The organism is Eikenella longinqua, assembly GCF_001648355.1.
GTDB classification, from domain to species: domain Bacteria; phylum Pseudomonadota; class Gammaproteobacteria; order Burkholderiales; family Neisseriaceae; genus Eikenella; species Eikenella longinqua.
The window spans coordinates 1-55,592 of the sequence record NZ_LXSL01000028.1 but is presented as its reverse complement, the minus strand read 5'-3'; the positions used below and the strand labels follow the sequence as shown (position 1 = coordinate 55,592).

55 protein-coding genes, 6 tRNA genes and 1 pseudogene (1 of these 62 running past the window's edge) are annotated in these 55,592 nt (G+C 58.3%); 36 read left to right on the top strand and 26 right to left on the bottom strand.

Going from position 1 to position 55,592, the window contains the following annotated elements; translation table 11 throughout:
- The 8 genes from A7P95_RS07700 to fur form a co-directional block, all read right to left on the bottom strand.
- Nucleotides 1-1,078: the 5' portion of an IscS subfamily cysteine desulfurase gene (locus tag A7P95_RS07700; RefSeq protein ID WP_067593548.1), read on the bottom strand. The gene continues 137 nt to the left of window position 1, outside the view; the window shows 1,078 of its 1,215 coding nt (coding positions 1-1,078); its start codon is at nt 1,076-1,078; the stop codon falls past the left edge of the window.
- Between the two features lie 28 nt (nt 1,079-1,106).
- Entirely contained in the window at nt 1,107-1,556 is a 450-nt protein-coding gene (locus A7P95_RS07695; RefSeq protein WP_067593545.1) for an Rrf2 family transcriptional regulator, read from the bottom strand.
- Between the two features lie 242 nt (nt 1,557-1,798).
- Nucleotides 1,799-2,131 carry a hypothetical protein gene (locus A7P95_RS07690; RefSeq protein ID WP_067593542.1) on the bottom strand — a complete coding sequence of 111 codons (333 nt, stop codon included), beginning with the start codon at nt 2,129-2,131 and terminating at the stop codon, nt 1,799-1,801.
- Nucleotides 2,132-2,217: 86 nt separating this feature from the next.
- Nucleotides 2,218-3,918, bottom strand: coding sequence for a glutamine--tRNA ligase/YqeY domain fusion protein (locus A7P95_RS07685; protein WP_067593539.1), 1,701 nt, complete (start codon nt 3,916-3,918; stop codon nt 2,218-2,220).
- A gap of 143 nt (nt 3,919-4,061) precedes the next feature.
- On the bottom strand, nt 4,062-4,658 hold the full coding sequence (gene pncA, locus A7P95_RS07680) for a bifunctional nicotinamidase/pyrazinamidase (RefSeq protein WP_067593536.1): 597 nt from the start codon (nt 4,656-4,658) through the stop codon (nt 4,062-4,064).
- Between the two features lie 120 nt (nt 4,659-4,778).
- A complete protein-coding gene (dapD, locus tag A7P95_RS07675) occupies nt 4,779-5,600 on the bottom strand; it encodes a 2,3,4,5-tetrahydropyridine-2,6-dicarboxylate N-succinyltransferase (RefSeq protein ID WP_067593535.1) in 822 nt (273 codons plus the stop codon).
- Between the two features lie 124 nt (nt 5,601-5,724).
- The gene (aat, locus tag A7P95_RS07670) at nt 5,725-6,474 is read right to left on the bottom strand and encodes a leucyl/phenylalanyl-tRNA--protein transferase (RefSeq protein ID WP_067593532.1); all 750 of its coding nucleotides are present in this window, start codon (nt 6,472-6,474) and stop codon (nt 5,725-5,727) included.
- A 99-nt stretch (nt 6,475-6,573) separates the two neighbouring features.
- A complete protein-coding gene (gene fur, locus A7P95_RS07665) occupies nt 6,574-7,002 on the bottom strand; it encodes a ferric iron uptake transcriptional regulator (protein ID WP_067593529.1) in 429 nt (142 codons plus the stop codon).
- A gap of 137 nt (nt 7,003-7,139) precedes the next feature.
- Between fur and A7P95_RS07660 the strand changes: the two genes are divergently transcribed.
- The 7 genes from A7P95_RS07660 (at nt 7,140) to A7P95_RS07630 (ending at nt 13,768) form a co-directional block, all read left to right on the top strand.
- Nucleotides 7,140-7,502: an outer membrane protein assembly factor BamE gene (locus A7P95_RS07660; protein WP_067593526.1), complete on the top strand. Its 363-nt coding sequence runs from the start codon at nt 7,140-7,142 to the stop codon at nt 7,500-7,502.
- A 58-nt stretch (nt 7,503-7,560) separates the two neighbouring features.
- On the top strand, nt 7,561-8,388 hold the full coding sequence (dapB, locus tag A7P95_RS07655) for a 4-hydroxy-tetrahydrodipicolinate reductase (protein WP_067593523.1): 828 nt from the start codon (nt 7,561-7,563) through the stop codon (nt 8,386-8,388).
- A gap of 53 nt (nt 8,389-8,441) precedes the next feature.
- The gene (locus A7P95_RS07650; protein ID WP_067593520.1) at nt 8,442-8,717 is read left to right on the top strand and encodes an oxidative damage protection protein; all 276 of its coding nucleotides are present in this window, start codon (nt 8,442-8,444) and stop codon (nt 8,715-8,717) included.
- A 104-nt stretch (nt 8,718-8,821) separates the two neighbouring features.
- On the top strand, nt 8,822-10,612 hold the full coding sequence (dnaG, locus tag A7P95_RS07645; RefSeq protein ID WP_067593517.1) for a DNA primase: 1,791 nt from the start codon (nt 8,822-8,824) through the stop codon (nt 10,610-10,612).
- Nucleotides 10,613-10,661: 49 nt separating this feature from the next.
- Nucleotides 10,662-12,611, top strand: a complete 1,950-nt coding sequence (rpoD, locus tag A7P95_RS07640; RefSeq protein WP_067593513.1) for an RNA polymerase sigma factor RpoD — start codon at nt 10,662-10,664, stop codon at nt 12,609-12,611.
- Between the two features lie 49 nt (nt 12,612-12,660).
- A tRNA-Ile gene (locus A7P95_RS07635) sits at nt 12,661-12,736 on the top strand.
- A 384-nt stretch (nt 12,737-13,120) separates the two neighbouring features.
- Nucleotides 13,121-13,768 (top strand): cation diffusion facilitator family transporter, encoded by a 648-nt coding sequence (locus A7P95_RS07630; protein WP_067593509.1) that lies wholly within the window; start codon nt 13,121-13,123, stop codon nt 13,766-13,768.
- Nucleotides 13,769-13,862: 94 nt separating this feature from the next.
- On the opposite strand, the gene A7P95_RS12040 is transcribed toward A7P95_RS07630, so the two are convergent.
- On the bottom strand, nt 13,863-13,982 hold the full coding sequence (locus A7P95_RS12040; RefSeq protein ID WP_218916366.1) for a DUF4261 domain-containing protein: 120 nt from the start codon (nt 13,980-13,982) through the stop codon (nt 13,863-13,865).
- A gap of 282 nt (nt 13,983-14,264) precedes the next feature.
- Nucleotides 14,265-15,074 (bottom strand): pyruvate formate lyase 1-activating protein, encoded by an 810-nt coding sequence (gene pflA / locus A7P95_RS07625; protein WP_156503551.1) that lies wholly within the window; start codon nt 15,072-15,074, stop codon nt 14,265-14,267.
- On the opposite strand from pflA, the gene A7P95_RS11705 reads away from it, so the two are divergent.
- Nucleotides 15,064-15,252, top strand: coding sequence for a hypothetical protein (locus A7P95_RS11705; protein WP_156503550.1), 189 nt, complete (start codon nt 15,064-15,066; stop codon nt 15,250-15,252). The genes pflA and A7P95_RS11705 overlap by 11 nt on opposite strands.
- A gap of 59 nt (nt 15,253-15,311) precedes the next feature.
- On the opposite strand, the gene pflB is transcribed toward A7P95_RS11705, so the two are convergent.
- Nucleotides 15,312-17,597, bottom strand: a complete 2,286-nt coding sequence (pflB, locus tag A7P95_RS07620; RefSeq protein WP_067593503.1) for a formate C-acetyltransferase — start codon at nt 17,595-17,597, stop codon at nt 15,312-15,314.
- Nucleotides 17,598-18,147: 550 nt separating this feature from the next.
- On the opposite strand from pflB, the gene recB reads away from it, so the two are divergent.
- The 6 genes from recB (at nt 18,148) to A7P95_RS07590 (ending at nt 22,590) form a co-directional block, all read left to right on the top strand.
- Entirely contained in the window at nt 18,148-21,822 is a 3,675-nt protein-coding gene (gene recB, locus A7P95_RS07615; RefSeq protein WP_067593500.1) for an exodeoxyribonuclease V subunit beta, read from the top strand.
- A 153-nt stretch (nt 21,823-21,975) separates the two neighbouring features.
- Nucleotides 21,976-22,051: transfer RNA gene (locus A7P95_RS07610), tRNA-Gly, on the top strand.
- Between the two features lie 24 nt (nt 22,052-22,075).
- A tRNA-Gly gene (locus tag A7P95_RS07605) sits at nt 22,076-22,151 on the top strand.
- Between the two features lie 26 nt (nt 22,152-22,177).
- A tRNA-Gly gene (locus A7P95_RS07600) sits at nt 22,178-22,253 on the top strand.
- Between the two features lie 43 nt (nt 22,254-22,296).
- Nucleotides 22,297-22,370: transfer RNA gene (locus A7P95_RS07595), tRNA-Cys, on the top strand.
- 130 nt (nt 22,371-22,500) lie between these two features.
- Nucleotides 22,501-22,590 (top strand) — tRNA-Leu (locus tag A7P95_RS07590).
- 178 nt (nt 22,591-22,768) lie between these two features.
- Here A7P95_RS07590 and A7P95_RS07585 read toward each other — a convergent pair.
- The 5 genes from A7P95_RS07585 to pcnB form a co-directional block, all read right to left on the bottom strand.
- Nucleotides 22,769-23,953: a sugar transporter gene (locus tag A7P95_RS07585; RefSeq protein ID WP_067593497.1), complete on the bottom strand. Its 1,185-nt coding sequence runs from the start codon at nt 23,951-23,953 to the stop codon at nt 22,769-22,771.
- Between the two features lie 185 nt (nt 23,954-24,138).
- Nucleotides 24,139-25,494: a prephenate-dependent tRNA uridine(34) hydroxylase TrhP gene (gene trhP / locus A7P95_RS07580; protein WP_067593494.1), complete on the bottom strand. Its 1,356-nt coding sequence runs from the start codon at nt 25,492-25,494 to the stop codon at nt 24,139-24,141.
- 227 nt (nt 25,495-25,721) lie between these two features.
- On the bottom strand, nt 25,722-26,972 hold the full coding sequence (locus A7P95_RS07575; RefSeq protein ID WP_067593491.1) for an NAD(P)/FAD-dependent oxidoreductase: 1,251 nt from the start codon (nt 26,970-26,972) through the stop codon (nt 25,722-25,724).
- Nucleotides 26,973-27,294: 322 nt separating this feature from the next.
- Nucleotides 27,295-27,495: a hypothetical protein gene (locus A7P95_RS07570; protein ID WP_067593488.1), complete on the bottom strand. Its 201-nt coding sequence runs from the start codon at nt 27,493-27,495 to the stop codon at nt 27,295-27,297.
- Nucleotides 27,496-27,582: 87 nt separating this feature from the next.
- The gene (gene pcnB / locus A7P95_RS07565) at nt 27,583-28,980 is read right to left on the bottom strand and encodes a polynucleotide adenylyltransferase PcnB (RefSeq protein WP_067593486.1); all 1,398 of its coding nucleotides are present in this window, start codon (nt 28,978-28,980) and stop codon (nt 27,583-27,585) included.
- Between the two features lie 182 nt (nt 28,981-29,162).
- On the opposite strand from pcnB, the gene A7P95_RS07560 reads away from it, so the two are divergent.
- The 6 genes from A7P95_RS07560 (at nt 29,163) to A7P95_RS07535 (ending at nt 33,624) form a co-directional block, all read left to right on the top strand.
- Nucleotides 29,163-29,348, top strand: a complete 186-nt coding sequence (locus A7P95_RS07560) for a DUF3460 family protein (RefSeq protein WP_067593483.1) — start codon at nt 29,163-29,165, stop codon at nt 29,346-29,348.
- Between the two features lie 21 nt (nt 29,349-29,369).
- Nucleotides 29,370-30,062, top strand: a complete 693-nt coding sequence (locus A7P95_RS07555) for an O-methyltransferase (protein WP_067593480.1) — start codon at nt 29,370-29,372, stop codon at nt 30,060-30,062.
- On the top strand, nt 30,059-30,589 hold the full coding sequence (locus A7P95_RS07550) for an SMI1/KNR4 family protein (protein ID WP_067594302.1): 531 nt from the start codon (nt 30,059-30,061) through the stop codon (nt 30,587-30,589). The genes A7P95_RS07555 and A7P95_RS07550 overlap by 4 nt, the downstream gene beginning before the upstream one ends.
- A 51-nt stretch (nt 30,590-30,640) precedes the next feature.
- Nucleotides 30,641-31,279, top strand: a complete 639-nt coding sequence (locus A7P95_RS07545; protein WP_067593477.1) for a tetratricopeptide repeat protein — start codon at nt 30,641-30,643, stop codon at nt 31,277-31,279.
- Between the two features lie 133 nt (nt 31,280-31,412).
- The gene (gene purH / locus A7P95_RS07540; protein WP_067593473.1) at nt 31,413-32,993 is read left to right on the top strand and encodes a bifunctional phosphoribosylaminoimidazolecarboxamide formyltransferase/IMP cyclohydrolase; all 1,581 of its coding nucleotides are present in this window, start codon (nt 31,413-31,415) and stop codon (nt 32,991-32,993) included.
- A gap of 136 nt (nt 32,994-33,129) precedes the next feature.
- Nucleotides 33,130-33,624: a DUF3828 domain-containing protein gene (locus tag A7P95_RS07535; protein WP_067593470.1), complete on the top strand. Its 495-nt coding sequence runs from the start codon at nt 33,130-33,132 to the stop codon at nt 33,622-33,624.
- Between the two features lie 59 nt (nt 33,625-33,683).
- Here the strand turns inward: A7P95_RS07535 and A7P95_RS07530 are convergent, their stop codons facing one another.
- The gene (locus tag A7P95_RS07530; protein ID WP_067593467.1) at nt 33,684-34,382 is read right to left on the bottom strand and encodes a Bax inhibitor-1 family protein; all 699 of its coding nucleotides are present in this window, start codon (nt 34,380-34,382) and stop codon (nt 33,684-33,686) included.
- 253 nt (nt 34,383-34,635) lie between these two features.
- Here A7P95_RS07530 and aroE point away from each other — a divergent pair, with 253 nt between their 5' ends.
- From aroE to A7P95_RS07500, 6 genes are all read left to right on the top strand, one after another.
- Entirely contained in the window at nt 34,636-35,451 is an 816-nt protein-coding gene (gene aroE / locus A7P95_RS07525) for a shikimate dehydrogenase (protein WP_067593464.1), read from the top strand.
- A 167-nt stretch (nt 35,452-35,618) separates the two neighbouring features.
- Nucleotides 35,619-36,092, top strand: a complete 474-nt coding sequence (gene queF, locus A7P95_RS07520) for a preQ(1) synthase (RefSeq protein ID WP_156503549.1) — start codon at nt 35,619-35,621, stop codon at nt 36,090-36,092.
- A 22-nt stretch (nt 36,093-36,114) separates the two neighbouring features.
- Nucleotides 36,115-36,375 carry a hypothetical protein gene (locus A7P95_RS07515; RefSeq protein WP_067593458.1) on the top strand — a complete coding sequence of 87 codons (261 nt, stop codon included), beginning with the start codon at nt 36,115-36,117 and terminating at the stop codon, nt 36,373-36,375.
- Between the two features lie 173 nt (nt 36,376-36,548).
- Nucleotides 36,549-37,268, top strand: a complete 720-nt coding sequence (locus tag A7P95_RS07510) for a 7-cyano-7-deazaguanine/7-aminomethyl-7-deazaguanine transporter (RefSeq protein WP_067593455.1) — start codon at nt 36,549-36,551, stop codon at nt 37,266-37,268.
- 101 nt (nt 37,269-37,369) lie between these two features.
- Nucleotides 37,370-37,795, top strand: a complete 426-nt coding sequence (locus tag A7P95_RS07505; protein WP_156503548.1) for a hypothetical protein — start codon at nt 37,370-37,372, stop codon at nt 37,793-37,795.
- 38 nt (nt 37,796-37,833) lie between these two features.
- Nucleotides 37,834-38,508, top strand: coding sequence for a M48 family metallopeptidase (locus A7P95_RS07500; protein WP_067593449.1), 675 nt, complete (start codon nt 37,834-37,836; stop codon nt 38,506-38,508).
- A 128-nt stretch (nt 38,509-38,636) separates the two neighbouring features.
- Here the strand turns inward: A7P95_RS07500 and A7P95_RS07495 are convergent, their stop codons facing one another.
- Complete coding sequence (locus tag A7P95_RS07495; protein WP_067593446.1) at nt 38,637-39,551, bottom strand: hypothetical protein; 915 nt, start codon at nt 39,549-39,551, stop codon at nt 38,637-38,639.
- Nucleotides 39,552-39,813: 262 nt separating this feature from the next.
- Here A7P95_RS07495 and mpl point away from each other — a divergent pair, with 262 nt between their 5' ends.
- From mpl to A7P95_RS11700, 5 genes are all read left to right on the top strand, one after another.
- Entirely contained in the window at nt 39,814-41,196 is a 1,383-nt protein-coding gene (gene mpl / locus A7P95_RS07490; RefSeq protein ID WP_067593443.1) for a UDP-N-acetylmuramate:L-alanyl-gamma-D-glutamyl-meso-diaminopimelate ligase, read from the top strand.
- A gap of 150 nt (nt 41,197-41,346) precedes the next feature.
- Complete coding sequence (locus tag A7P95_RS07485; protein ID WP_067593440.1) at nt 41,347-41,898, top strand: hypothetical protein; 552 nt, start codon at nt 41,347-41,349, stop codon at nt 41,896-41,898.
- Nucleotides 41,899-42,049: 151 nt separating this feature from the next.
- Nucleotides 42,050-43,156 (top strand): methyltransferase, encoded by a 1,107-nt coding sequence (locus A7P95_RS07480; protein ID WP_067593437.1) that lies wholly within the window; start codon nt 42,050-42,052, stop codon nt 43,154-43,156.
- A 233-nt stretch (nt 43,157-43,389) separates the two neighbouring features.
- Nucleotides 43,390-43,641, top strand: a complete 252-nt coding sequence (locus tag A7P95_RS07475; RefSeq protein WP_067593434.1) for a BolA family protein — start codon at nt 43,390-43,392, stop codon at nt 43,639-43,641.
- A complete protein-coding gene (locus tag A7P95_RS11700) occupies nt 43,617-43,814 on the top strand; it encodes a hypothetical protein (protein ID WP_156503547.1) in 198 nt (65 codons plus the stop codon). The genes A7P95_RS07475 and A7P95_RS11700 overlap by 25 nt, the downstream gene beginning before the upstream one ends.
- Here the strand turns inward: A7P95_RS11700 and A7P95_RS07470 are convergent.
- From A7P95_RS07470 to A7P95_RS11695, 4 genes are all read right to left on the bottom strand, one after another.
- Nucleotides 43,811-44,566: an endonuclease/exonuclease/phosphatase family protein gene (locus A7P95_RS07470; RefSeq protein WP_067593432.1), complete on the bottom strand. Its 756-nt coding sequence runs from the start codon at nt 44,564-44,566 to the stop codon at nt 43,811-43,813. The genes A7P95_RS11700 and A7P95_RS07470 overlap by 4 nt on opposite strands.
- Before the next feature lie 199 nt (nt 44,567-44,765).
- On the bottom strand, nt 44,766-44,981 hold the full coding sequence (gene rpmE / locus A7P95_RS07465) for a 50S ribosomal protein L31 (protein ID WP_067593429.1): 216 nt from the start codon (nt 44,979-44,981) through the stop codon (nt 44,766-44,768).
- A 154-nt stretch (nt 44,982-45,135) separates the two neighbouring features.
- Nucleotides 45,136-46,386, bottom strand: coding sequence for a UDP-N-acetylglucosamine 1-carboxyvinyltransferase (gene murA / locus A7P95_RS07460; RefSeq protein ID WP_067593426.1), 1,251 nt, complete (start codon nt 46,384-46,386; stop codon nt 45,136-45,138).
- 73 nt (nt 46,387-46,459) lie between these two features.
- Nucleotides 46,460-46,798 carry a hypothetical protein gene (locus A7P95_RS11695; RefSeq protein WP_156503546.1) on the bottom strand — a complete coding sequence of 113 codons (339 nt, stop codon included), beginning with the start codon at nt 46,796-46,798 and terminating at the stop codon, nt 46,460-46,462.
- Nucleotides 46,799-46,833: 35 nt separating this feature from the next.
- On the opposite strand from A7P95_RS11695, the gene pheA reads away from it, so the two are divergent.
- The 5 genes from pheA to A7P95_RS07435 all read left to right on the top strand — a co-directional run bounded on the left by pheA (nt 46,834) and on the right by A7P95_RS07435 (nt 52,803).
- On the top strand, nt 46,834-47,913 hold the full coding sequence (gene pheA / locus A7P95_RS07455; protein ID WP_067593424.1) for a prephenate dehydratase: 1,080 nt from the start codon (nt 46,834-46,836) through the stop codon (nt 47,911-47,913).
- 150 nt (nt 47,914-48,063) lie between these two features.
- Complete coding sequence (locus A7P95_RS07450) at nt 48,064-48,492, top strand: DUF6636 domain-containing protein (RefSeq protein WP_067593421.1); 429 nt, start codon at nt 48,064-48,066, stop codon at nt 48,490-48,492.
- Between the two features lie 170 nt (nt 48,493-48,662).
- The gene (locus tag A7P95_RS07445; RefSeq protein ID WP_067593418.1) at nt 48,663-49,082 is read left to right on the top strand and encodes a DUF6636 domain-containing protein; all 420 of its coding nucleotides are present in this window, start codon (nt 48,663-48,665) and stop codon (nt 49,080-49,082) included.
- Between the two features lie 116 nt (nt 49,083-49,198).
- A complete protein-coding gene (locus tag A7P95_RS07440; protein WP_342667768.1) occupies nt 49,199-49,825 on the top strand; it encodes an LOG family protein in 627 nt (208 codons plus the stop codon).
- An 848-nt stretch (nt 49,826-50,673) separates the two neighbouring features.
- Nucleotides 50,674-52,803, top strand: a complete 2,130-nt coding sequence (locus tag A7P95_RS07435; RefSeq protein WP_067593416.1) for a lysine decarboxylase LdcC — start codon at nt 50,674-50,676, stop codon at nt 52,801-52,803.
- 889 nt (nt 52,804-53,692) lie between these two features.
- On the opposite strand, the gene A7P95_RS07430 is transcribed toward A7P95_RS07435, so the two are convergent.
- The 4 genes and pseudogenes from A7P95_RS07430 to A7P95_RS11960 all read right to left on the bottom strand — a co-directional run.
- A complete protein-coding gene (locus tag A7P95_RS07430) occupies nt 53,693-54,592 on the bottom strand; it encodes a plasmid partitioning protein RepB C-terminal domain-containing protein (RefSeq protein WP_003822225.1) in 900 nt (299 codons plus the stop codon).
- Nucleotides 54,593-54,732: 140 nt separating this feature from the next.
- Nucleotides 54,733-54,903, bottom strand: a complete 171-nt coding sequence (locus A7P95_RS11965) for a hypothetical protein (protein WP_169303231.1) — start codon at nt 54,901-54,903, stop codon at nt 54,733-54,735.
- Nucleotides 54,887-55,228: a hypothetical protein gene (locus A7P95_RS07425; protein ID WP_067593413.1), complete on the bottom strand. Its 342-nt coding sequence runs from the start codon at nt 55,226-55,228 to the stop codon at nt 54,887-54,889. Before A7P95_RS07425 ends, A7P95_RS11965 begins: the two co-directional genes overlap by 17 nt.
- A 164-nt stretch (nt 55,229-55,392) precedes the next feature.
- Nucleotides 55,393-55,592: pseudogene (locus A7P95_RS11960) on the bottom strand (TIGR02594 family protein); the annotation flags it as partial.

The window sequence follows — 55,592 nt, the reverse complement described above, 5'->3', positions numbered from 1 at the left end:
TGCGGCCGAAGGTGATGCGCAGCGATGAATGCGCCAATTCGTCGTTGCGGCCGAGCGCGCGCAAAACGTAGCTGGGTTCGAGACTGGCCGATGTGCAGGCCGAGCCGCTGGATACGGCGAGTTCCTTCACTGCCATAATCAGGCTTTCGCCTTCCACGAAGTTGAAGCTGACATTCAGGTTGTTCGGAGCGCGGTGTTCGAGGTCGCCGTTGATATAGACTTCTTCGATGCCTTCGATGCCTTTGAGGAAGATGTCGCGCAGTTTGCGGTAGTGCGCCATGTCTTGTTCGAGTTCTTCTTTGGCGATGCGGAAGGCTTCGCCCATGCCGACAATTTGGTGGGTCGGCAGGGTGCCGCTGCGGAAGCCGCGTTCGTGGCCGCCGCCGTGCATTTGCGCTTCGAGGCGCACGCGCGGTTTGCGGCGCACATACAGCGCGCCGATGCCTTTGGGTCCATAGACTTTGTGGCCGGACATGGACAATAAATCCACTTTGCCGGCTTCCACATCCACCGGCACTTTGCCGCAGGCTTGGGCGGCATCCACATGGAAGATGATTTTGCGTTCGCGGCAGATTTCGCCGATGGCGGGAATGTCCTGCACCACGCCGATTTCGTTGTTCACCCACATCACGGAAATCAGGATGGTGTCGGGGCGGATGGCGGCTTTGAGCTCGTCCAAATCAATCAGGCCGTTTTCTTTCACGCCGAGATAGGTTACTTCAAAGCCTTGGCGTTCCAGTTCGCGCATGGTGTCGAGCACGGCCTTGTGTTCGGTTTTGACGGTGATGAGGTGCTTGCCTTTGGATTGGTAGAAGTGCGCCGCGCCTTTAATGGCGAGGTTGTCGGACTCGGTCGCGCCGCTGGTAAAGACGATTTCTTTCGGGTCGGCGTTAATCAGGGCGGCGATGTCGGCACGGGCTTTCTCCACGGCCTCTTCCGCCACCCAGCCGAAGGCGTGGCTGTTGGAGGCGGGGTTGCCGAAGGTTTCGGTCAGATAGGGGATCATTTTTGCGGCCACGCGTTGGTCAACGGGGGTGGTGGCGGCGTAGTCGAGGTAGATGGGGGCGTGTTTGGTCATGATTGGCTCTTTGGTTGGTGGTGTGTGGTTATCGGATATGGGTTAAATCTACTGTGGCGGTATGATGGTGGCGGGTTTGCTTTTTATCAAGCACGTCTTGCAGGGAAACGCTGTGCAGGTAGTCGTTGATGGTGCGGTTTAGGTTTTCCCACAAATCGTGGGTGAGGCAGGGCATGCCTTCGCGGCAGTTGCTTTGCCCGCCGCAATGGGTGGCGTCGAGCTTGTCTTCGGCGGCGTGGATGATTTCGCCGATGTTGATGAGCTCGGGCTTTCTGCTGAGCAGGTAGCCGCCGCCGGGCCCGCGCACGCTCTCCACCAGGCCGGCGCGCCGCAGCTTGCCGAAAAGCTGCTCCAAATAGGAGAGGGAAATATGCTGCCGGCCGCTCACGGCGTTGAGGCTGACGGGGTTTTCGCGCCCGTACAGTGCCAAATCGAGCATGGCGGTTACGGCAAAACGGCCTTTGGTGGTCAATCGCATAGGGCTGGTGTGTGTACTGCGTCTTGGGAGGCGGATTGTCTAATACCCAAGTAATTTAGTCAAGTATAGCGGGCTTAGTTTTTCTCAATGCAAAAGGCTACCTGAAAACGGTTTGACGCGTTTTCAGGTAGCCTTCGAGATGCATGGTTGGCTTCTCCTTTTTCAGGTAGCCCAAGCCCTCATTTTTCCAAACCAGATAAACAGACTACCTGAAAATGCCAAATGCCGAAAGCAAATCCCGTTTAATTGGAGAAACCTTCCAATATTTGGAGAAACCACATCGTGTTCACCGCATAAATCGCGCCGACAACAGCAAAGGGAATCATCAAGTTGGGCGACAAGGCCGCGCCGAAGCCGAGCGGGATGGTGGCAAACCACAATGCGCCGGCCGGCATGCGCTGCCAGATTTTGGGCACAAAAGGCATCAGCACGGTTACGCCTGCAAACGTGAATATCGCCCACGGAATGCCCAGCCAGGCAGAAAACGAGAAATCGGTCAGCCACCCAATCAGCATGCAGCCGATACCGATATAGGCGAGATAATCCAATGCTTTGGATGACGGTGCTTTCATCATAGTTATCGCGGAATGATTCAGGCTACCTGAAAACTATTCAAGCCGTTTTCAGGTAGCCTTTGCCCTGCCCTGCTATGCGGCCGGGCTTATTGGGATTTTGCCTGCCAAGTGTCGCGCAGGCCGACAGTTTTGTTGAACACCGGTTTCTCGGCCGTGTGGTCTTTGCGGTCGGTAACGAAGTAGCCGGTGCGCTCGAACTGCCAGCGGCTTTCGGCAGGCAGGCCGTTGGCAAAGGGCGCGGGCTCGGCGTAGGCGGTGATTTCTTTGGCCGATTCGGGGTTGAGGAATTGGGTAAACGGCAGATATTGGCCGTCTTCGCCGCGCACGGCGTCGGGGCGCTCCACGGTGAACAGGCGGTCGTAGAGGCGCACGGTTACGGGCACGGCGGTGTCGGCGGCCACCCAGTGGATCACGCCTTTCACTTTGCGGCCTTCGGGGTTTTTGCCCAGCGTGTCGTAGTCGATGCTGCATTTGAGCTCGACGATATTGCCCGCCGCGTCTTTCACCACTTCGTCGCACTTCATCACATAGCTGTGGCGCAGGCGCACTTCGCCGCCCAAAGTCAGGCGTTTCCAGCCTTTGGGCGGGTTTTCGCTGAAATCGTCGGCTTCGATATACAGCTCGGGGGCGATTTTCAGGCTGCGGCTGCCCATGCTTTCGTTGTTCGGGTGGTAGGGCGCGGTGCGGCTTTCGGTTTGAGCTTCATTATAATTGGTGAGCGTTACCTTAATCGGGTTGAGCACGGCCATCATGCGCGGCGCGGAGTTTTCCAACTCTTCGCGGATTGCGCCTTCCAACACGCTCATATCGACCACGTTTTCAGATTTGGAAATACCCGCACGTTTGGCAAACAGGCGCAGGCCTTCGGGCGTGTAGCCGCGGCGGCGCATACCGGAAATGGTCGGCATGCGCGGGTCGTCCCAGCCGGAAACGTGGCCTTCGGCAACGAGCTGGTTCAGCTTGCGTTTGGAGGTGATGGAATACAAAAGCTCCAAACGGGAAAACTCGTATTGGCGCGGGCGGGTGGCGTGCGGCGCGGGGATGTTGTCCAACACCCAGTCGTAAAGCGGGCGGTGGGCTTCAAATTCGAGCGTACACAGGGAATGCGTGATGCCTTCAATGGCATCGGAAATGCAATGCGTGTAGTCGTACATCGGGTAGATGCACCATTTGTCGCCGGTGTTGTGGTGGTGGGCGCGGCGGATGCGGTAGATGACGGGGTCGCGCATATTGATGTTGCCTGATGCCATGTCGATTTTCAGGCGCAGGGTTTTGCTGCCGTCGGGGAATTCGCCGTTTTTCATGCGCGTAAACAGGTCGAGGTTTTCTTCGACGCTGCGGTCGCGGTAGGGGCTGTTTTTGCCCGCTTCGGTGAGCGTGCCTCGGTATTCGCGCATTTCTTCGGGTGTCAAATCATCGACATAGGCTTTGCCGTCTTTGATTAAACCGACGGCGTAGTCGTAAAGCTGGTCGAAATAGTTGGATGCGAAACGCGGCTCGCCTGCCCAATGGAAACCGAGCCACTCGACATCCTCTTTAATGGCATTGACGTATTCGTCGTTTTCCTTTTCGGGATTGGTGTCGTCGAAACGCAGGTTGCACAGGCCGTCATAAATATAGGCCAAACCGAAGTTCAGGCAGATGGATTTGGCGTGGCCGATGTGCAGGTAGCCGTTGGGTTCGGGCGGGAAGCGGGTTTGGATGGCGGTGTGTTTGCCGCTTTTGAGGTCGTCTTCGATGATGGTGCGGATGAAGTGGTTGTCGGCGAATTGGTCTTTGTTGAGCATGGTTTGGGGCTACCTGAAAAATAATGATATGGGGCGGATTTTACCCGAAAGCGCGGGCGGCTGTCAGATGCGGCATGGGCTAAAATTTTTCAGGTAGCCTCTATGTCATCCAAGGCTACCTGAAAAATATGGCGGGCTGAGGGCTAATCCGCCAGCGAGAAATTGGGGTGCGCGAGCAGCTCGGCCTTTTTCTTGGCGAAGCCTTCGGCATCGATGGCGCGTGTGGCGTGCTCCAGCAGGCGCACGCGGAAGCCTTCGGAGAGCGCGTCGGCAATGCTGAAATACACGCAGAAGTCAGCAGCCAATCCCACCACATCGATATCGGTTACGCCGTGGGCGCGCAGGTAGTCGGCGAGCCGGGTGTTGTGGCGGCGGCCGTTGTCGTAGAAGGCGCTGTAGCTGTCGGTGTGCTTGTCCATGCCTTTGCGGAACACGGCGGCGATGGGCGCGGTGTTGAGCGCGGGGTGAAACTCGGCGCCGCTGCTGCCGGCAATGCAGTGGTCCGGCCACAGCACTTGCTCCAGGCCGTGCAGGTTGATGATGTCGAAAGGCTGTTTGCCGGGGTGGGCAGAGGCGAAGCTTTCGTGGCCGGCGGGGTGCCAGTCTTGCGAGGCGACCACCAGCGGGTAATCGCCGATGATGCGGTTTACCGGCTCAACGATGGCGTCGCCCCCGGCCACGGGCAGGCGGCCGCTTGGCATGAAGTCGTTTTGGATATCGATTAGGAGCAGTGCGCGCATGGGGGTTCCTTTTGTGTGGAGTGAGGCGGATATTTTTAGCTTCGCTGAAACTAATGTTTTCAGGTAGCCTGTTCGCGAAGAAAGGCTACCTGAAAAACATTACAGCAGCAAATCAGTGCATCACACGCCGCGCAGCAAATCGTTCACGCTGGTTTTGGCGCGGGTTTGCGCATCCACCTTTTTCACAATCACGGCGCAGTAGAGGCTGTGCGAGCCGTCTTTGCTCGGCAGGCTGCCGGACACCACCACCGAGCCGGCAGGCACGCGGCCGTAGTGAATTTCGCCCGTTTCGCGGTCGAAAATCTTGGTGGATTGGCCGATATACACGCCCATGGAAATCACGCTGCCCTCTTCCACAATCACGCCTTCCACGATTTCGCTGCGTGCGCCGATGAAGCAGTTGTCTTCAATGATGGTGGGCGAAGCCTGCAAAGGCTCCAGCACGCCGCCGATGCCCACGCCGCCGCTCAGGTGCACGTTTTTGCCGATTTGCGCGCAGGAGCCCACGGTGGCCCAAGTGTCCACCATCGTGCCTTCGTCCACATAGGCGCCGATGTTCACATAAGAAGGCATCAACACCACATTCTTGCCGATAAAGCTGCCGCGCCGGGCCACCGCACCGGGCACCGCACGGAAGCCGGCCACCTGAAACTGCTGCGGAATCCAATCGGCAAACTTGGTGGGCACTTTGTCGAAATACTTGCTCACGCCGTCGCTGGATACTTCATTGTCTGCAATGCGGAAAGAGAGCAGCACGGCCTTCTTCGCCCACTCGTTTACCTTCCATTCCCCCACGCCCAGCCGCTCGGCCACGCGCAGGCTGCCGGAATCCAAACGGTACAGGGTTTCCAGCACAGCTTCCTTCACTTCGGCGGAAACGCTGGCCGGGGTGATTTCGGCGCGCTGTTCAAATGCGGTTTCGATGGTGTTTTGTAATGACATGGTTTTTCCTTATGATTGGGTTGGATGGGGAAAGGGAAGGCTACCTGAAAACGATCAATCGGATTTTTCAGGTAGCCTGAAAGGGGCGTATTGTGCCATGCAAAACGCTTCTTGCGAACTGCCTTCACCAGTTTATGCCCTGCCGCTTGAGCAGGTGCGAAGTAATCGGCTTGTCCAGCGGCTGCGCCGTCAGCTCGGAGAGGGCCGCCTGGAAGTCGTCGAACGGCACGGTTTGCGAGCCGAAACGCGCCAGGTGCGGCGTATCCTGCTGGCAGTCGATCAGCCTGATGCCGCAGCGTTGCAGAAACGGCACCGCGCAGGCAAAGGCGATTTTGGAAGCATCGCTCTGCCAGGCAAACATCGATTCGCCGAAAAACACCCGCCCGATCTGCACGCCGTAGAGCCCGCCGGCCAACACCAGCCGCCCGTCTTCATCGGGATACCAGCATTCAAACGAATGCGCGCGGCCGAGCCGGTGCAGCTCGGTGTAGGCTACCTGAAAATTCGGCGCAATCCAACTGCCGCCCTGCCCCGGCCGCGGCGTGGCGGCGCAGGCGGCAATCACGGCCAGGAAGTTTTGATTGGCGGTAACCGCATAGGGCTTGTGCCGCAGCGTTTTGGCCAGCGAGCGGCCGATGTGCAGCCGCTCGGGGTAGAGCACAGTGCGCGGCGCGGTGGCAAACCAAAAAAACAGGCCACCCTCCTCATGCCACGGGAAGATGCCCTGTTTGTATGCTGCCAGCAGCCGCTCTGCCGACAAATCCCGGCTCAGCGCCACCAAGCCCTCATGTGCGGCGATGGCCGGGCGCGGGTCGGGAAATTGCAGGCAGTCCGCCGCGAGCAGCGGAATATCTGTATGGTTTTGATTGGTCATTAAATGAACCCCGGCCTGCGGTTTCTATCGCCAAAGCATTGAGCTGCTTCCGCGAAAAAGCTACCTGAAAACGGCAAGCCGCCGCCGGGCGGTCGTCTCCTAAAGATGGTGTTTCTGCTGGCAGGCGCTGCACACGCCGTAGAGATACAGCGCGTGATCCACGATGCGGTAGCCGTTTTCCTCGGCAATCTGGCCTTGCAGGCTCTCGATGGTCGGGTTGTGGAATTCGGTTACCTTGCCGCATTTCACGCACACGATATGGTCGTGGTGGTCGCCCTTGTTCAGCTCGTATACCGCCTTGCCGCTCTCGAAGTGGTGGCGCAGCAGGATGCCGGCCTGCTCAAACTGGGTGAGCACGCGGTAGATGGTGGCCACGCCGATTTCCACGCCTTCGTCCAACAGGATGCGGTACACATCCTCGGCGCTCAGGTGCTCTTCGGCATGGGTTTCAAACAAATCCAGAATTTTCAGGCGCGGGCCGGTAACTTTCAGGCCGCTGCCTTTGAGTTGTGCGATGTTATTTTCCATGATGTATGCATATCACTATCAGTCAATAGTCGTTATAATACGCACTTTTAATGCGCTTGCCCACTCTCTGCCCGCTGATTGCCCGGCAAAGGCGGCGGCGCCCCGGCCCTGTTTCCCGTTTTTCGAAAGGTCAAGTTGTGAACAAATCCCTTTGCCTGGCTCTGGCCGCCTGCCTCGGTTTGGCCGCTTGCAGCACCGAGCGCCTGGCCCGTTTCCCTTCCTACAAACTCACCATCGTGCAAGGCAACGAGCTGGATTTGCAGGCCGTGGCCGCCCTGCGCCAAGGCTTGAGCAAAGAGCAGGTGCAGCACCTGCTGGGCACGCCGCTGCTGCGCGACCCGATGCATGCCAACCGCTGGGATTACGTGTTTGAAGTGAGCCGCGGCGGCAAAGTGCGCGAACGCAAAAACCTCACCCTGCATTTCGATCAAAACGATTCCCTGGTGCGCGCCGAAGGCGACGTGCTCAATGAGCTGCGCCAACAGCAGCCGCAGCAATAAACCCGATTGGCAAATCCAATCGCCACCCTGTTTCCGCCCCGATTGTTAAGGAGCAAATATGTCCGCCCCCATCAAAATCGCCATTGCCGGCGTAAACGGCCGCATGGGCAAAATGCTGGTTGAAGCCGTGGAGCAAAACCCGCACACCGTGCTCACCGGCGCGCTGGAACACGCCGGCTCCGAAGCGCTGGGCCTGGATGCCGGCTACGCCTCCGGCCTAAAAACCGGCGTTATTATCAGCAGCGACACCGATGCCGCGCTCGCCGATTGCCAAGTGCTCATCGACTTCACCCGCCCGGCCGTTTCAGGTAGCCTTCTGCTCGTTTGCACCAAACGCGGCATCAAAATGGTAATCGGCACCACCGGTTTCGACGAAGCCGGCAAAGCCGCCATCGCCGCTGCCGCCGAACAAACCGCCGTGGTGTTTTCCGCCAACTACAGCGTCGGCGTAAACCTCACCTTCCACATCCTCGACACCGTGAGCTGCGTGCTGAACGAAGGCTACGACATAGAAATCATCGAAGCGCACCACCGCCATAAAGTCGATGCTCCCAGCGGTACCGCCCTGCGCATGGGCGAAGTGATTGCCCACGCCCTCGGCCGCAACCTGAAAGATTGCGCCGTGTACGGCCGCGAAGGCCACACCGGCGCGCGCGATCCGCACACCATCGGCTTTGCCACCGTGCGCGGCGGCGACATCGTGGGCGACCACACCGCCCTCTTCGCCGGCGAAGGCGAGCGCGTGGAAATCACCCACAAAGCCTCCAGCCGCATGACTTTTGCCGCCGGCGCCGTGCGTGCCGCCGTGTGGCTGCAACACCATGACCGCGGCCTCTACGACATGCAAGACGTATTGGGCTTGAAAACCAGTAATCCGCCCATATAGCCTGCCGCAGCAGCCAACGCTGTCCCTCAAACCATCACACCACAGGACACCTCATGACCCGCACCGTACACTGCATCAAACTGGGCAAAGAAGCCCCCGGCCTCAAATTCCCGCCTCTGCCCAACGAGCTGGGCAAGCGCATCTTCGACAACGTATCGCAAGAAGCCTGGGACGCCTGGACGCGCCACCAAACCATGCTCATCAACGAAAACCGCCTCAGCCTGGCCGACCCGCGTGCCCGCCAATACCTCGCCCAGCAGATGGCAAACTACTTCTTCGGCGACGGCGACGCCGACACCGTGCACGGCTACGTTCCGCCCGCCGAGTAAACCAAACACAGAAGGCTACCTGAAAATCCCAACGCAGATTTTCAGGTAGCCTTCAGGCCTGTTACCGCCACAGCATTCCCTTTCCAACCGCAGCCGATTCCGCCATGATTCCCAGCGAATTCATCGACGAGCTGCTGGCCAAAACCGACATCGTCGACATCATCGACGAGCACGTGCCGCTGAAAAAAGGCGGCGCCAACTACATGGCCTGCTGCCCGTTTCACAAAGAGAAATCTCCCTCCTTCTCCGTCAGCCCGAGCAAGCAGTTCTACCACTGCTTCGGCTGCGGCGCACACGGCTCGGCCATCGGATTCGTGATGGAATACCAAGGCTTGGGCTTCACCGAAGCCGTGCAATACCTCGCCGACCGCGCCGGCATGGTCGTGCCGCAGCAGCGCGGCCGGCAGGAAAGCGCCGACGAACGCGCCCGCCGCAAACAACGCCAGCAAACCCTGGAAGACACCACCGCCCAAGCCGCTGCATTCTACCAACGCGAACTGGCCGCCAGCAAAGCCGCCCAAGGCTACCTGAAAAAACGCGGCCTCTCCGCCGAAATCATCGCCCACTACGGCTTAGGCTACGCCCCCGACAGCTGGCGGCCGCTGGCGCAAAGCTTCAGCCCCTACCCTTCCGAAGCCCTGGTAAACAGCGGCATGGTGATCGAAAAAGACGGCAGCCACTACGACCGCTTCCGCCACCGCATCATGTTCCCCATCCGCAACAGCAGCGGGCAGGTGATCGGCTTCGGCGGCCGCGTGCTCGACGATTCCAAACCCAAATACCTCAATTCACCCGACACCCCGCTGTTCGACAAAGGCAAAAACCTCTACGGCCTGCACGAAGCGCGAGCCGCCGTGAAGGAAGCCGGCCGCATTTTGGTGGTGGAAGGCTATATGGACGTGGTGGCACTGGCACAGTTCGGCATCGGCTACTGCGTGGCCGCGCTCGGCACCGCCACCACCGCCGAGCACGTCAAAATCCTGATGCGCCACACCGACAGCGTCTATTTCTGCTTCGATGGCGACGCCGCCGGCCGCAAAGCCGCCTGGCGCGCCTTGGAAAACGCCCTGCCCCAGCTCAAAGACGGCAAATCGCTGCATTTCCTCTTCCTGCCCGAAGGACACGACCCCGACAGCTACGTGCGCGAACACGGCCGCGAGCGTTTTGAAGATATGCTGTTGCATCAGAGCAAACCGCTCTCCGCCTATTTATGGGATGCGCTCACCGAACATCTAGACCTGCACACCCAAGAAGGCAAGGCCGAGCTGGTGAAAACCGCCGCCCCCCTGCTTACCCAGATTACCGCCCCCGCCCTAGCCTTCCTGCTCAAGCAAGAGCTGAGCAACCTGGTGGGCATCGATCCGGCCAATCTGGCACACCTGATGGGGCAGGAAGCCCCCAAGCGCCACGTTGCCCAACAGCGCTACACCCTGCCGCGCCAAACCTTCCGCCAGCCGCAAATGCTGAGTTTGGCGCAAAAACAAATCCGCAGCCTATTGATAAATCCGCAATGGGCTGCATATATCGACTTACCCGACCATCTGGAGCTGGATGCCGACGTGGCCTGCCTGAGCGTGATGGCTGCCCATGTGCGCCGCAGCCAAGCCCCGCTTTCCAGCGCCGGATTGATGGAAGCCATGCGCAACACCCCCTATTACGGCAGTATCTGCCACATCATGCAGTCCGGCACGGACAGCGGCCACTTCGAGGGAGGTAGTGAAAACGATGCGCAGGAATTCCAATCGGGTATGCATAAACTGATGGCCTCGCTGAAATCCCAACAAGTTGAAGCGTTGAAACGCAAACGCATCGCCCAAGGCCTGAGCGATGACGAAATCAAACTGCTACGGGATTTGCTGAAGCATCCTTCCCCCCACAGCGACGGGCAGCCCTAGCGGCCGCACCGTCCCCTTTTAGTTAGCCCATGTGAAAAACGAGAGAAACATGTCCGAACAGAACAATCCCGCCACCGAAGAACAAGAAGGCAACCGCCCGCTGACTCCCGAAGAGCAGCGGGCGCGGCTCAGACAGCTGATTCTGCAAGGCAAAGAGCGCGGCTACATCACCTATGCCGAAATCAACGATGCCCTGCCCGACGATATGTCGGATGCCGAGCAGATCGACAATATCGTCAATATGATTTCCGGCCTGGGTATTCAGGTAACCGAAGAAACGCCCGACAGCGAAACCCTGCTGATGGCAGACAACACGGCCAACATGACCGACGACGACGCCGTGGCCGAAGCCGAAGCCGCCCTTTCCAGCGCTGATTCCGAATTCGGCCGCACCACCGACCCGGTGCGCATGTATATGCGCGAAATGGGCCAAGTGGATTTGCTCACGCGCGAAGACGAAATCGTCATCGCCAAAAAAATCGAAACCGCCCTGCGCAACATGATTCAGGCCATTTCCGCCTGCCCCGGCTCCGTGGCCGAAATCCTCGCCCTCATCGAGCAGGTGCGCAACGACGAAATCCGAGTGAACGAAGTGGTGGAAGACATCATCGACCCGCACGAAGAGCTGCTCGACGAGCTGGGCATCGGTGTGGACAAATCCGAAGAATCCAGCCCCGATACCGATTTGGAAGAAGACAATAGCGAAGAAGATTCCGAAGACGAAGAAGACACCGAAGAAGAAGATGCCGGCGCCGTATCCGCCGCCAATCTGGAAGAGCTCAAACAAAAAGTGTTGTCGCACTTCGAAGGCATCCAGGCCACCTACAAAAAAATGGTGGCCGCGCTCAACAAACACCACAGCCAGCACGCCTCATACCTGGAATTGCGCAACTCCATTGCCGACCAACTATTGAACGTGCGCTTCACCACCCGCCAAATCGAAACCCTGAGCGACAATCTGCGCACCCGCGTAGACAACATCCGCCGCCTGGAACGCGAAATCCGCGACATCTGCCTCAACCGCGTGCACATGGATCGCGATTATTTCATCGAAAACTTCCTACCCAACATCACCGATCTGGGCTGGATAGAAACCGAAATCGGCAAAAACCGCGTGTGGAGCGAAGCCCTGAGCCGTTTCCAATACGCCATCATCGAGAAGCAAAACATCCTGATCGAGCAGGAAAAACACGCGCAAATCTCGATTGCCGAGCTGAAAGAAATCAGCAAAAACATGGTGGCCAACGAGAAAGAAACCGCCGCCGCCAAGCAGGAAATGATTCAGGCCAACCTGCGCCTGGTGATTTCCATTGCCAAGAAATACACCAACCGCGGCCTGCAATTCCTCGATTTGATTCAGGAAGGCAACATCGGCCTGATGAAAGCGGTGGACAAATTCGAATACCGGCGCGGCTACAAATTCTCCACTTATGCCACCTGGTGGATCCGCCAAGCCATCACCCGCTCGATTGCCGACCAGGCGCGTACCATCCGCATCCCGGTTCACATGATTGAAACCATCAACAAAATGAACCGCATCTCCCGCCAGTATCTGCAAGAAACCGGCGAAGACCCGGATGCCGCCAAGCTCGCCGAGCTGATGGAAATGCCGGAAGACAAAATCCGCAAAATCATGAAAATTGCCAAAGAGCCGATTTCCATGGAAACCCCCATCGGCGACGATGACGACAGCCACTTGGGCGACTTCATCGAAGACGTGAACAACGTTGCCCCTGCCGATGCCGCCATGTATTCCAGCCTGCGCGAGGCCACCAAAGACGTGCTGGAAAGCCTCACCCCGCGCGAAGCCAAAGTATTGCGCATGCGCTTCGGCATCGACATGAACACCGACCACACGCTGGAAGAAGTGGGCAAACAGTTCGACGTTACCCGCGAACGCATCCGCCAAATCGAAGCCAAAGCCCTGCGCAAGCTGCGCCACCCCACCCGCAGCGACCGCCTGCGCAGCTTCCTGGATAGCGAGGAAAACAAGCAGTAATCCCTTGCTAGGCAAGCGGCTTATCGGTACAATGCCGCCCTTTCTAGCCGGGTCTGTAGCTCAGGGGTTAGAGCAGAGGACTCATAATCCTTTGGTCGCTGGTTCGAGACCAGCCAGACCCACCAGATTTAATTTGGTTTTTCAGTCAGTTAAGTTGTTTCAACTGCTTGTCCGCGTTTTGCTGGTTTTGGACTTCGGCAAAACTTTGGACTAACCAACACAAACCAGCCGCAATCTCCAGCGATTGCGGCTGGTTTTGTTTTACACCACCCACCCCACGGAATAAATTTCGCAGCAACCCAGGCTACCTGAAAACAACTAAAGCGCACTAACTTTTCAGGTAGCCTTAACCAGAGGCTGCCTGAAAATACCGCGGCGTTTCCGTGCAGCTAAATTTTTCTGCTAGGCTCGAACACACAAAGCAAGTTTCCCCACGATAAAACGCAAAGCAGCATTGCCATCGCCCCACTTTTTCAGGTAGCCTTTGGCCAAACAGGGAGAGAATCGTTATGCCAAACAAGCCATTGCCCGGCCACAGCCATCACCACGACCATGCCCACGACCATGCCCACGACCACGCGCACAGCCACATCCCGCAAAACCGCCAAATCCTCGCGCTCAGTTTTGCCGTTATCACCGGCTATATGGTGGTGGAATTCCTTGGCGGCTGGTATTTCAACAGCTTGGCGCTGATGGCCGACGCCGGCCATATGGCCAATGACAGCCTGTCGCTGCTGCTCGCCTTGCTGGCGCTGTTTCTCTCTGCGCGGCGGCAAAAATGGCTGGCGCTGGCTAACGGCGCATCTTTGGTGCTGGTGGCGGCGATGATTTTGCGGGAAGCGGCCGAACGCTGGGCGGCACCCGCCGAAATGTTGGCGCTGCCGATGCTGGCGGTGGCGTGCACCGGCCTGCTGGTGAATCTTTTCGTGGCTTGGCTGATGATGAAGGGCGACCATGCCAACCTGAATGTGAAAGCCGCCTATCTGCATGTTTTGGCTGACTTGTTCGGCTCGGTGGTGGCGATTGTGTCCGGGCTGGCGGCCTGGCTGCTGGGCTGGCAGTGGGTGGATGCCGTGGCCAGCGTGTTGCTGTCGCTGCTGGTGCTGAAAAGCGGCTTGGGCGTGGTGCGGCAGGCTTGGCGGGAGTTGGGGGCGTAGCGGCCGGGCAATGGCGCAGCCATCGGCAGTAAAGGCTACCTGAAAAAAATGGGCTATGCTTTTTCAGGTAGCCTTTGGTGTTGAACCGGCTGAATCAATAGGCGATTTTCAGGGTTTCTTCGGCAATGCCGGCCACGGCGGGGGAGCGGCTCATGGCGAGTTTTTCTTCGGCGGAGAAGCCGATGGTTTCGCCGTCGGGCAGCGGGTCGGGCATGAGGGCAGCGGAACAGAAGAGGCCGTTTACTTAGAAGCTGAGGATGCCTTCTTCCAGGCTGGGTTCTTCGCCGGCGTCGGGGCGGATGCCCTATTCGTGTTGCAGGGTGTGGAGGAAGCGGGCGTGGTCGAATTGGTTTTCTTGCAGCAGGACAAAACCTTGGGCGTGGCGCATGGGGTTCTCCGAGTGAGGGGAAAGGATGGGCGGCAATATAAGGGGGATGGCGGCAAAAAGGCTACCTGAAATATTTTTCAGGTAGCCTTTTGCTGGCGATACGGCAGCTTACAGGATGATTTGTTTGCCGTAGCCTTCTAAAATTTCTTTAATTTTCAGCACGGTTTCTTTGGGCGGGGGATGCACGCCTTTGAGCTTGTATTCGTCGCCGCAGAGCTCCCATTTGTAGGCGCCGAGCTCGTGGTAGGGCAGGATTTCCACGGTGTCCACATTGCCCATGTCGGCGATGAATTCGCCGAGCAGGTGGGCAGAGCGTTCGTCGTCGGTGTAGCCGGGCACAACGACGTAGCGCACGCGGGTGGGCTGGTTGCGTTCGGCCAGATATTTGGCAAAGCGCAGGGTTTTGGTGTTGGGGATGCCAACCAGCACTTTGTGGATGTCGGGATCGATTTGTTTTAAATCGAGCATCACAAGATTAGTGTGGTCGAGCAGGTCTTCAAGGATGTGGTCGTAGTGCAGGACGTAGCCGTTGGTATCGAGGCAGGTGTGGATGTCGTGCTTGCGGCAGGCAACGAACCAGTCACGGACGAAGGGGTATTGCAGCAGGGGCTCGCCGCCGGTGGCGGTTACGCCGCCGCCGGTGGCGCGGAAATAGTGTTGATAGGAAAGGACTTTCTTCATCACCTCGGGCACGGTAAGCTTTTGTTCTTTGTCGGTGTGCCTGTCCCAGGTGTCGCGGTTGTGGCAGTAGAGGCAGCGCATGAGGCAGCCTTGCATGAAGAGGACGAAGCGGATGCCGGGGCCGTCTACGGCGCCGCCGGTTTCGATGGAGTGCACGTAGCCGATGCCGTTGTAGAGCTTGGGATTGACTTCGTCGTTGGCGTCGGCGGAAACGGGCTGGATGGGGATGGTGGACATGATGTTGGGTGGTTTAGGTGGTTGGAATGGGTGTGCTCTTATTTTTCAGGTAGCCTCTAAACCTGCCGGAAGGCTACCTGAAAACCAGAATAAGGCGGGCTGCGATTATAGTGAATTTATGGGCGGACTGCCTGAAAAACCAGAAGGCTACCTGAAAAATATCGCGCGGGGAAAATAAAAGTGCCGGAAGCTTGTTCCGGCACTTTCTTTCTTCACTGCAACACGTTTGCCATCAGATTACATGTGGCTGGTGAAAGTGCGGGTTACCACGTCTTGCTGCTGCTCGCGGGTGAGCGAGTTGAAACGCACAGCATAGCCAGACACGCGGATAGTGAGCTGCGGATATTTTTCCGGATGATCCATGGCTTCCAACAGCATTTCGCGATTGAGCACGTTCACGTTCAGGTGTTGACCGCCTTCGATTTCGCCGGCTTCGTGGTGGAAGTAGCCGTCCATCATACCGGCCAGGTTGCGTTCGCGGGAGGCTTCGTCTTTGCCCAGCGCGCCGGGGATAATGGAGAAGGTGTAGGAAATACCGTCTTTGGCAAACTCAAACGGCAGTTTAGCTACGGAAGTGAGCGAAGCCACAGCGCCGTTCACATCGCGGCCGTGCATCGGGTTGGCACCCGGGCCGAACGGAGCGCCGGCGCGGCGACCGTCGGGGGTGTTACCGGTTTTCTTGCCGTACACCACGTTGGACGTAATAGTCAACACAGACTGGGTTGGGATGGCGTTGCGGTAGGTCGGGTGGGTGGCCACTTTCTTCATGAAACGCTCTACCAGGTCGCAGGCGATGCTGTCTACGCGATCGTCGTTGTTACCGAACTGCGGGTATTCGCCTTCGATTTCGAAGTCTACGGCAATGCCGTTTTCGTCGCGGATCGGTTTCACTTTGGCGTATTTGATGGCAGACAGGGAGTCAGCAGCCACAGACAGACCGGCAATCCCGCAGGCCATGGTGCGGCGCACGTCGCGGTCGTGCAGCGCCATCAGGGCGGCTTCGTAGCTGTATTTGTCGTGCATGTAGTGGATGCAGTTCAGCGCGGTCACATACTGGGTGGCGAGCCAATCCATGAATTTATCCATGCGTTCGAACACGGTATCGTAGTCGAGCACTTCGTCTTTAATCGGCTCGGTTTTCGGGCCGACTTGGTCTTTGGATTTTTCGTCCACACCGCCGTTGATTGCGTACAGCAGGGTTTTGGCCAAGTTGGCGCGCGCACCGAAGAACTGCATGTGTTTGCCCACTACCATCGGGCTCACGCAGCAGGCGATAGCGTAGTCATCGCTGTTGAAGTCCGGGCGCATCAGGTCGTCGTTTTCGTATTGGATAGACGAAGTATCAATAGACACTTTGGCGCAGAATTCTTTGAAGCCCTGCGGCAGTTTTTCAGACCACAATACGGTGATGTTCGGCTCGGGAGACGGGCCCATGTTGTACAGGGTGTGCAGCACGCGGAAGTTGGTGCGGGTTACCAGCGTGCGGCCGTCCAAGCCCATGCCGCCAATGGATTCGGTGGCCCAAATCGGGTCGCCGGAGAAGAGCTGGTCGTATTCGGGGGTACGCAGGAAACGAACCATACGCAGTTTCATTACCAAGTGGTCAATGAATTCCTGAGCCTGGGTTTCAGTGATCACGCCGTTTTTCAGGTCGCGTTCGATGTAGATATCCAAGAAGGAAGACACGCGGCCGAAGCTCATGGCGGCGCCGTTTTGCGATTTCACGGCGGCGAGGTAAGCGAAGTAAGTCCATTGGATGGCTTCTTGCGCGTTTTTGGCCGGGCCGGAGATGTCGTAGCCGTAGGAAGCGGCCATTTCTTTCATCTGTTTCAGCGCAATGTGCTGCTCGTTGATTTCTTCGCGCAGGCGAAGGACACTTTCCAAGTTTTTGCCGGCTTCCAAATCGGGCTGCAAAGAATTATATTGCTCGGTTTTGTCTTCCATTAAGCGATCGATACCGTACAGGGCCACGCGGCGGTAGTCGCCGATGATGCGGCCGCGGCCGTAGGCATCCGGCAGGCCGGTGAGCACGCCTGATTTGCGGCAACGGCGGATGTCGGGAGTGTATACGTCGAACACGCCCTGGTTGTGGGTTTTGCGGTATTTGGTGAAGATTTCTTCCACTTCGGGATTGAGCTCAACACCGTAAATCTTGCAGGAATCTTTCACCATCTTCAGGCCGCCGAAGGGCATGATGGAGCGTTTCAACGGCTCGTCGGTTTGCAGGCCAACGATGGTTTCCAAATCTTTGTCGATGTAGCCGGGGCCGTGGCTGGTGATGCCAGACACCACTTGGGCGTCGATTTTGTAGGGGGCGTGGGTTTTGTTTTCAACCTTGATGCCTTCCATCACTTCTGCCCACAGCTTAGTAGTGGCTTCGGTGGCCGGCGCCAAGAAGCTGCCGTCGCCTTCATAGGGCGTGTAGTTTTTCTGGATGAAATCACGCACATCAATGTGGTTTTCCCAGTTGCCGCCGACAAAACCTTCCCATGCGGCCGGGCGTTCTGATGCTGTTGTAGCCATAATTGAACCTCCTGATAGTTAGTAAAGAAACAACGCGAAAAAATTAAATCTCAAAACAGTGGAAGCATAGCATTGTCTGTGCCTCCTTGGGCGCGAAACTCTAAAGTATTCGCGCAAAGCTTAACCTAAATCAAACCATGAAAAAACTTCTCTTTATTATCAATGCACTGGATAAGGGCATTTTATAAGCTTTTTATGACTTAGCTCAATAAAACTATCTCCTTGAATATCAGATATATTATCTCAAATTCACGCCGCCTTTCCAAGTGTTGATATTAATAGTCTACCAAGTTTTATGGCAATATAATCAATGATATAGATCTGGCGGCATTTTCTGCTTTTTCAACCTTGCCGCCGCATATTTTTCGGCAGCGGCACAGTATTGCCCATGCTTAAAATTCTTGGCATAAAAACATAACATTGGCAAAGCCAAAACTTTTTCAGGTAGCCTCTTGCCCACTGCGGCAAGACAGGCAGCCGCCCAGCCCGTACAATATCGCCGATATGCCGAACACAGGCTACCTGAAATTGCCAAACACAGGACAACACCATGGTGCAGGATTTCCAAGTTGCGCAACTGCCCCTGCCGCTGCAGGGTACCTATCTCATCGAAGCCTCCGCCGGCACAGGCAAAACCTACAACATCGCCGCCCTCTTCACCCGGCTGGTGGTGCTCGAAGGCTGGGCGCCGGAAAACATCCTCGTGGTCACCTTCACCGAAGCCGCCACCGCCGAGCTGAAAAACCGCCTGCGCGCCCGCCTAGGCGAAGCGCTGGCCGCTCTGCAAAGTGACACGCCCAGCACCGACGAATTCCTGCAAAACCTGCTCGCCGAAGCCCTGACCAAGCAGGAACGCAGCCAGCTCATCCTCCAGCTGCAAGCCGCCCTCTCCGGCTTCGACACCGCCGCCATCTACACCATCCACGGCTTCTGCCTGCGCGTGCTCGGCGACTACGCCTTTTTGTGCGGCGTCCCCTTCGAGCTGGAAACCGGCCCCGCCGACCCCGCCGCCCGCCTAGTGGCCACCCAAGATTTCTGGCGCGAACACGTGGCCGACCATCCGCAAAACGCCCGCATTGCCGCCGAATTCGGCATCACCCCCGCCAGTGTGCTCGCCGAATTTTCAGGTAGCCTCAAACGCCCCTTTCTGGATTACAGGCTACCTGAAAACGAATTGCCGCAACTTTTGGCCGAATACGACACAGCGTGGCAGCAAGTGCAGCAACACCTGAGCGACATCGAAACCGTGTACCGCCGCGCCAAGCCCCAGCTCAACGGCAAAACTTTCAACGACTCCATCGACACCCTGTTTGCCGAACTCCAACACGCCGCCCAAGAAGCCCTACCCAAGGCCGTCCTCTCCGAACCGAAAAAATTGTCTCTATTTGAGGCAGATGCCCTGCGCGGCAAACTCAAAAAAAACTGCTGCCTTGATGACGCCGATATCGCCGCCCTCCAACCCTTGGCCGAACTCGGCCGCTGCCTGAGCAAACTCGATCCTGCCAAACAACAAGCTGCCATCCGCCTCAAGCTCGAATGCCTAGGCTACCTGAAAACCCGTTTGCAGGAAGACAAACGCCGCAGCACCCGCCGCGACTACGACGACCTGCTGCTCGACGTCCACGCCGCGCTCACCAACCCCGAGCGCCCCGAGCAGGCCGCCGCCCTCGCCCAAGCCCTCGCCGCCAAATGGCGCGTCGCCCTCATCGACGAATTCCAAGACACCGCCCCCCTGCAATACGCCATCTTCCACACCGCCTTCATCCGCCAAGGTGTGCCCGTCTTCCTCGTGGGCGACCCCAAGCAGGCCATCTACGGCTTCCGCGGCGCCGACATCCACGCCTACCTCGCCGCCGCAGCCCACACCGCCCCCGAACAAAGCTACACCCTCGCCACCAACTACCGCAGCCACAGCCGCCTGGTAAACGGCATCGGCCACCTGTTTGCCCCCCGCCCGCAGCCCTTCGTGCTGCCGCAGATTGCCTATCCAAACGTGCAGGCCAAACGAGAAAACAGCCTGCTGCAACCGCCGCCCGAAGCCGCCATCACCGTGCGCTGGCTCAACCCCGCCGAAAACGGCAATCTGCCCAACAAAGACCACCTATACGAGCTCTCCGCCGATTATTGCGCCCGCGAAATCGCCGCCAAGCTGAACCAAGCATTTTCAGGTAGCCTCTTGATTGAAGACAAAGACAGCGGGGAACACAAACCGCTGCATCCCGGCCAAATCGCCGTATTGGTGCGCAAGCATAGCCAAGGGGAAATGGTATCGCGCGCGCTCAAACGCCGCGGCGTGCGCAGCGTGCTGTTGCAGCAGCAATCCGTGTTCGGCACGCCCGAAGCCGAGGCCCTGCACGCCCTGCTCCTGTTCTGGCTCACCCCGCAGCACACCGAACACCTCCGCTTCGTGCTCGGCGGCGTACTCTACAGCCGCACCGCCCACGACTTAGCCGCACTCAACGCCAGCGAGCAGCAGCTGGCCGAGTGGATAAACCGCGCCGCCGAAGCCGCCGAAGTCTGGCAGCGCCACGGCATCTACGCCGCCCTCACCCGGTTCGCCCGCCAAAGCGGCCTCGAAGCCCACCTGCTCTCCACCCGCAACGAACGCAGCTTCACCAATTTCTGGCAGCTGGCCGAAGCCCTCGCCCTTGCCGCCGCCGAACAAAGCTCCCCCGCCGCCCTCACCCAATGGCTGGCCGCACAAATCGCCGACAACACCAACAATCAAGAGCACCAGCTGCGGCTGGAAAGCGACGAACACCTGGTCAAAATCGTTACCATGCACGCCGCCAAAGGCCTGGAATACCCGCTGGTATTCTGCCCCTTCGTATGGGATGCCAGCGATAAAAAATTGATTAAAGACTGGAACATCATCCGCCAAGACAACGGCCGCAGCCAACTGCTCGCCGAAGCGCAACTGGACGATACCGCCAAGCAGCAACTCTTCGCCGAAGATCTCGGCGAGAACCTGCGCATCCTATATGTCGCCCTCACCCGCGCCCGCGAACAGCTCGTTATCTACGCCGCCCCCTGCAACAACACCCCCGAAAACACCTTCGCCTACCTCCTCGCCGACCCTGCCATAGGCGACTGCCACGCCGTCCGCAGCCACTGGAAAAACCTGGCGGGCCAAGCCCGTATCGACGCCCTGCGCCAAGCCTGGCAACACCGCATCCAAAGCGCCCCGCCCGGCTGGCTGCAATGGCTGGAAGACGAGCCACCCGAAGCTCACTACCGCGCCCGCGACGCACAGCAAGGCAGCTACCGCGCCCTTGAGCTGCCCGAACGCCCCCTGCAATCCGTCCGCCACACCAGCTTCACCGGCCTCAGCCGCCACACCCACGCCACCGAAGAATGGCTACCTGAAAAATTCCTCGCCGACGAAAGCACCGAGCCCGAAAGGCTACCTGAAAACCAAAGCAACGAGCTTCCGCACAGCAAAAACGATCAAAGCGTAGGCCGCCCTTTTTCAGGTAGCCCGCAGCAGGCAACTGAGCCCCCGCCTGCCGAAGCCGAAGCCGAAACCGCCCTACTCGCCTTCCCGCGCGGCACCGGCCCCGGCATCTGCCTGCACAGCATCCTTGAGCAAACCGAGTTCACCCAAGCCCCTGCCGCGCAAAGCGAAACCTACGCCGCCATCCTCGCCCAACACGGTTACGACGCCGAGCAAGCCATGCCCGCCATGTTGGAAATGACAGAAGCCGTGCGCCAAGCCCCGTTGCTCGGCGAAATGCGCCTGGCCAGCATCCCCGCCGACAACCGTTTGGCAGAAATGGGCTTTGTGCTGCACATGCAAGATTTCGGGCTCGCCCGACTGCGCCGCTGGTTTGCCCGAACCGACATCAGGCTACCTGAAAACGCCGCCGCCCACCTGCCCCAGCTCGATTTCCACACCGTAAACGGCTTCCTCAACGGCTTCATCGACCTGCTCGCCGCCGACGCACAAGGCCGCGTGTGCGTAATCGACTATAAAACCAACCACCTGGGCAACCGCCTCGCCGACTACGGCCAAGCCGCCATGAGCGCCGCCGTGAGCGAACACCACTACTACCTGCAAGCCCTGATTTACGCCGTTGCCGCCGCACGCTATCTGAAACAGCGCCACGCCCTGCCCGAAGCCATCCACGTGCGCTACCTGTTTGTGCGCGGCCTCAACCCGCTCGGGCAGGAAGGCATTTGGTGCTGGGATATCCCTGTTTCGGCCTTGCAGGAATGGCTGCAATAAGCCGAATGCGGAAAACAGCCCGGCGAAGCGTTGCAAAATCCGCATAAATAACAAACGCCAAGAAAGTCTTTGCCGCCGGATATTGACTATTGACCAAAATTCCCTATAATATGCCGCTTTCGTGAGTACGGCGGCAGCCGGAAAACACGCCACGCGGGAATAGCTCAGTTGGTAGAGCGCAACCTTGCCAAGGTTGAGGTCGCGAGTTCGAGACTCGTTTCCCGCTCCAAGTTTCACATCATCCGAATCCCAAGCGGGAATAGCTCAGTTGGTAGAGCGCAACCTTGCCAAGGTTGAGGTCGCGAGTTCGAGACTCGTTTCCCGCTCCATTATCCACTTTCGGTTCGGGTGTAATGCGGGAATAGCTCAGTTGGTAGAGCGCAACCTTGCCAAGGTTGAGGTCGCGAGTTCGAGACTCGTTTCCCGCTCCAAGTTTTAGCGATTTGGCCGATTCAGTCGGCCAAAAGCTAATTTGGCGGGATAGCAAAGTGGTTATGCAGCGGCCTGCAAAGCCGTGTACGCCGGTTCGATTCCGACTCCCGCCTCCAAAATACCGCATCATCAATCATCACGGCGGGGTGGCAGAGTGTTCATGCTGCGGGGGGTGCAACCTCCGTATAGGCCGGTTAAAATCCGCGCCCCCGCCTCCAATCTCCGAGCCTGCTATGCCGCAGCCCGGCCCGAGTGGTGGAATTGGTAGACACAACGGACTTAAAATCCGTCGCCCCTAATACGGGTGTACCGGTTCGATTCCGGTCTCGGGCACCACAAAACTGATTGTTTCCAATATAAAACCCCGCTCTGCTTCGAGCGGGTTTGCTGCATTTTCGGCATCGGTTTTGTTCTACATTTTAGGGTTTGTTCTACATTTCTACATTTTACCCCATGAAAAAAGCACGGATTCCCGTGCGTTTTTCAGGTAGCCTCCCATCAGCCCTGCGCTCATTCAACTTTTCTCTTCCGCAAACCCCATCTGCGTCCAAGCAAACACCGCCAGCGCCGCTGCGGCCAAGCCTGCGCCCACCCAGCCCAGCGCGCCCAGCCCCCAATGTCGCATCACCATCCCGCCCAAAAGTGCCCCGCCGCCGATGCCGATATTGTAGCTGCCCGAATAAATCGCATTGGCCACATCCGCCGCATCCCGCGCATAGCGCATCACATACGCAGTCATACACAGGCTCAGCACCGCAATGCCGATACCCCACGCCGGCGCCAGCGCAAACATCGCCGCCTCGCTGCCGCCCAAAGGCCGCAGAAGCAGCAGCGACACCACCAGCAGCAAAGCCGCCAGCAGCAGCGTGGGCTGCGGGTGTTTCGGGTAGAAACGCGCAAACAGCCAGCTCGCCACCATGCCCGACAGGCCAAACACCAGCAGCACCATCGTGGCCGTATCCGGCGGCATATGCGTTACCTCCAGCGCATAAGGCTCGATATAGCTATACGCCGTGAAATGCGCGCTCACCGCCAGCACCGCCATCGCATACATCCCCAGCAGGCGCGGGCGTTTTGCCAGCAGCGGCAGGCTGGAGAGCGAACCCGCGTTGCGGCTTTCCAAGATTGGCAGGATTTTCGCCAGCAACACCATCACACCCAAAGCCAACACGCCGATCAACGCAAAGGTTGCCCGCCAGCCCAGCCACTGCCCCACCAGCCGCCCCAGCGGCAAACCCAGCACCGTGGCCATGGAAGTGCCCAGCGACAGCCAGCCCAAAGCCTGCTGCCGGCACCCAATCGGCGCCATCCGCATCACCAGCGAAGCCGTCATCGCCCAAAACAGCGCATGGGTGAGCGCAATCAGCACGCGCGACGCCAGCAGCACGGGAAAACTCCACGCCAGCGCCGAGAGCGCATGCCCCGCCACAAACACCGCAAACAGCGCCAACAGCAGCCGCCTGCGCTCCAGCCGCGCCACCAGCAGCATCAGCGGCAACGAGGCGAGCGACACCACCCAGGCATACACCGTAATCATGATGCCCGTATCCGCCGCCGGCATATCAAAACCGCGCCCGATGTCGGTAAGCAGGGCGATGGGGATAAACTCGGTGGTGCACACCACAAAAGCCGCTACCGAAAGCGCAAACACGCGCAAATAGGCCAGCAGGATGTGGGCGTGGGGATGCTGTTTGAACATAATAAATCGTTTGTGAAAATATCTGGTTGCGTTTTCAGGTAGCCTTATGGCGTACAGACGGGCAGCAGCTTGGCAACAACATTTGAGGCTACCTGAAAAACGGAATACCGCGGAATGGGCGTGAAGCTACGCAGTATCCGCCGCAGATTTTCAGGTAGCCTCTCTGCCTGAGCCGGGCAGGCGGTTTAAGGATTTAATATCCGCGCAATCAGCGCCTTATCCTTGCCCGCCATATCGGGAATCTGCACTTGGATGCCGTTGCCGGGTGCCACTTCGGCCGCTTCGCCCCAGCGTTTCATGGCTTGCAGCACGATGGTTTGGTTACCCTGCGGGTGGATGATTTCCAGCGTGTCGCCCACGGCGAAGCGGTTTTTCACTTCCACCGTGGCCCAGCCTTCGGCGTCGATGGCGGTAACGTGGCCGACGTATTGGCTTTGTTTGGCCACGGAATGGCCGGTGAGGTAGTTTTGATAGTCTTGCGTTTGGTGGCGCTCGAGGAAACCGCTGGTGTAGCCGCGGTTGGCGAGGCCTTCGAGCTCGGCGAGCAGGCTGTAGTCGAAGGGGCGGCCGGCCACGGCGTCGTCGATGGCTTTGCGGTAGGCCTGGGCCACGCGGGCGACGTAATACACGGATTTGGTGCGCCCTTCCACTTTCAGGCTGTCCACGCCGATTTCGGCGAGCCTGGCCACTTGCTCGATGGCACGCAAATCCTTGGAATTCATAATATAAGTGCCGTGCTCGTCTTCCATAATCGGCATCATTTCGCCAGGGCGGTTGCTCTCTTCTATCAGGAAAATTTTGTTGGCTTTGGGGTGGCGCACTTGGCCGTTGATGCCTTCGAAGGCGGCGTTGGCTTCCTCTTGGGCTTTATTGAAATCAAAGCCTTGCAGCAGGCGGGCGTCGCCCATTTCGTCGATTTCGGCATCGTGCACTTTGTAGTCCCAGCGGCAGGAGTTGGTGCAGGTGCCTTGGTTGGGGTCGCGGTGGTTGAAATAGCCAGAAAGCAGGCAGCGGCCGGAATAGGCAATGCACAGCGCGCCGTGTACGAATACTTCCAGCTCGACATCGGGGCATTTTTGGCGGATTTCGGCGATTTCTTCCATGCTCAATTCGCGCGACAAAATAATGCGCTCCACGCCGATGCGCTGCCAGAATTTCACGCCCCAATAATTGGTGGTGTTGGCCTGCACGGAGAGGTGCACGGGCATATCGGGCCAGCGTTCGCGCACCACCATAATCAGGCCGGGGTCAGCCATAATCAGCGCGTCGGGCTTCATGGCGATAAGGGGCTGCATATCGGCGTGGAAGGTTTTGAGCTTGCTGTTGTGCGGCAGGGTGTTCACGGTGAGGTAGAACTTTTTGCCGCGCGCGTGGGCTTCGGCAATGCCTTGCCGCAGCACATCGAGCTTGGCGAATTCGTTGTTGCGAGCGCGCAGGGAATAGCGCGGGCTGCCGGCGTAAACTGCGTCGGCGCCGTAGTCGAAGGCGGTGCGCATGCGCTCGGGGCCGCCGGCGGGGAGGAGGAGTTCGGGGGATTTCATGATGTGCTTGGAATGGAACTTAAGGTTTGTTGGAACGGGATTGTGTGCTTCGCAGGATTTTTCAGGTAGCCGCTTAAAGATTTTCAGGTAGCCTTAAAGCAGGCTACCTGAAAACGAAGTTTCTGCGAAGCTAAAACGAAGTTTCCGCAGAAAGCTGAGTTTCTGCGAAGTTAAAACATCGGCTTCCGCAGAAGCAGCGGTCGGAGGGATTATAACGCAAACCCAGCCTAATCGGCTTCGGCGGTGTCGTGCTTGGGCGCAGGCTCCCAAATCTGCGAGGTGAAGAGCTGGGCGTCGTGCACATAGGGGTTGTTTTGATCCCAGGCATAGCCGGCAAACACGGCGCTGAGCATGCGGTCGGTTTCCGGCGTGCGCTGGCTGCCGAAAATCATGTCTTGCAGCGAGCCGGAATACCAAGCCTCCACATAGTGCCGGAACACGTTCACGCCCGACATCAGCGGGCGGGCAAACTCTTCCTGCCAGTTTACCGCCTGGCCGTTCAGCTGGCGGGCGAGCAGGTCGGCGGCGAGCTTGGCCGAATGGGTGGCGATGGTTACGCCGGAGGAAAACACCGGGTCGAGGAATTCCGCCGCGTTGCCCAGCAGGGCGAAATGCCGGCCAAACAGCGATTTCACGTTGGCCGAATAGCCGGGCAGATAGATGAAGGGGAAATTGTTTTCCCAGTGGGCGTTTTTCAGGATGCGGCGCAACAGCGGCACTTCCATGGCGAATTTCTTCAAAATCACCGCCGAGCTTTCCAGCCCGAGTTTTTCAGGTAGCCCCACCACGCCGATGGAGACGCGGCCGTTGGAAAAGGGAATCAGCCACAGCCACACGTCGCGGTGCTTGGGGTGCACACACACCAGGTTTTTGTTGCGGTCGAAAGCTTGGTCGGTGATGTGGTCGTCGATATGTGTGAAATGCACGTGGCGCAAGGGCAAATCGGAAGGGATGTCCCAGCCGATCATGCGCGGCAGCACACGGTGGTAGCCGCTGGCGTCCAGCACGAAGCGCGCGCCCAGCACATAAGGATCGCCGCCCTCCTGCTGCACCACCAATTTGGCGAAATCGCCGTGGTTGTCGAACGCTTTCGCCGCGGCGCCGAATTGTACGGTCACACCCTGCTTGATGGCCTCGTCAATCAGGATTTTGTCGAAACGCGCGCGCTCCACGTTGAACGCGAAAGAAGGGCCGGGCGAGAATTTGTCGGTAAACTTAAAGCTGGTGTTGCGCTCGCCCCACGAAAAGGCAAAGCCGTTTTTATACTGAAAACCAAAGCCGGCCTGCACCGCCGGCAGGAAGCCCGCCTCGTGCAGCAGCTCCATACAGTGCGGCAGCAGGCTCTCGCCGATAACAAAGCGCGGAAAATGCTGCTTTTCCACCACACACACATTGAATCCCCGCTTGTTCAACAAAGCGGACGCTACCGCCCCCGAAGGGCCGGCTCCGATAATCACGACGTCGTAATGCTGAATCATATTTTCCCTTTATATCTTCCCATGTTGCCGCCGTAGCCAGCAGGCATGCAGGCCGGCATTATTTATATTCTGTCTGTGTGCCGCGCCGCCGCCCATGCCGGGCAAGGCAAACCGCCCTGATGACAGCAGCACAGGTTTGATTATAAACGATTTGGACAAAATTTACCCGTTTCCCCCGAAACTGCGCGCCGCCTGTAACAAACAGGCAAACAGGCTACCTGAAAACGAGCAAAGCGGGTTTCTGCGGAGCTAACATTTTTCAGGTAGCCTGCATATCGCTTGCGCACGAAAAAGCGCTGCCCGAAAGCAGCGCGGTTGGTATTCAGCGCGTGGCTTCCACGCCCACGCCGATTTTGCCGTAGGGCGTTACGCTGCTGCTGCCGTTGTTCAAATCCACCGAGCCGCGCAGGCCCACATGGCTGTCGCGGTGGCTGCCCACGCCCACTCCGGCGCCCGCGCCGCAAGCGCTCAATGCCGCTGCCGCCAGGGCAGCCAGCAGGGCATAGCGTAATCCTTGTTTCATGATATTTCCTTTCTTTTTTCCAACAATAGACCGTTGCCGTTTTTCAGGTAGCCTTTTTCTGCACACAGGCTACCTGAAACTTGCGCCCTACTCCGCCGCGCCATCCTGCGGCGCAACCTGCGCCGCGCCCGCCTGCTCCCCGGCCGGTTTCTTTTTGCGCCGGCGACGGCGTTTTTTGGCGGGGGCGTCGCCTTCGGCAGCGGGGCGCTGCTCGGCTTTTTGAATCATCTGTTTGCGCTGTTCTTCGTCGGCTTCCTGGAAGGCTGTCCACCAGTCGGCCACGGCCTGATCGGCTTCGCCGGCCCGGGCGCGCAGCAGCAGGAAATCGTAGGCGGCGCGGAAGCGCGGCTGGGCGAGCAGGCGGAAGGGGCGGGCGCCGCGACGGTGGTCGAACTGCGGCTGGAGCTGCCAGATTTCGCGCATCGAGGCGGTGAAGCGGTGCGGCACGCCCCAGCCTTTTTCCATCTGCGCGCGCATTTCGCCCACGGCGATGCTGAGCGCGTGGGCGCTGTTGCGGCCGTTGGCCAGCTCGCGCTGCCAGGTTTCGCGCACTTGCGGCCACAGCACGGCCGCCAGCACGAAGCCCACGGATACGCCCATGTCGTCGCGCAGGCGCTGGTCAGTGCTGCCCAGCGCGAGGGAAACGATGCCGCGCCCTTGGTTTTCAGGTAGCCTTTCCAGGGCGCAGGCAAGCAGCGGGTGTACGGTTTTCCCGCTCATACCCAAGGCCTGCATCTGCTTGAGGCAATCGGCGGCCGCGCCGGAAAACAGCAGTTTCATCACTTCGTCAAACAATCGAGCGAGCGGCTCTTTGGGCAAAAGGTGCAGGCATTCGGCAATCGGCGCGGCGGTGTCGGGGGCTACCTGAAAACCGAGCTTGCCGGAAAGCCGGGCGGCGCGCAGCATGCGCACCGGGTCTTCCTGATAGCGCGAGCGGGCGTCGCCGATCATCACTAGGCGTTTGGCGCGGATGTCGGCCACGCCGTGATGGAAATCGGTGATTTCTTGGCGTTCGGGGTTGTAATAGAGGGCGTTGCAGGTGAAATCGCGGCGGGCGGCGTCTTGCTCCATGCTGCCGTAGCTGTTGTCTTGCATAATGCGGCCGTGTTCGTTTTGCCGGGCGGGGCGCTTGCCGCCGCGGAAGGTGGTAACCTCGATCGTTTCCGGCCCCACCATCACGTGCACAATCTGAAAGCGGCGGCCGATGATGCGGCTGCGGCGAAATACTTTGCGCACCTGCTCGGGGCGGGCGTTGGTGGCCACGTCGTAGTCTTTCGGCTCGATGCCCAAGAGCAAATCGCGCACGGCGCCGCCCACCACATAGGCTTCAAACCCGGCCTGGTGCAGCCGCGACACCACTTTCTCGGCCGCATAGCTGATGGCATCGGGCGTGATGCCGTGTTCGGCCAGCGGCAGCACCTGCTTGTGCGAAGGCGCGGCCGGTTGTTTGCCGGGCAGGATTTTGCGCAGCCATTTTGTGAGCATAAGGCGTGTTCCCTATTCTTGTTTTTCAGGTAGCCTGCAATGTGCGGCAGGCGCTGTGTTATACGGAAAACGCGAAGTATAACCTTTCGCCGCAACGGCTGCCAAACAAAGCGCTTTCCGCTATAATACGCCCGCATTTCCCACACCCGCTTTTACCCGCACACCACCACGGAAAACCCAATATGTATCACTACCAATCCGACGCCACACAATTCCTCAACCAATACCTCGAAGCCCACCCCGAAGAACAAGCGCGCCGCCTCGAAAACCGCGGCCTGCTGTGGGATGTCGAGCTCAACCCCGAAGAGCAGGCCGACTTCGCCGCCGGCAAAATCGCCAAAAAGCCCTACACCTACTACTCCTACTAAACCCCAACCACGCGCCGCGCCATGACCGCAGCCACCCCCCACCTGCCGCCCGAGCTTGCCGGCTACCTGAAAACCATCAACCCGCCCGAAGCGCCCGTTTTGCAACGCCTGCGGCAGGCCACCGAGCAGCACCGCATGGGCAAAATGCACCTGGCCACCGAACAAGCCCAGCTACTCGCCTTCCTCGTGCGGCTCATCGGCGCCAAACGCTGCCTCGAAATCGGCGTATACACCGGTTACAGCAGCACCGCCGTCGCCCTCGCCCTGCCCGAAGACGGCATCCTCACCGCCTGCGACATCAACATCACCTACACCACCCTCGCCCGCCAATTCTGGCGCGAAGCCGGCGTGGAACACAAAATCCAACTCCACCTCCAGCCCGCCCTCATCACCCTCGACCAACTCATCGCACAAGGCCAAAGCGGCAGCTACGACTTCGCCCTCATCGACGCCGACAAACCCCCCACTGCCCACTACTACGAACGCTGCCTCACCCTGCTGCACCCCGGCGGCCTCATCGCCATCGACAACCTCCTGCTCGGCGGCCGCGTTTACCAAGCCAACAGCGCCCCCGCGCCCGAATCCATCGAGCGCATCCGCGCCTTCAACCAATCCCTGCAAACCGATCCCCGCGTAGCCGCCCTCACCCTGCCCCTGGGCGACGGCCTCACCCTGCTGCGCAAACGCCATCTTCAGGAAAGAGAATGCCCATGACCAAGCCTTTCCAAGATTTCGACTTATCCTCCGTATGGGAGCCAAACGGTTATGCCGACAAACATTACAAAGAAGCCCCGTTTACGCCAGAAATCCTAGCCGAAGTAGAAACGATATTAGGCTATAAGCTGCCGCAAAGCTTTATCACACTGATGGCCATACAAAACGGCGGCACGTTCCGAAACAAATGCTATCCCACCGCCCAACCCACCTCATGGTCGGATAACCATGTGTTCGTTGAAGAAGTATCGGGCATCGGCTTAAACAAGCCGGGCAGCCTGTGCGGCAAAATGGGGCAAAAACTGTGGCTGGGAGACTGGGGATACCCGCCCATCGGCGTATATTTTGCCAACGACCCTACTGCCGGGCACGCCATGTTTGCGCTGGACTACCGCCGATGCGGCAAAAACGGCGAGCCGGAAGTGGTGTTGGTAGAGCAGGAACTGGGTTATGAAATCATCAAACTTGCGCCTGATTTTGAAACATTTATCCGCCATTTACAGCATGAAGACAACTTCGCAGACTAACTTTTTCAGGTAGCCCTGATCCAACCTGTACCTATCAACAAAGGAAACCCCATGCGCCTGATTGCCCCCGCCGCCCTGCTCGGCCTCGCCGCCTGCACCGCCCTGCCCCCCGCCCCAAACGGCCCGCTCCCCGCCGGCAGCCCGCCGCAGCGCATCGAAGCCGAGCTCAATGCCCACACCCAGCAAATCGGCCAGTTGCAACAACAAATCGCCGAGCTGCGCCAGCAACTGAGCGAGCTGCAACACCACCAGCACCCCCGCCCCGCCCGCCGCAGCACCGCCGCCCCCGCCGAGCCCCCCCCTGCTCCCGCCGAAAACCCGCAAGAGCAGGCCTACCGCCAGGCCCAGCAGCTCTACCGCAGCGGCCTCTACAGCCAAGCCCTACACCAACTGCGCTTCGCCGAACGCAGCGGCAGCGGCGGTCGCACCGAGCAAAACGCCCTATTCCTGCTCATGCAGAGCCATGAAAAACTGCGCAACTGCGAATCCGTCATCCTCAGCGGCCAACGCTTCGCCACCCGCTTCGCCGCCAACCCCAAAGCCCCCGAAGCCCTCTACAGCGTAGGCAGCTGCCAATGGAGCATACAGCAGCGCGACATTGCCCGCGCCACCTGGCGCAAACTGATGCAAACCTACCCCAACAGCCCCGCCGCCCGCCGCGCCGGCCAACGCATACAGAACAACCGTTGATAACCACAGGCTACCTGAAAACGCAACTTCCACGAGGTAGCTCGATGTCTTGGCACAGCCAAGGCCGAGCTTCTACGAAGCTAAAATTTTCAGGTAGCCCACCCTTCCCACCATCCACCCATAAGGAACCCCCATGCTCCCCAAAATCCAACGCGCCCTCATCAGCCTGTCCGACAAAACCGGTGTCGTCCCCTTTGCCCAAGCCCTGCACCGGCTCGGCGTGGAGATTCTTTCTACCGGCGGCACGGCCAAGCTGTTGGCGGATGTCGGCATTCCCGTGATTGAAGTGGCCGACTATACCGGTTTCCCCGAAATGCTCGACGGCCGCGTCAAAACGCTGCACCCCAAAATCCACGGCGGTATTTTGGGGCGGCGCGACCTGCCCGAACACACCGCCAAAATGGCCGAACACGGCATCGGCAACATCGATTTGGTGTGCGTGAACCTCTACCCCTTTGCCGCCACCATTGCCAAGCCCGGCTGCACGCTGGAAGACGCGATTGAAAACATCGACATCGGCGGCCCCACCATGGTGCGCTCCGCCGCGAAAAACTGGAAACACGTCGCCATTGTTACCGACAACGGCGATTTTGAAAGCATTATCAGCGAGTTGGAACTTTCAGGCTGCCTGTCCGACAAAACCCGCTTCAACCTGTCGCGCAAGGCGTTCAGCCACACCGCCCAATACGACGGCATGATTTCCAACTATCTGACTTCGATTTCGGACGAGGTGTTGGACGGGCAGCCTGAAATCGGCGAGTTCCCCCAACAGTTCAACCAAAGCTGGATTAAAGTGCAGGAAATGCGCTATGGCGAAAACCCGCACCAGCACGCCGCGTTTTACCGCGATGTGTATCCCGCCGCAGGCAGCCTCGCCGCCTATACCCAGCTCCAAGGCAAAGAATTGTCGTACAACAACATCGCCGATGCCGATGCCGCTTGGGAAGCCGTCAAATCCTTCGACGCGCCCGCCTGCGTGATTGTGAAACACGCCAATCCGTGCGGTGTTGCCGTTGCAGCCGATACCTTGACCGCCTACCAACTCGCCTACGCCACCGACACCACCAGCGCGTTCGGCGGCATCATCGCCTTCAACCGCGAAGTGGACGGCGCAACCGTGAAACAGATTACCGACAACCAGTTTATGGAAGTCCTGATGGCGCCGAAGTTCACCGCCGAAGCCTTGGAAATCGCCGCCGCCAAGAAAAACGTGCGCGTGCTGCAAATCCCCTTGCAGGACGGTGCAAACCGCTTCGAGCTCAAACGCGTCGGCGGCGGACTGTTGGTGCAAACGCCCGACATCCACCGCATCCGCCGCGCCGATTTGAAAGTCGTCTCCCAACGCCAACCGACCGAGCAGGAATGGAACGATTTGCTGTTTGTGTGGAACGTGGCCAAATACGTCAAATCCAACGCCATCGTATTCGGCAAAGGCGGGCAGACCTACGGCATCGGCGCAGGCCAGATGAGCCGCGTGGACAGCACCCGCATCGCCGCCCGCAAAGCGCAGGACGCAGGTTTCGACCTGAACGGCGCGTGTGCCGCTTCGGACGCGTTCTTCCCCTTCCGCGACGGCGTGGACGTGATTGCCGAACAGGGCATTAAAGCCATCATCCACCCCGCCGGCTCGATGCGCGACGAAGAAGTGTTCGCCGCCGCCGACGAACACGGCATCGCCATGGTGGTAACCGGCGTGCGGCACTTCCGCCATTAAGGTTTGCCGCATAGCAAGAGGCTACCTGAAAACGAGCTCCGCGAGTTTCTGCGAAGCTAAAATTTTCAGGTAGCCTTATCTGTCTGATACGATGTAAAAACACCTTTGCAACCCATGTTTATTTAGGAGAAACCCTATGCCCAAATACATCTTGGCCGCCCTATTGGCCGCCTGCGCCGCCACCGCCGGAGCAGACGGCTTCCGCGCGCAAAAGCTGGCACTGGTACGCAGCCTGTATGCCCCCTACCAAAACGGCAACGCCCTGAACGCACACCCCGAACGCCACTTTTCCGCCGACCTGAAAGCCGTGTATCAAGAAGACCAACGGCACACACCTGAGGGCGAAGTCGGCTGCATCGACTACGACCCCGTCATCGCCGGACAGGACTGGGACCGGGGCAGCCTGAAACGGACGCTGGAAATCCGGCCGCTGGCCAACGGCCGCATCGAAGCCGTGTTCCAGCAGTTTCCCGGCGACACTTCGGCCACCCAAGTGCAGTTCGTGCTGCAATGCCGCCCCAACGGCCGCTGCCTCATCGACGACATCTACACCGCCACGCCGGGAAACCGCTTGGTTTCCTTCAAACGCAGCGTGCGCCGCTGTATGGCCAAAATGGCCGGGCAGCATTAAAAAAAAGGCTACCTGAAACTTTTCAGGTAGCCTTTTATCCGTTCAGCACTTAAATCAGCTTATTCCTCGCCGGCAAAAGCCAGCAGCAAGCGCAGCAGGCCGGTGAAAATATTGTAGATGGCCACAAACAGCGTGAGCGCGGCGCTGATATGGCTGTCTTCGCCGCCTTCAATTACCACGCGCACCTGCAACATAATCAGCACGGAGCTGACGATCACAAACAGGCCGGATACCGCCAGCGACAGCGCCGGAATGTTTGGGAAAATAAAACTGGCCACCATGGCGATCACCGACACCACGAAGCCCACGGAAACAAAACGCGCGATGGCTTTGGTTTCGAAAGTGGCCGATTTGGCCATTGCCGCCATGCTCAGAAACACGGCTCCGGTCATCACTGCGGCAATGCCGACCAGCTCGATGCCGTTTGAAAAGGCCAGGCTGTAGTTCAAAATCGGGCCCAGCGAGAAACCCAAGCCGAAAGTGAGCACCATCAGGAGCGCGGCGCCCACGTTGCTGTAGCGGTTTTTCTCAATCAGAAAGCTCATGCCGTAGAAGAAGGCGAAGAAAATGCCGAGTGCAATCCAGCGGTTGCCGGTGAGGCCAAACAGGCTCAGGCCGGTGGACATGGCAAAAAACGCGCCGGCGGCGGCGGGCAGGAAAGACAAGCCCAGCAGGCCGTAGGTTTTGCGCAAAACAGTGTTCTGCGACACGGCACTGCGGCCCACGTCGGTGTAGTCGTAAACGTTGTTCGGTTGCATGAAAACTCCTCTTGATAGTGAAAAGCAAAACAAATGAAGGGCGGATTGTAGCAGCAATTGCGCCGTTTGCGCGAAATATAAACGCCTGTAAAACAAACCGTTGGCAACTCAAACCGCCTGCCATGCCGGCAATATGGGGCGGCGCCGCGTTTTTGCAACGTCGCAAAATGTTGCCTTAGGTAAAAGCGCAGCGCCGCCCGATTGTTCGCATCCGCTATATAATCCTGATTTTTCCCCAACCACGAGAAACGCCATGCCCGTCCCCCGCTACGCCGTATTCGGCAATCCCATCGCCCACAGCCGCTCACCCGCCATCCACCAAATGTTTGCCGCGCAGGAAGGCGCCGCCATCGAATATGAGCGCATTCTGGCCGAACCCGGCCGTTTTGCCGAAAGCGCCGCTGCCTTTTTCGCCGCAGGCGGGCTAGGCGCCAACGTAACCGTGCCCTTCAAAACCGACGCCTGCGCCTGGGCCGACAGCCTTTCCGCACGCGCCCGCGCCGCCGGCGCCGCCAACACGCTGATCAAACAGCCCAACGGCCAAATCCATGCCGACAACACCGACGGCCTCGGCCTCGTAGCCGATATCCGCCGCCATTTTCAGGTAGCCTTAGCCGGCAAACGCATCCTGCTTATCGGCGCCGGCGGCGCGGCACGCGGCGTGATCCTGCCCCTGCTCGAATGCCGGCCCGCCAGCCTCACCATTGCCAACCGCACCGCCGCCAAAGCCCGCGAGCTGGCCGAAACATTCGGTGCATCCGCTGCCGAGTTTGCCGAGCTGCCCGCCGCCGGCTTCGACATCGCCATCAACGCCACCTCCGGCAGCCTCAGCGGCCAAGTACCCGCCATCGCCGCCAAAGTATTCACCCAATGCGAGCTCGCCTACGACATGGCCTACGGCCGCGAGCCCACCGCCTTTATGCGCTTCGCCCAAAATGCCGGCGCACAGCGCAGCGCCGACGGCCTGGGCATGCTGGTGGAACAAGCCGCCGAATCCTACCGCCTCTGGCGCGGCTTCTCCCCCAACACCGCCCCCGTGCTCGCCGCCCTGCGCGCCGGAGAAATCTAACTTCGCCGTCCAAAGGCTACCTGAAATCCGGCAAACCGCCGAAACTTACTCCCCCTTAACACAAACAGGCTGCCCGAAACTTTTCAGGTAGCCTGAAAATCCTTTATAATCCGCCCCTTTTCCCACCCGCGGTTCGCAACCCTCCCGCGTTACCAAAACTAAGGATCATCATGAGAAACCAAGAAGAGCTCGGCAGCCTCACCCTGCTGGGCAACCAGAAAACCGAATACAAAACCACCTACGCCCCCGAAGTGCTCGAAACCTTCGACAACAAACACCCCGGCAACGACTACTTCGTCAAATTCGTCTGCCCCGAATTCACCAGCCTCTGCCCCATCACCGGCCAGCCCGATTTCGCCACCATCCTCATCCGCTACATCCCCGACATCAAAATGGTGGAAAGCAAATCGCTCAAACTCTACCTCTTCAGCTTCCGCAACCACGGCGACTTTCACGAAGACTGCATCAACATCATCATGAAAGACCTCATCAAACTGATGAACCCGCGCTACATCGAAGTGTTCGGCGAATTCACCCCGCGCGGCGGCATCGCCATCCACCCCTTCGCCAACTGGGGCCGCCCCGGCACAGCGTTCGAGCAACTGGCGCGCGAGCGGCTGTTCAAACACGACATGCAGTAAAGCCCACAGGCTAGCTGAAACCATGCCCATCGCAGAAATCAAACGCCGCGCCGCCGCCCTGCCCCCGTTGGATAACGCCGCACTGGCCGCCGAAATCCAACGGCTGAAACAGCGCGGCACGGCATTTCTAGGCTGCATCGCCTTTGTGCAGGCCAACCGCCGCATCAGCCTAAACGAAGCCAAACGGCTCACCCTCTCCCTGCCCGCGTTCAGCACAGAAGAGAAAGCCGCTTTTGAACAAGCCTGCCAAATCATGCAGGCAGAATTCGAGCAGGAAACATAGCGGCAATATTTTTCAGGTAGCCTCTACCGGTTTGCCAGCCTCACTTTTTCCTTTGAAGCAGGCGGCGAAGATTAAGCCCCCGAAAGGCTACCTGAAAAACAAAACCCCTCCCCCCAGCGCGGTTCGCAACCCTCCCGCGCAGATTTCCATCTAAACCAAAACTAAGGACCATCATGCAAAACTACGTTTTCACCCCCGCCCAACAGCGCCAAGCCCTGATCTGGCTCACCCTCTTCCACATCCTCGTAATTGCCGCCAGCAACTACCTCGTGCAATTCCCCTTCACCGTTACCCTGCCCAACGGCTTCGAAGTGCATTCCACCTGGGGCGCCCTCACCTTCCCCTTCATCTTCCTCGCCACCGACCTCACCGTGCGCATCTTCGGCCAACGCCTCGCCCGGCGCATCATCTTCCTCGTCATGTTTCCCGCCCTGCTCGTGTCCTACGCCTTCTCCGTGCTGTTTCAAGAAGGCGCGTGGACAGGCTGGAGCGCCCTCGTCGTATTCGTGATGCCCGTGTTCCGCATCGCCCTGGCCAGCTTCTCCGCCTATGCCGTCGGCCAAATCCTCGATATTTTCGTGTTCAACCGCCTGCGCCAGCTCAAATCCTGGTGGATCGCCCCCACCGCCTCCACCTTCGCCGGTAACGCCGTCGACACCCTGCTCTTCTTCTCCATCGCCTTCGCCGCCAGCGCCGACGCCTTCATGGCCGCCAACTGGCCGCACATCGCCTTCGTCGATTACCTGTTTAAACTCGTCATCTGCACCCTCTTCTTCCTGCCCGCCTACGGCCTCATCCTCAACATCCTCACCCGCAAGCTCACCACCCTGCACCAGCCTGTTGCAACCGAAGCCGTATCCGCCCAGCCCGAAACCGCCGGCCAAGCCAACTAAATTTTCAGGTAGCCTTTTGCATCGGCAAAGGCTACCTGAAAAATTTATACCCCAGTATCATTCCGCCAGCGGCCAATTAAAACGGTAATGGTAGATACAAAATGGCAACCAACTTAAATTTGAATTACTCACTATCCGAAAGAATATTCTTAGAGCTGGTTTTATCAGAAATTGAAGATAGCGCCATGCGGGCGTATGTCGAAAACCTGATTAAAAAATCAAAGGTCAAAAAAAGGGAATACAACAGCGGCTGGGGAATGTATCTTGATTTTGAAGCATTATCCGAACCTTCCGATAACAAGATGCCAAATAAAAACAACATCCCCATCTTGTTCTCGGCCGATTTTGAGTTTGAACAATTGGATGATGCCGCTTTTTTCATGCTTTATTTAACCGAAGACCGGAAGAGCTTAAATTTTCTCGAAATATCAACATGCTTTGACCATTTCAATGAAGAAATCATGGCATTAACCGTTTTAAAACACCTGCTGTCCAACAAACAATCCGCCAGTAAAGCAAAATATTAACTAGGCCAATCCCGCTTCAGGCTACCTGAAAACCACCCATGCCCCTCCTCCCCCACACCCTCGCCAACGGCCAAACCATTCAGCTCCACCTCAGCCGCCGCGCCAAGAAAAACATCATCCTGCGCCCCCACAGCGCAAGCAGCCTGCGCCTCAGCGCTCCGCCGCAGCTTGGCCTGCCCGAACTGCGCCCCTGGCTGCAACACAACGAAGCCGCCCTGCGCCAAATGCTCGAACGCGCCCCCGCGCCCGCCGCCGCCCCAAGCCATATCTGGCTCCACGGCCAAGCCCACCGACTGCACAGCCATGCCCAACCCGGCATCAAAATCCAGCCCGGCCGCATCCTCCTGCCGCCGGCCGAATGGCCGCAGCAGCAAGCCCGATTGCGCCGCCACCTGCTGCCCCTAGCCGAAGCCTACCTCCTCCCCCGCCTCGCCGAGCACGCCGAGCGGCTGCAACTTATCCCCGAGCACAGCGCCCTCTCCCGCGCCCAAACCTTCTGGGGCGTGTGCCGCCGGCGCAGCATCCGCCTCAACTGGCGGCTCGTCGGTGCGCCCGCATACGTGGCCGACTATGTGTGCGTGCACGAACTCTGCCACCTGCGCCACGCCAACCACAGCTCCGCCTTCTGGTCGCTGGTCGAACAACACACCCCGCACCGCAGCGCCGCCTCCGCCTGGCTCAAACAGCACGGCCGCGAGCTGTTCGCCCTCTAGCCGCCGCGCCCGCCCAAACAAAAGGCTACCTGAAAACCCATCTGGCATTTTCAGGTAGCCTTATTATTTAGCAAATATGAAAATATTTATTACTAATCAAATATCTATATTTTTCAGGTGGCCTTGAGCTACTCCCCCGACGGCGCCGCATAATACGCCCGCTCACGCCGCATCCGCTCGCGGCGCATCGGCGCAAGCAACGTTTTCAGCAGCGCGCCGATCGGCACCACAGTGAGGATCATCCCCAGCAGAAACACAATATACACGCACAACACCAGCCGCCTGAGCAGCGGCGACACCCGCCCCGCCGCCATCACCAGCCGCCCCCACAGCAAAAAGCTGCGGTGCCCCACGCGCTCGCTGGCCATCAGTTTTTCGTTGATTTTCACCGCGCCCATGTGTTGCAGCAGCGTTTCATCCAGCGACTCATCGCGCCACAAAGCCTCGGCGGTGCGCCGCCCGAAGCGCGCCATATCGGCGATTTCCGCCTCGCTGATGCCCGCCGCCGGCAGCCAAGGCACGGCCTGCCGTTTGCCGGTAAACATCCACAGCGGCGTGGTAATGAAGCTGGCGGCACTGCCGCATTGGTCGATTTTCACCACATTGCCTATCAGCCGCGCCCCAGCATCCGCCAGCAGCCGCTTCATTTTTTCCTGCGCCATCAGCCACATATTGCGGCAGCCGATCAGCGTGATCACCGGCGTATCGCGCAACGCCCGCCGCCCCGCCGCACTTTGCAAAAACGCCGTAACCGGCGGCGCGGGCGACAAAAACCACACGCTGTAAGCAATCACCACCAAATCATAACGCTCATGCGCCAGCTCGGGCGGCTCGATGGGCGCGGGCTGTAAATGCACCGTTTCAGGGAAGGCATCGAAAAACGGCAGAAAACGCCACGGGAAAGCAAACGGCCGCTGCGGCCGCAGCACCACATCGTCCACCTCGATGGCCGCATCGCCGCGCCAATCGCGCAGGAAACTCTCCTTCAGCCGCGCCAGCTGCCCGCTCTGCGAATACGACACCACCAACACGCGTTTTACCATTTTCCTTTATCCGAAAGCCAAAACGGCGCGATTCTAAATTTCAGCGGTTTTATTGTCAAATCAACAGGTTTATTCCAAAGGCCGGCTGAAATTTGCCAATCCGCCCCAGACACAGCCTGTGCTGCATAAACAACACGCCATACTTCATTTTTCAGGTAGCCTCTTATCTGCCCTTAAGGCCGCCCAAACCCCAACCCATGCCCGCCGCCGCGCCAATCCGCTATAATTCCGCCTTTCCGTTTTCTAAAGAAGGCTTTCGGCTATGCAACACATCCACATCATCGGCATCGGCGGCACATTTATGGGCGGGCTCGCCGCCATCGCGCAAGAAGCAGGCTTCAAAGTGAGCGGCTGCGACGCCAAAATGTATCCGCCGATGAGTACGCAGCTGGCCGAGCTGGGCATTGCCGTGCACGAAGGCTTCGACGCCGAACAGCTGGGCGAGTTTCCCGCCGATGTGTATGTGGTCGGCAACGTGGCCAAGCGCGGCATGCCCGTGATCGAAGCCATTTTAAATCGCGGCCTGCCCTATGTGTCGGGCCCGCAATGGCTGGCGGAAAACGTGCTCGCCGGCCGCTGGGTGCTTGGCGTGGCCGGCACGCACGGCAAAACCACCACCGCCTCCATGCTCGCCTGGGTGCTGGAATACGCCGGCCTCGCCCCCGGCTTCCTCATCGGTGGCATCCCGCAAAACTTCGGCATTTCCGCCCGCCTGCCGCAGGCGCCCCAGGCCGACCCGGCCAGCCGTTCGCCCTTCTTCGTGATCGAAGCCGACGAATACGACACCGCCTTTTTCGACAAGCGCAGCAAATTCGTGCACTACCGCCCGCGCACCGCCATCCTGAACAATCTCGAATACGACCACGCCGACATCTTCCCCAATCTGGCCGCCATCCAAACCCAGTTCCACCACCTCGTGCGCACCATCCCCGGCCAAGGCCTGATTGTGTGCAACGCGCGCCAGGAAAGCCTGCAACAAGTATTGTCGCAAGGCTGCTGGACGCCGGTGGAAGGCTTCGGCAGTGCCGAAGGCTGGCAGGCCGGCGAGCCGGACGAGCACGGCGCGTTCGACGTGCTGCACCACGGCCAAGTTGTCGGCCATATCGCCTGGCCGCTGTTGGGCGAACACAACCGCCTCAACGCATTGGCCGTGATTGCCGCCGCCCGACATGCCGGCGTGACTATTCAGGTAGCCTGCGAAGCGCTTTCGCAGTTTCAAAACGTGAAGCGGCGCATGGAAATCAAAGGCTGCGTGCGCGGCATCACCGTGTATGACGACTTCGCCCACCACCCCACCGCCATCGCCACCACCGTGGCCGGGCTGCGGCAAAAGGTGGGCAAGGCGCGCATCCTGGCCGTGCTCGAGCCGCGCTCCAACACCATGAAGCTCGGCAGCATGAAGGCCGCCCTGCCGGAAAGCCTGGCCGAAGCCGACCAAGTGTTCTGCTACGGCGGCGGCGTGGAATGGGACGTGGCCGCCACCCTCGCCCCCCTCGGCGGCAAACTGCACACCGGCAACGATTTCGCCGCCTTCGTGCAAAGCATCCTGAGCCACGCCGAGAGCGGCGACCACATCCTCGTGATGAGCAACGGCGGCTTCGGCGGCATTCATCAAAAGCTGCTGGACGGTTTGGCGCGGGGATGAAATTTTTTCAGGTAGCCTTGCTTGCGCATGAGCTACCTGAAAACTTGAGCTTCAACAAAACTCATGCCGATCAATCGCTTTTAAGCAGCCTCTTCCCTGTACAATCAGGCTACCTGAAAACCAAAATCCCCCAACCACCGAAAGCCCACCATGAAACCCATCCTCACCGCCCTCATGCTCACCGCCCTTTCCGCCCCCGCCGCCGCCGAATGCCTGATTCAGGCCAACAGCATCGGCGGCATCCGCCTCGGCCAAACCCCCGCCCAAGTGAAGCAGCAAATCCCCCGCGCCCGCCTCCAGCGCACCAGCGACGGCGAAGGCGTCGGCTACATCGCCATCACCCTGCCCGACCGCAGCGTCGTCCTCGCCTACCAAGAAAGCGCAGACGACCCCGGCTCCCACATCAACCAACGCGCCAAAATCACCATGCTCAGCAGCAGCAGCCCCGCCTGCCGCACCGTCTCCGGCGTCCGCCCCGGCATGAGCCTGCAAGAAGCCGTTGGCAAACTCGGCCGCGTGAAAGAAATCGTGCAGAGCGAAATCGAAGCCCGCGAATTTGCCACCTTCCAGCGCCAGCCCGCCTGGCTCACCATCCAAGTGGAAGACGCCGGCCGCTACTCCGGCAGCGACAGCCTGCCCCGCCGCACCACCCGCTACCAGCCCAACAGCAAAATCCTCTCCCTTTCCATTTCCGCCAACTAACCAGCCGCCCAAACCAGCAAAAAAGGCTACCTGAAACCGCATAAGCAGTTTTTCAGGTAGCCTATTGCTCAAGCATCCAACCATTTTTCAGGTAGCCTACATCAATTCAGCAGGCTACCTGGAATCATCAACACAACCAAACCTACCCGCCATGCCCCACACCCTCACCTGGCAAGAACAAGGCCAAACCCACCAAGCCGAATGGCGCCACACCGCCGCCCAGAAGCCGCCCGCCGAGCTCGCCGTGGCCGAGCCCAACCTTTCCGCCAAAGCTGCCCTCAAAAACTTCCGCCAAAGCCAAGCCCTGCTCTGGCGCGGCGACTACCACCAAGCCGTGCAGCTCCTGAGCGCCGTCAAACGCCAGCTCCCCGCCGCCGCCTCGCCCGATTTCCACACCCACCACATGCAGCAGGCCCAGCGCAGCCGCCTGGCCAACATGCTGTTGGTGGAAATCAGCCCCGGCTATCGGCTCGCCCTGCGCCGCGCCCCCGATGTATCCGCCGCCCTCGCCGACGTGTTCGGCGCACCCAACAGCGAGCCCTTCCTGCTGCCGCTCAACCTGCTGCTCGGCTTTATTGGCGCCCACCAATGGCACAAAAAAGGCGTGGAAATCCCCGCCCTCGGCGCGCGCATCCACGTCCCTTTCGGCGTGTTTTCCCCCTTGCGCGGCGAGTATCTCGACCTCATCGCCGCCGCCCCGCTGCCGCCCCACGCCCAAAGCGCCTTCGACATCGGCACCGGCAGCGGCGTCATCGCCGCCCTCCTCGCCCAACGCGGCCTTCCCGCCATCACCGCCACCGACAACAGCCCCCGCGCCATCGCCTGCGCCCGCGCCAACTTCCAACGCCTCGGCCTGCCCCACATCACCCTGCTGCAAGCCGACCTCTTCCCCGAAAGCCGCGCCGACCTCATCGTCTGCAATCCCCCCTGGCTGCCCGCCAAACCCGCCGCCGACATCGAAACCGCCCTCTACGACCCCGGCAGCACCATGCTGCAAACCTTCCTCCGGCGCGCCCCCGAACACCTCAATCCCGGCGGGCAAATCTGGCTCATCATGTCCGACCTCGCCGAACACCTCGGCCTGCGCCGGCCCGGCGAGCTGGCCGAGCACATCGCCGCCGCCGGCCTCACCGTCGCCCAACGCCTCGACACCCGCCCGCAGCACCCCAAAAGCCGCGACGCCGCCAACCCCCTCGCCCACGCCCGCCTCCGCGAAACCGTGAGCCTCTACGTTCTGCAGCCCGCACAGGCCAGCTGAAAGCCGAGTGTTTGCAAAACCGAAACACCGTGCAAAATCAGCACAAGCAAGCTATCCAGCCAGCAACTTGGTTTGAAAGCCATCAAGCCAATATTTTCAGGTAGCCTCTCCCCCTTGAAGGCTACCTGAAAACACAGCTGCAACGAAGTGCAAATAAAACCCCCGCCGCACATGACAATCCCCGCCCGTTTTGCTATAAACGCGCCTTTCCATCCCACAACACAGGACACACCATGCTCACCCCCGAACAAGTACAAGCCATGATTGGCGAAATCGTTGATGCCGAGCTGATTCAAGTGGAAGGCGACGGCCACCACTTCTTCGCCGCCATCGTATCCGCCGATTTTGAAGGCAAAGCCCGCCTCGCCCGCCACCGCCTGATCAAAGACGGCCTGGCCGACAAACTGGCCAGCAACGAATTGCACGCCCTTTCCATCTCCGTGGCCGCCACCCCGGCCGAATGGGCAGCCAAACAAGGGCACTAAACCCCGCCGCCAAAACCAAGCCGCCGACCGGTTTCCCTGTCGGCGGCTGTTTTTCTCTATCTAAGGCAGCGCATATCAAAAGGCTACCTGAAAACGTCGGCTTCTGCGAGGCCAAAAATATCGCTCCCTTCCATGCCAATATTTTTCAGGTAGCCTCACTATTGTGCCGCTAACTCCGCAGCTCCACCACCGCCGACAAAGGCAGATGGTCGGACAACAATTGCCAGGGCAGGCCTTGGTGGCTCATGGCGTCCAGCACGTTTAAATGCCGCGTGTAGATGCGGTCTAGGCTCAATATGGGCAGGCGGGCGGGAAAGGTTTTGGGCTGGCTGCCGGCAAAGCGCACGAAGGCTTCGTCTAAGCCCAGCAGGCGGCCGAAACGGCTGCACGATTGGTGCCGCCAATCGTTGAAATCGCCGGCCAGAATCAGCGGGGCGTCGGCGGGGATTTGGCTTTGGATGTAGTCGGCGATGGCGCGGTATTGCAGCTTGCGGTCGGCTTCGCGCAGGTTGAGATGCACGCACAGGCAGGTGAGCGGCACTTCCCAGCCGGGCGGGCGGATTTCGCAATGCAACACGCCGCGCTGCTCGAGGCGGTTTACGGATACGTTGAGGTTGGCGCGGGTTTCCAGCGGCAGGCGGCTGAGGATGGCGTTGCCGTGGTGGCGATTGGCGTAGGTGGCGTTTTGACCGTAGCTGCTGGCGAAGGCGAGGCGGCGGCCGATGAGGTCGGCATGCGGCTCGCCGGAGAATTCGGGTACGCGCTGCTGCCGTTTGCCGTGCGCGCCCTGCACTTCCTGCAAAAATAGGATGTCGGTGTCCAGATGCTGGAGGGCATCAACCATTTGCGGCAGTTGCAGCCGCCGGTTGAGCGGCGACATGCCTTTGTGGATGTTGTAGGTGGTGATGGAAATAGCGCTGGGCATGGTGTTTCCGGCGGTGTGCGGTGGCAGGAAAGGGAATGATTTTTCAGGTAGCATCTTATGTGCCAACTGGTGCTGAATACATCATACGCCGACAGGTGGCGGCGTGAGGCATTTTTTCCAAGCATTACCTTTTCCTCCGTGCGAATCCTGCGGGCAAAACAAAAGGCTGCCTGCTGGCAGCCCGAGGAAACACGGCGGATTAGCGTTTGAACATATTGCCGTATTTCTGGTTGAATTTGTCCACGCGGCCGGCGCTGTCCACGATTTTCTGTTTGCCGGTGTAGAACGGATGGCATTCTGAGCAAACTTCGATGGTGAAGTCGGTTTTGGCCATGGCCGATTTGGTGGTGAATTTGTTACCGCAAGAGCAGGTAACGTTGACATCGTGGTAGTCGGGATGAATTTCGGGTTTCATGATTTTCCTTTACTAAGCGGGTATAGGGGATTTGCCTATACTACAGACAAACGGTGCATTATGCCTAAAAACGGTTTAAAAAGCAATAGGGTGTTGACGGGGAAGAGGCTACCTGAAACCTTTCAGGTAGCCTTTATGTTGAGCAAAAACCAAATTATTTCACGCGCTCGATTTTGGCGCCCACTTTGCCCAGTTTTTCTTCGATGTGCTCGTAGCCGCGGTCGAGGTGGTAGATGCGCTCCACAATGGTTTCGCCGTCGGCCACGAGCCCGGCAATCACCAGGCTGGCGGAGGCGCGCAAATCGGTGGCCATCACGGTGGCGCCGGAAAGCTTGGCCACGCCTTTGATGAGCGCGGTGTTGCCTTCGGCGCTAATCTGCGCGCCCATGCGGTTGAGCTCGGGCACGTGCATGAAGCGGTTTTCAAAGATGGTTTCCACCACGCGGCTGCTGCCTTCCGCCACGGCGTTGAGCGCCATAAACTGCGCCTGCATATCGGTGGGGAAGCCGGGATGGGGCACGGTGCGCAAATCCACGGCTTTCGGGCGCTGCGCCATTTTGATGTGGATCCAGTTTTCGCCGGTTTGTATATCGGCGCCGGCTTCGGCGAGCTTGTCGAGCACGGCTTCCATGGTTTTCGGGGCGGCGTTTACTAGGCGCACATCGCCGCCGGTCATGGCCACGGCGCAGAGGAAGGTGCCGGCTTCGATGCGGTCGGGCACCACGCTGTGGGTGCAGCCGTGCAGTTTCTCCACGCCTTGGATGGTGAGGGTGGGCGTGCCGATGCCGCTGATTTGGGCGCCCATTTTCACCAGGCATTCGGCCAAGTCCACCACTTCGGGCTCCACGGCGCAGTTTTCCAGCACGGTGGTGCCTTCGGCCAGGGTGGCGGCCATCAGCAGGTTTTCGGTGCCGCCCACGGTTACCATGTCCATCACCACGCGCGCGCCTTTGAGCCGGCCGCGCGCTTTCACGTAGCCGTGTTCGATGGTGATTTCCGCGCCCATGGTTTCCAGGCCTTTGAGGTGTTGGTCTACCGGGCGCGAGCCGATGGCGCAGCCGCCGGGCAGGCTCACCTGGGCTTCGCCGAAACGCGCCAGTGTGGGGCCGAGCACGAGGATGGAGGCGCGCATGGTTTTCACCAGCTCATACGGCGCGCAGGTGTTGTTTACCGTGCCGCCGTTGATTTTGAATTGGCTCACGCCGTCGCTTTCCACCTCCGCGCCCATGCCTTGCAGCAGCTTGTGGGTGGTTTTCACATCGGCCAGCATGGGCACGTTGGTGAGGTGCAGGAGGTCTTCGGTTAGGAGGCCGGCACACATCAGCGGCAGCGCGGCGTTTTTGGCGCCGGACACCACGATTTCGCCGTGCAGGGGGCCGTTGCCAGTAATTTTGAGCTTATCCATATTTAATTGATTTTCTTTAGATTTAGTTTGAAGCGGCAGCCACTTCGGGCAGAGGCTACCTGAAAACGCGGGATTATAAACGTTTTGCCTGCACGATAGGCTGCTTTTGCGCAAATTTGCCGCTGGTTTTTCGTTTTGCAGGCGCACACGTTGTTGGCTGCTCCGAAATCCGCTTTGCTCGTTTCACTTCGCAGAAGCCGATGCTTTCAGGTAGTCTGCCCGGCGAAAGGCTACCTGAAAATGTAAACCGACATACAGCCAAACCTGCACCCCAAAGCGGTTTAAAACTCGGAAACCCGTTTTTCAGGTAGCCTCCTGCCCCGTTTGCATAGCGAGGCTGCCTGTAAAACATCAGCTTCAACTGCATGAAAACCAACGGAGCACGTTTTCCACCCGCCTTCTTGCGGTACAATCCGCCCATTCCCCCCCTCACCCAAAGGCCGCGCCATGACCGACCAAGCCCTCCCCCCCCACCGCCAAGCCATCGACGCCATCGACGCCGAAATCCTCAAGCTGCTCAACCAGCGCGCCGGCCACGCCCGCGCCATCGGCGAGCTCAAAGGCACCGGCATCGTCTACCGCCCCGAGCGCGAAGCCCAAGTATTGCAGCGCATTCAAAGCCTCAACCAAAGCCAAGGCGGCCTCCTGCCCGACGAAGCCGTTACCCGTCTCTTCCGCGAAGTGATGAGCGAATGCCTCGCCGTGGAACGCCCGCTCACCATCGCCTACCTCGGCCCCGAAGCCACCTTCACCCAGCAAGCCGCCGTGAAACACTTCGGCCACGCCGCCCACACCCAGCCCTGTCCCTCCATCGACGAATGCTTCCGCCTCGTGGAAGCCCGCCTCGCCGACTACGCCGTCGCCCCCGTGGAAAACTCCACCGAAGGCCCCGTCGGCCGCACCCTCGACCTCATGGTGTCCACCCCCCTGCGCGCCTGCGGCGAAGTCCTCCTGCGCATCCACCACCACCTCCTCCGGCAAAGCGGCGGCAGCCCGCAGCCCGAAAAAGTGTATGCCCACGCCCAAGCCCTCGCCCAATGCCATGAATGGCTCAACCGCCACCTGCCCCACGCCACCCGCATTTCCGTGGCCAGCAACGCCGAAGCCGCCCGCCTTGCCGCCGCCGACCCCAACGCCGCCGCCATCGCCGGCCAAGCCGCCGCCGAACACTACCAACTCGCCAAACTCGCCGAAAACATCGAAGACGAGCCCAACAACACCACCCGCTTCCTCATCTTCGGCCACAACCACACCCAGCCCTCCGGCCGCGACAAAACCTCCCTCATCGTTTCCACCCCCAACCGCCCCGGCGTGGTGCACCACCTGCTCCAACCCTTCGCCGACCACGGCATTTCCATGACCAAGCTCGAAAGCCGCCCCAGCCGCGCCGGCCTGTGGGACTACGTATTCTTCATTGACATCGAAGGCCACGCCGACACCCCCGCCGTGCGCCACGCCCTCGACGCCATGACCGAACGCGCCGCCTTCGTGAAAATCATCGGCGCCTATCCCCAAGCCGTGCTCTAATGCCCGCCATATTTTTCAGGTAGCCTCTTAATGCAACAACAGGCTACCTGAAAAACATATTTCCGCAGAAAACTGAGTTTCTGCAAAGCTAAAAACCAAAATCACCACTTTGCGGAAACCCTTTCCCAAACACACAAAAAGGCACAACCCATGCGCACCTTATCCCTCGCCGCCCTTCTCCTCGCCGCCGGCACCGCCCACGCCGAGCTCAGCTACTTCCAAAACGCCAACGGCCAAATCACCTACGAATACGGCGGCGCATACCCACAGATCACCTGCGAAGTTTCCCACTTAGCCAAGCCCATTCCCGTTACCCCCGAACCACGAGATTGCGACACCCCAAAAGAGCCCGGCCAATGGAGCGGCAGCATCTCCCTATTCCGCAGCGGCCCCACCCGCCTCAACTGCAACCGCTACAACCAGCACGGCAGCGGCAGCGTTGTCCTCACCGAAGGAAAGTCGTACATATTCTTCAACCAGCCCAACTGGCAATGCACCAGCCAATCCGGCAACATGACCTGCACCAACCCCGAAGGCCACGGCTTCGAAATCAGCCCAAACAGCCTGCGCCGCTTCTAAGCACGCATATTTTTCAGGTAGCCTCTTGATGCAGCAAAAGGCTACCTGAAAAACATATTTCCGTAGGAAGCCGAGTTTCTGCGAAGCTAAAAACCAAGCCTACGAAACCCACACATCCCCGCTTTCAGGTAAAATCCCCGCTTTCCTCCCCTATATTAAGGAACCGCACCATGCGCACCCTCCCCCTCGCCGCCATCCTCCCCCTCGCCGCCATCCTCCTCCTTGCCGCCGGCGCCGCCCATGCCGACATCCAACTCTTCCGCAGCCCCAGCGGCCACATCAACTGCATGTACGGCCACACCCCCGGCGTAGTGGAATGCCAGATTCCCGCTCCCGAACACCCCGTCCGCCCCAAACCGGCCGACTGCGAGCTCGACTGGGGCGGCAACTTCACCATCGCCCGCACCGGCCGCACCCAAATGGGCTGCGTGGGCGACAGCCTCGCCAGCCCCGACAGCCGCATCCTCCCCTACGGCCAAACCCTGCGCGGCGACGGCTGGCAGTACACCAGCCGCACCAGCGGCATGACCTGCGCCAACAGCCAAAACCACGGCTTCGAAATCAGCCGCCGCCGCCAACGCCTGTTCTAAGCCGCACCCATTTTTCAGGTAGCCCGCACACACAGGCTACCTGAAAAACCGGTTTCAGCGAAACGGACACACCACACACCCAACCACCGCCCCAAGAGGCACCCGAAAGCACAACCATGAACCAAATGAACAACATCGTCGTCTATTGCGGCTCCAACCTCGGCGAAGACCCCCGCTACGCCCAAGCCGCCCGCGAGCTCGGCCGCGCCATCGCCCAACGCGGCAGCCGCCTCGTATATGGCGGCGGCGGCATCGGCCTCATGGGCGAAACCGCCAATGCCGTGCTCGACGCCGGCGGCCAAGTCACCGGCATCATCCCCACCTTCCTGCGCCACGAAGAAATGGCCCACGGCCGCCTCACCGAGCTCATCATCACCGACAGCATGGCTGAACGCCGCACCAAAATGATAGAGCTCGCCGACGCCTTCATCGCCCTGCCCGGCGGCCTCGGCACCTACGAAGAGCTGTTTGAAGTCCTCTCCGCCGCCCAGCTCAAGCTGCACCGCAAGCCCGTCGGCCTGCTCAACATCGGCGGCTATTTCGACCCCTTCACCGCCCTTCTGCAACACACCGCCGACCAAGGCTTCATGCCCCCCGCCAACACCGGCCTTGTCTGCGTAGACAGCCAAATCCCCGCCCTGCTCGCCAAAATGGCCGCCTACCGATTCCACGACGCCCCGAAATGGAAACGCCCCGCCTGGCAGCAGGCCGAAGAAGCCAAAATCGCAGCAGGGGCTACCTGAAAACGCAGCACAGCGGAGTTTCTGCGAAGCTAAAATATCCAAGCAGCCCCATCCTGATTGAATGCAATACACAAACCCCACAACATATTTTCAGGTAGCCACATCATCTGTTCAGGCTACCTGAAAATATCAAACCTAACGAAACAACCCATACTTTGGCGCAAACCATGCCAAATTTCTCCTTAAGACAACCCAACCAATAATCCCAATGGCAGGTGTACAATATCATACCTGCCGTTTTGATATTCACAAACAAAACGCAACCCCCTCCCCGACTCCCTCTCCACAGGCTCCAACACGGCAGAAAAAACTTCTTTCAAACTCAAGCTCTAAAATTTTATGACCAAGGTCAAGCCATTCCCCCGCATTTTATGATATGATGTATCAATAAATAGGTAGCCATTCAAACAAGCTGCCAATTTTGCACAATCCACATCAAATAGTTCTTTAAAATCAGTTTGTTTTTATGCATGCACGGTGCCAGGCTGTTTTTAACAGCCCGTTTACCCGAGTGCAACGGCTGAATCAACTGTTAAGTAAAATTATCAGTTCTTAACCGTTTATCGGATTTCCCGACTCCGTACCGCTTCGCTGCCAGTGCCGACCGCGCCCGCCGCCAAGCCCTCCGAGCCTGCCGAATCGGAAAATCATTAACACTCTATCAATCGCACCCTGCCTGCATATGCCGTATGCAGGTTTATTTTTTGCCGTTTGCATCAGCCAACGGCGGGAGTTTGTTGCTGTTGTGCCCGGCTTCATTTGCGGCACGGCGGCTTCAAAAAGAGCCGGGCTTGCCCGGATTTGCAGTAAAGCAGCTGTTTTTTAATTTATTTATAAGGATTGATGTCATGAAGAATATCTTATTAGGCTGTGGTCAGAAGGAATTGGGAGACTATGTCAAGAGTCTCGTTGCCTCTTTGGAAAAGGGTGGGTACACCATCCTGATAGCCCATGACCAGCAAGAAATCCTGACGCTTCTGAAACATGACGCCAGAATAGGTTCCGTGCTCTGCACATTGGATATTTTTAACAAGGAATTAGATCAGAAAATCATTGCGCTCAACGAAGAGCTGCCTGTATTTATCCTGAAAACCACCGACTGCGACCAGCCGGTAGACTTCGGTGCCGTGGGCGACCATGCCACCTTCATCGATTGCCACCTGTTCAGTAATGAAGACGTGGTGGACAAAATCGAAAAAGCCATCCACCATTACATCGACGAAATCACGCCTCCGTTCACCAAAGCATTGTTCGACTACGTGGGCGAAAACAAATACACATTCTGTACGCCGGGCCACATGAGCGGTACCGCCTACCTGCAATCCCCGGTGGGCAGCCTGTTCTACGACTTCTACGGCGAAAACACCTTCAAATCAGACATTTCAGTTTCTATGGGCGAGCTGGGCTCCCTGCTCGACCACTCCGGCCCGCATAAAGAGGCCGAAGAATACATCGCCGAAACCTTCAATGCCGATCACAGCTACATCGTTACCAACGGTACTTCCACCGCCAACAAAATCGTGGGTATGTATTCCGTGCCCGCCGGCAGCACCGTGCTGATCGACCGCAACTGCCACAAATCATTAACCCACCTGTTGATGATGAGCGACATCACTCCGGTGTATCTGAAACCGACCCGCAACGCCTACGGCATCTTGGGCGGTATCCCGCAGAAAGAGTTCACCAAAGAAATCATCAACGAAAAACTCGCCAAAGTTCCTGGCGCCACTTGGCCGGTGCATGCCGTCATCACCAACTCCACTTACGACGGCCTGTTCTACAACACCGACAAAATCAAAGACACCCTCGATGTGAAATCCATCCACTTCGACTCCGCCTGGGTGCCCTACACCAACTTCAGCCCGATCTACGAAGGCAAAACCGGTATGGGCGGCAAACAGGCCAAAGACAAAGTGATCTTTGAAACCCACTCCACCCACAAACTTCTGGCCGCATTCTCACAGGCTTCCATGATCCACGTGAAGGGCAACCTGAACACCGCCACCTTCGGCGAAGCCTACATGATGCACACCTCCACTTCCCCGTTCTACCCGATGGTAGCCGCCACCGAAGTGGCCGCCGCCATGATGCGCGGCAACCCCGGCAAACGCATCATGCAGGATTCCTTAGAGCGCGCCATTAAATTCCGCAAGGAAATCAAGAAACACAAAGCCTCTTCCGATTCATGGTATTTCGACGTATGGCAGCCTGAAAACGTCGACACCATCGAATGCTGGGAGCTGCATCAAACCGACAAATGGCACGGCTTCAAAGACATCGACGCTCAGCACATGTACCTCGACCCGATCAAGGTAACCCTGCTCACCCCGGGCCTCGATAAAAACGGCCAGCTGGAAAAAACCGGTATTCCCGCCAACCTCGTATCCAAATTCCTGGACGACCGCGGCATCATCGTAGAGAAAACCGGCCCCTATAACATCCTCGTGCTGTTCAGCATCGGCGTGGACGATACCAAAGCCCTCGGCCTGCTGCACGCCCTGAACGAGTTCAAATCCCTGTACGACGCCAACGCCACCGTGGAAGAAGTATTGCCGCGCGTGTTCAACGAATCCCCGTCGTTCTACAAAGACATGCGGATTCAAGAACTGGCCCAAGGCATCCACAGCCTGATCTGCAAACACAACCTACCCGAACTCATGTTCAGCGCATTCGAAGTGTTGCCGACCATGGTGATGAACCCGCACAAAGCCTTCCAGCTCGAGCTCAAAGGCCAGATTGAAGACTGCTACCTGGAAGACATGATCGGCAAAATCAACGCCAACATGATTCTGCCCTATCCTCCCGGCGTGCCCTTGGTAATGCCTGGCGAAATGATCACCGAAGAAAGCAAGCCCATCTTGGAATTCCTGATGATGCTGTGCGAAATCGGCGCCCACTTCCCCGGCTTCGAAACCGACATCCACGGTGCCTACCGTCAAGACGACGGCCGCTACAAAGTTAAGATCATCAAAGCTTAACCCAAAGCGCCCAACCGGCACCAAGCAGCTTGAACCTTAAGCTGCACCAACCAACCGGCCTGAGCAATCAGGCCGGTTTTCTATTCTGGCAATAAAAGGCTACCTGAAAACCCTGCCCGCATCCTCCCGCATATTTTCAGGTAGCCTGAAGCCTTTGCACACCATCCTCACAACAAAAGGCTACCTGAAAAACTGCCGCAGCAACTTTTCAGGTAGCCTTGATATGGTTCGGGCAAGTCCGCTATATGTAACTCAGAACGGTCGTTTCTATATAATATAAACCGTAAAAATAAAATCACAATGATTTCAATTTATTATTTCTGAAAATTAGCATAATTCTTCAAAATACGTAAAAATAACGCCAAGAATAGAATAATAATAGCATTATATTTTACAAAATTAACATAGGGTTTTGATTAAAACTTGGGGCTGACATAGAGAACTCTAGAATACAACACATCAATCCAGCAAAATTTTAAGCTGCCGAGACAGTGTATCGAAGTTAAATCCAAATTTGCACAAAACCAATATCTTCATTATGCAAAACAAAGGAAACGCTTAGTCTGCCCCTCTATACATTTCCCACAACACCTCCGTCAACCACAAGCAGTTCCAACTTATGCAGCAAGCTCGCCTTCAATTTTTCTACTTCAACAATCAAATCTTGCGATTTGTGCTTTCCCGTTCAATCTTGGCATAGCTGCTAGGAGACATTCCCATTTTTTCAGCTATATCTCCCAGCGCCCGGTTCTGGGTTTCACACAGAAGATTGATTTTCTAGTGTGTTTTCATTAGCCACTACTTTTTCGGAGGGAAGCGTACTTTTTATGATTGGAGTGACAAAGCTAAAAAAGCCACCTTTCAGAAATGAGACAGCTTTTTTGATACTTTACTCTTTCTCAAGAGACATCGGGGCTTGTTGTAATTGCTGGGAAACCGTATCTAATGCGGTTAGGATGTCCGCATAATACAAGCTGATGAACTCTTTCACGGCAGAGTTATCTAACAATCTTTTTAAATAACCGCCAGCCACAATCAAAGACAGATTGGTATCACTAATTTCTTTCTCCGTCCGGGTATAGTCCTCCTTCAACCTGTCCATTTCTTGTTCCAACAGTGAAAGTTTTTCTAGACTATCCGAGTGCTTTTTCTTTTTCTGAGCATGATCAACCAAGTCTTCCTGGGAGGAGGCCACCAAGATCATCTCCGCATAGGACTTGGTGAACTTGTTGGCTGCAATCATCATATCTGCAGCTTCCATCTGTCGGATGGGTTTCATTTTTCGGAGAATCCGAAACGTATCTTGTGCCAGATGCTTGTCTGCGAGTTTCGCGGCTACTTCGGGCGCGATATCATTCAGCAAATTCAACTTGCTTTCGATTCCGGATAAGTTGATATTCAGGGTTTTGGCAATTTTCTCCCTTGATATGCCTTTGCCAATTGCACGGCTGATCATCCGGTATTCCTGAATCGGGCTTAACCGGTTAATTTGCCGGTTATAGGTAAATCCTTCATCGTCTGTGGACAGCAGACATACTACCGTGTCGATTCCTAGTTCTTGTAAGGCAAGCAGACGGAGATGACCGTCCAGTAAGAGGTACTTACCGTTTTCTTCATAAACAGCCAGCGGCTCAATAACACCAATTTCCTCTACTGAGGCCAAGATGCTTTTGAACTTCACGCTTTCCCGTATCCCTGCGGGGAAGGGGTGCATGGTTTGAATATCTTTGAGCGCGATGTTCTTCAATGATGCTTGGAAAGCATAAGCGATGTGTTTAGGCTGATTCATTGATATATATTTCCCTAGAACATAACGAATCAAGGATTTGTAATACTTCCAGCTATATTTCCGTTCCGCAATCGTTGCGTTTGAAGCTAATTTTTATCCAATATAATCAAAGGCTGGGAATTTTTTGCGGAACGGATTTCTTACCTTGGCCATGCCTTTATCAACCCGTCATGCCGGGCGGCGCAGTCGTTATACAGATGCACCACCTCCAGCGCCCACGGCAGCATCACCTTGCCAGTTGTGCCGGACAATTCAGGTAGCCTTGGGCAGGGCGTAGCCAAGTCGGCGGGCGGCTCAACGGCGTTCGGCAATGGCGGCGTTGAGGACTGACACCCCGCTTGCATCAGTGCAATCATCAATATACACAGGCCGCTCGATAATTTGTTGTACCAATTCACGCTGCACTCTCGCTTTCCCGTCCCGTTCGGACTTTCCTTGTTGATATTCCGCGCTCGCCTCGCGGGCGGTTTTCTGCTGCTTCTGCTGCTGCTCTGACATCTTGGCATGGATGGCAGCCTTGGCTGCATCGTAGCCCGCCTGATAGCGCAGTTTGCCGTAGTAGATTTCACCGCCGATTACGGCTATCAGCAGTACGCCGCCAAGCAGCGGCTTCCAGTATTTAAAAAACCACATCATAGAGACCCTTTTCAAGATGTTTCAATAGATCAATTCAAGATATATTCTGCTTGGCATAGTGCAAAAAGCATTGAATACAACATAAAAAAAATGTTAAATTCCAGTTTTTACAAATCAGCCAATCAAGATCATGGCACCTTCTTTCAAACATTTTGACCTTAAAACTACGCCTCGTTCCTACTCAGCTTCCCGTCGCTCTGCAACAGCGGCAGCGTATAGCGTTCTTCGGCGGGATAAGCTGGCTTGCCGCCTTTGTTCGGCCACAGATAGGCCACTGCGCGGCTCTTGGCAAACGGTTTGATATTGACCGCATCGCCCTGGTTACCACCCAACACCATCAGGTTGCCATGCTTATCCTGCCCAA

Coding starts and splice junctions, on each gene's coding strand:
- A7P95_RS07695 (WP_067593545.1), bottom strand. CDS start 1,556: ATGCGATTGACCACCAAAGGCCGTTTTGCCGTAACCGCCATGCTCGAT.
- A7P95_RS07690 (WP_067593542.1), bottom strand. CDS start 2,131: ATGATGAAAGCACCGTCATCCAAAGCATTGGATTATCTCGCCTATATC.
- A7P95_RS07685 (WP_067593539.1), bottom strand. CDS start 3,918: ATGCTCAACAAAGACCAATTCGCCGACAACCACTTCATCCGCACCATC.
- pncA (WP_067593536.1), bottom strand. CDS start 4,658: ATGCGCGCACTGCTCCTAATCGATATCCAAAACGACTTCATGCCAAGC.
- dapD (WP_067593535.1), bottom strand. CDS start 5,600: ATGTCATTACAAAACACCATCGAAACCGCATTTGAACAGCGCGCCGAA.
- aat (WP_067593532.1), bottom strand. CDS start 6,474: ATGACCAATCAAAACCATACAGATATTCCGCTGCTCGCGGCGGACTGC.
- fur (WP_067593529.1), bottom strand. CDS start 7,002: ATGGAAAATAACATCGCACAACTCAAAGGCAGCGGCCTGAAAGTTACC.
- dapB (WP_067593523.1), top strand. CDS start 7,561: ATGTCCGCCCCCATCAAAATCGCCATTGCCGGCGTAAACGGCCGCATG.
- A7P95_RS07650 (WP_067593520.1), top strand. CDS start 8,442: ATGACCCGCACCGTACACTGCATCAAACTGGGCAAAGAAGCCCCCGGC.
- dnaG (WP_067593517.1), top strand. CDS start 8,822: ATGATTCCCAGCGAATTCATCGACGAGCTGCTGGCCAAAACCGACATC.
- rpoD (WP_067593513.1), top strand. CDS start 10,662: ATGTCCGAACAGAACAATCCCGCCACCGAAGAACAAGAAGGCAACCGC.
- A7P95_RS07630 (WP_067593509.1), top strand. CDS start 13,121: ATGCCAAACAAGCCATTGCCCGGCCACAGCCATCACCACGACCATGCC.
- A7P95_RS12040 (WP_218916366.1), bottom strand. CDS start 13,982: ATGCCCGACCCGCTGCCCGACGGCGAAACCATCGGCTTCTCCGCCGAA.
- A7P95_RS11705 (WP_156503550.1), top strand. CDS start 15,064: ATGGTGGACATGATGTTGGGTGGTTTAGGTGGTTGGAATGGGTGTGCT.
- pflA (WP_156503551.1), bottom strand. CDS start 15,074: ATGTCCACCATCCCCATCCAGCCCGTTTCCGCCGACGCCAACGACGAA.
- pflB (WP_067593503.1), bottom strand. CDS start 17,597: ATGGCTACAACAGCATCAGAACGCCCGGCCGCATGGGAAGGTTTTGTC.
- recB (WP_067593500.1), top strand. CDS start 18,148: ATGGTGCAGGATTTCCAAGTTGCGCAACTGCCCCTGCCGCTGCAGGGT.
- A7P95_RS07585 (WP_067593497.1), bottom strand. CDS start 23,953: ATGTTCAAACAGCATCCCCACGCCCACATCCTGCTGGCCTATTTGCGC.
- trhP (WP_067593494.1), bottom strand. CDS start 25,494: ATGAAATCCCCCGAACTCCTCCTCCCCGCCGGCGGCCCCGAGCGCATG.
- A7P95_RS07575 (WP_067593491.1), bottom strand. CDS start 26,972: ATGATTCAGCATTACGACGTCGTGATTATCGGAGCCGGCCCTTCGGGG.
- A7P95_RS07570 (WP_067593488.1), bottom strand. CDS start 27,495: ATGAAACAAGGATTACGCTATGCCCTGCTGGCTGCCCTGGCGGCAGCG.
- pcnB (WP_067593486.1), bottom strand. CDS start 28,980: ATGCTCACAAAATGGCTGCGCAAAATCCTGCCCGGCAAACAACCGGCC.
- A7P95_RS07560 (WP_067593483.1), top strand. CDS start 29,163: ATGTATCACTACCAATCCGACGCCACACAATTCCTCAACCAATACCTC.
- A7P95_RS07555 (WP_067593480.1), top strand. CDS start 29,370: ATGACCGCAGCCACCCCCCACCTGCCGCCCGAGCTTGCCGGCTACCTG.
- A7P95_RS07550 (WP_067594302.1), top strand. CDS start 30,059: ATGACCAAGCCTTTCCAAGATTTCGACTTATCCTCCGTATGGGAGCCA.
- A7P95_RS07545 (WP_067593477.1), top strand. CDS start 30,641: ATGCGCCTGATTGCCCCCGCCGCCCTGCTCGGCCTCGCCGCCTGCACC.
- purH (WP_067593473.1), top strand. CDS start 31,413: ATGCTCCCCAAAATCCAACGCGCCCTCATCAGCCTGTCCGACAAAACC.
- A7P95_RS07535 (WP_067593470.1), top strand. CDS start 33,130: ATGCCCAAATACATCTTGGCCGCCCTATTGGCCGCCTGCGCCGCCACC.
- A7P95_RS07530 (WP_067593467.1), bottom strand. CDS start 34,382: ATGCAACCGAACAACGTTTACGACTACACCGACGTGGGCCGCAGTGCC.
- aroE (WP_067593464.1), top strand. CDS start 34,636: ATGCCCGTCCCCCGCTACGCCGTATTCGGCAATCCCATCGCCCACAGC.
- A7P95_RS07515 (WP_067593458.1), top strand. CDS start 36,115: ATGCCCATCGCAGAAATCAAACGCCGCGCCGCCGCCCTGCCCCCGTTG.
- A7P95_RS07510 (WP_067593455.1), top strand. CDS start 36,549: ATGCAAAACTACGTTTTCACCCCCGCCCAACAGCGCCAAGCCCTGATC.
- A7P95_RS07505 (WP_156503548.1), top strand. CDS start 37,370: ATGGCAACCAACTTAAATTTGAATTACTCACTATCCGAAAGAATATTC.
- A7P95_RS07500 (WP_067593449.1), top strand. CDS start 37,834: ATGCCCCTCCTCCCCCACACCCTCGCCAACGGCCAAACCATTCAGCTC.
- A7P95_RS07495 (WP_067593446.1), bottom strand. CDS start 39,551: ATGGTAAAACGCGTGTTGGTGGTGTCGTATTCGCAGAGCGGGCAGCTG.
- mpl (WP_067593443.1), top strand. CDS start 39,814: ATGCAACACATCCACATCATCGGCATCGGCGGCACATTTATGGGCGGG.
- A7P95_RS07485 (WP_067593440.1), top strand. CDS start 41,347: ATGAAACCCATCCTCACCGCCCTCATGCTCACCGCCCTTTCCGCCCCC.
- A7P95_RS07480 (WP_067593437.1), top strand. CDS start 42,050: ATGCCCCACACCCTCACCTGGCAAGAACAAGGCCAAACCCACCAAGCC.
- A7P95_RS07475 (WP_067593434.1), top strand. CDS start 43,390: ATGCTCACCCCCGAACAAGTACAAGCCATGATTGGCGAAATCGTTGAT.
- A7P95_RS11700 (WP_156503547.1), top strand. CDS start 43,617: ATGGGCAGCCAAACAAGGGCACTAAACCCCGCCGCCAAAACCAAGCCG.
- A7P95_RS07470 (WP_067593432.1), bottom strand. CDS start 44,566: ATGCCCAGCGCTATTTCCATCACCACCTACAACATCCACAAAGGCATG.
- rpmE (WP_067593429.1), bottom strand. CDS start 44,981: ATGAAACCCGAAATTCATCCCGACTACCACGATGTCAACGTTACCTGC.
- murA (WP_067593426.1), bottom strand. CDS start 46,386: ATGGATAAGCTCAAAATTACTGGCAACGGCCCCCTGCACGGCGAAATC.
- pheA (WP_067593424.1), top strand. CDS start 46,834: ATGACCGACCAAGCCCTCCCCCCCCACCGCCAAGCCATCGACGCCATC.
- A7P95_RS07450 (WP_067593421.1), top strand. CDS start 48,064: ATGCGCACCTTATCCCTCGCCGCCCTTCTCCTCGCCGCCGGCACCGCC.
- A7P95_RS07445 (WP_067593418.1), top strand. CDS start 48,663: ATGCGCACCCTCCCCCTCGCCGCCATCCTCCCCCTCGCCGCCATCCTC.
- A7P95_RS07440 (WP_342667768.1), top strand. CDS start 49,199: ATGAACCAAATGAACAACATCGTCGTCTATTGCGGCTCCAACCTCGGC.
- A7P95_RS07435 (WP_067593416.1), top strand. CDS start 50,674: ATGAAGAATATCTTATTAGGCTGTGGTCAGAAGGAATTGGGAGACTAT.
- A7P95_RS07430 (WP_003822225.1), bottom strand. CDS start 54,592: ATGAATCAGCCTAAACACATCGCTTATGCTTTCCAAGCATCATTGAAG.
- A7P95_RS07425 (WP_067593413.1), bottom strand. CDS start 55,228: ATGATGTGGTTTTTTAAATACTGGAAGCCGCTGCTTGGCGGCGTACTG.